Source organism: Kitasatospora sp. NPDC092948 (assembly GCF_044754805.1).
GTDB lineage: Bacteria > Actinomycetota > Actinomycetes > Streptomycetales > Streptomycetaceae > Kitasatospora.
This window is the reverse complement of record NZ_JBIVPU010000002.1, coordinates 839,474-896,368: the sequence shown is the minus strand read 5'-3', so window position 1 is coordinate 896,368 and position 56,895 is coordinate 839,474. Positions and strand designations below refer to the sequence as shown.

Below are 56,895 nucleotides of genomic sequence, written 5' to 3'. Positions count from 1 at the left end.
CGGGCGCCGCTGAGCGCCTTCGGGACGTCCTCCGCGACCGCCGCGGTGACCAGCACCTGCTCGCCGCCGGCCACCAGCTCGGCCAGCCGGTCCCGGCGGCGGGCGTCCAGCTCGGCGAACACGTCGTCCAGGATCAGCACCGGCTCGCCGCCCTCGGAGCGCAGCAGCTCGTAGGAGGCGAGGCGCAGGGCCAGCGCGTACGACCAGGACTCGCCGTGGCTGGCGTAGCCCTTGGCGGGCAGCGGGCCGAGCCGCAGCAGCAGCTCGTCGCGGTGCGGGCCGACCAGGGTCAGGCCGCGCGCGACCTCCTGCGGCCGGGCCGCCTGCAAGGCGTCCAGCAGCTGCTGCTCGGCCTGTTCACGGCTGGTCGGCAGCTCGCCCTCGAAGGACGAGCGGTACTCCAGCACGGTCTCCCCGGCACCGGGGGCGAGCTGGCGGTAGGCCTCGGCGACCAGCGGCTGCAGGGCGGCCACCAGCTGGATCCGGAAGGCGGTCAGTTCGGCCCCGGTGCGGGCCAGGTGGCCGTCCCAGACCTCCAGGGTGGCCAGGTCGGCGGCCTTGCCGCCGCCGTGCCGGCGGGCCGTCGCGGCGGTCTTCAGCAGGGCGTTGCGCTGCTTGAGCACCCGCTCGTAGTCGGAGCGCACCCCGGCCAGCCGGGGTGCGCGGGCGGTCAGCAGCTCGTCCAGGAAGCGTCGGCGCTCGCCCGGGTCGCCCTTGACCAGGCTGAGGTCCTCGGGGGCGAACAGCACGGTGCGCAGCACGCCCAGCACGTCGCGCGGGCGGACGTTGTCGGAGCGGTTCAGCCGGGCCCGGTTGGCCCTGCCGGGGGTGATCTCCAGCTCCACCAGGGTGGTCCGGCCGCCCTGGGCGACCACGCTGGCCCGGACCACGGCCCGCTCGGCGCCGAGCCGCACCAGCGGGGCGTCGGTGGCCACCCGGTGGCTGCCCAGGGTGGCGAGGTAGCCGATCGCCTCGACCAGGTTGGTCTTGCCCTGCCCGTTGGGCCCCACGAACGCGGTGACGCCCGGGTCGAGCGGTACCTCGACCCGGGCGTAGGAACGGAAGTCGGCGAGCGACAGGTGCGCGACGTGCATGACGGTGGACTGCGCTCGCCTTCTGGCCGTGGGTGCTTACTTCGACTCGACCGCGTGGCCGCCGAACTGGTTCCGCAGCGCGGCGATCATCTTCATCTGCGGCGAGTCCTCCTGGCGGGAGGCGAAGCGGGCGAACAGCGAGGCGGTGATCGCCGGCAGCGGCACCGCGTGGTCGATCGCGGCCTCGACCGTCCAGCGGCCCTCGCCGGAGTCCGCGGCCCAGCCCTTGAGCTTGGCCAGGTGCTCGTCGTCGTCCAGCGCCCGGACCGCCAGGTCGAGCAGCCAGGAGCGGATGACGGTGCCCTCCTGCCAGCTGCGGAACACCTCGCGCACGTCGGTGACCTCGGGGGCCGCCTCCAGCAGCTCCCAGCCCTCGGCGAAGGCCTGCATCATCGCGTACTCGATGCCGTTGTGGACCATCTTGGCGAAGTGGCCGGCGCCGACCTTGCCGGCGTGCACCGAGCCGAACTCGCCCTCGGGCTTGAGCGCGTCGAAGATCGGCTGGACCTTCGCGACGTGCTCGGCGTTGCCGCCGTACATCAGCGCGTAGCCGTTCTCCAGGCCCCAGACGCCGCCGGAGACGCCGCAGTCGACGAAGCCGATGCCCTTGGCGGCCAGCAGCTCGGCGTGCTGGATGTCGTCGGTCCAGCGGGAGTTGCCGCCGTCCACCACCACGTCGCCGGGGGAGAGCAGCTCGGCCAGGTGCTCGACGGTCTCCTGGGTCGGGCCGCCGGCCGGAACCATCACCCACACCACGCGGGGGCCCTTGAGGTCGGCGATCAGCTGCTCCACGCTGTCGACGTCGGCCAGGTCGGGGTTGCGGTCGTAGCCGATGACGGTGTGGCCGGCGCGGCGGATGCGCTCGCGCATGTTGCCGCCCATCTTGCCGAGACCGATGAGGCCGAGCTCCATGACAAGTCCTTCACTGTGGTGTCGTGCCTGACGGCGGCGCCGTTGCCGCGCTCCCCGAGCCTACGCCGCCGGTCGGGCAGGTCCAGGCAGCCACAGGGGCGCGGAGGCCGTCGGCCCTCGCGCCCCTGGTGATCCGGTGTTCGGTCAGCCGGACAGGCGGACCGGCATGATCAGGTACTGGTAGGCGTCGTCCGGCTCGGCGTCCACCGCGGGCTTGCCGGTGAGCAGCGCCGGCTTGGTCGGGGTGGTGAAGCTCAGCTGCGCGTACGCGGCGTCGATCGCCTTGAGCCCCTCCTCCAGGTAGCCGGGGTTGAACGCGATCGAGATGTCGTCGCCCTCCAGGTCCGCCTCGACCCGCTCGGAGGCCTGGGCGTCGTCGCCCGAGCCGGCCTCCAGGGTGAGCACGCCCTGCTCGAAGTTCAGCCGGACCGGGGTGTTGCGCTCGGCCACCAGCGAGACGCGCTTGAGCGCCTCCAGGAACGGCTGGGTCTGCACCGCGGCGACCGCCGAGAACTCGGTCGGGAAGATCGACCGGAACTTCGGGAACTCGCCCTCCAGCAGGCGGGTGGTGGTCCGCCGGCCGGCGCCCTCGAAGCCGATCAGGCCCTCGCCGGCGCCGCCGGTGGAGAGCGCGATCGACACGTGGTCGCCGCTGCCCAGCGACTTGGCGATGTCCTGCAGGGTCTTGGCCGGGACCAGCGCGACGGCGTTGATGTCGTCCTGCTCGGGCTTCCACAGCAGCTCGCGGACGGCGAACCGGTACCGGTCGGTGGCGGCCAGGGTGATCCCGCTGCCGTTGATCTCGACCCGGACGCCGGTCAGCACCGGCAGGGTGTCGTCCCGCCCGGCGGCGACCGCGGCCTGGCTGACCGCCGAGGCGAACACGTCGCCCGGGACGGTGCCGGTGGCGGTCGGCATCTGCGGCAGCGCCGGGTACTCGTCGACCGGCAGGGTCGGCAGGGTGAACCGCGAGCTGCCGCAGACCACCGTGACCCGCATCCCGTCGGTGGAGATCTCCACCGGGCGGTTCGGCAGGTTGCGCGAGATGTCGTTGAGCAGGCGGCCGGAGACCAGGACCGTGCCGGCCTCCTCGACGTCCGCCTCCAGCTCGACCCGGGCCGACACCTCGTAGTCGAACCCGGACAGTGCCAGCGTGCCGTCCTGCGCCGTCAGCAGCAGGCCGGCCAGCACCGGCACCGGCGGCCGCGCGGGGAGGCTGCGGGCGGCCCAGGCCACCGCCTCCGCGAGGACATCACGCTCCACCCGGAACTTCACCGGTAACCGCCTCCTGGCTGCTGTCGCCGCGCCGTCGGCCCGTACTGCCGACCGGCGCTGTTGATCGTCTTCCGGCTCCCCACCGACCGGATTCGCTCCGCTCGGCTTCCAGGTGCCGAAGGACAGTCTGACGTACTCGGCCGACAGTCGGGGCAGATGGGCGGAAGCAAGCCGAACAGATGTCGGGGCGCGGTTGTCCACAGATTCGGGCCACCCCCACTGTTGATCAAGTCGCGAGGTCTCTAGGTGTAGCAGTAGTAGTAGGGCCTGTGGATACCGTGGATAACCCCGTTTTCGCAGGTCAGAGCCGGTTTTTTGTCCACAGGTCCTGTGGATGGCCGCTGTGGACAACCTAGGCCTGCTGTGGACAACGGAGCGTAATCCACAGGGCACTGTGAGTATCCACAGGTTATCCCCAGCTTCATCCACAGAAATTGCCGTGGTTATCCACCGGCCTCGATCAACATCACGTGACGCCTTTCACACCCAGGCGTGACAAGGGAGTTGATGTTGTCGAACTGTGGACGCAGCTGTGGAAAACCTGGGGATAACTCCCCTTCCGCTGTGGACAGCCTGTGGACAGCCGTTGGGCCGTCCTGACGGATCCTCAGTTCTCCACAGGCTGTGGATAACTGTTGTGCACAAGTCCACAGGGGTCTGACCTGCGCCGAAGAGCGTAACCGTGATCCGCCTGTGGAGGAACCTCTGGATAACTTCGGCCTGTGGAGCCTGTGGACGGGGAAAACCCACCCGTTCCTGTGGACAACTCCAGTACGCACCCGAACCGTTCGAATTGCTGCGCAGATGTTCGGGTGGACGACGCACCCGCCGCCCGGGCCGCCGACACGATTCCTGCCCCGCCGTCGACCGTTCCACACCCCCGGATCGCCCGGATTCGCCCGGCCGGCCCGCAGCGGGCATGCCGAAGGGGAGCCCGGCCGGATCGGTCGGACTCCCCTTCGGATGCGTCAACTGCCGCCCTGCGGCTAGCTCTTGATGCGGTTGGTGAGCTCGGTGACCTGGTTGTAGATGGACCGCCGTTCGGCCATCAGCGAGCGGATCTTCCGGTCCGCGTGCATCACCGTGGTGTGGTCCCGGCCGCCGAACTGCGCGCCGATCTTCGGCAGCGACAGGTCGGTCAGCTCCCGGCAGAGGTACATGGCGATCTGACGGGCCGTCACCAGTACCCGGCTGCGCGAGGATCCGCACAGGTCCTCCACCCCCAGCCCGAAGTACGCGGCGGTCTGCTGCATGATCACCTGCGCGGTGATCTCCGGCCCGGCGTCCTCGTCGCCGCCCGGGATCAGGTCCTTCAGGACGATCCCGGCCAGCTCCAGGTCCACCGGCGCCCGGTTCAGGTTGGCGAACGCGGTGACCCGGATCAGCGCGCCCTCCAACTCCCGGATGTTGCGGGTGATTCGGGACGCGATGAACTCCAACACGTCGGCGGGAGCGTTGAGTTGCTCCTGGATCGCCTTCTTGCGCAGGATCGCGATCCGGGTCTCCAGCTCCGGCGGCGTCACGTCGGTGATCAGGCCCCACTCGAACCGGTTGCGCAGCCGGTCCTCCAGCGTGATCAGCTGCTTGGGCGGCCGGTCCGAGGAGAGCACGATCTGCTTGTTCGCGTTGTGCAGGGTGTTGAAGGTGTGGAAGAACTCCTCCTGCGTCGACTCCTTGCTGGCCAGGAACTGGATGTCGTCGACCAGCAGGATGTCGATGTCCCGGTAGCGCTTGCGGAACGCGTCCGCCTTGCCGTCCCGGATCGAGTTGATGAACTCGTTGGTGAATTCCTCCGAGCTCACGTACCGCACCCGGGTGCCCGGGAACAGGCTGCGCGAGTAGTGCCCGATGGCGTGCAGCAGGTGGGTCTTGCCGAGCCCGGACTCGCCGTAGATGAACAGCGGGTTGTAGGCCTTGGCCGGGGCCTCGGCGACCGCCACCGCCGCGGCGTGCGCGAAGCGGTTGCTGGCGCCGATCACGAAGGTGTCGAACAGGTACTTGGGGTTCAGCCGGGCGTTCGGCTCGTCCTTGCGCGCGCCGCCCGCCGGCGGGGCGCCGGGCGGGGCCGGGACGCCGGGAGCGGGCCGGCGCTCCACCGGGGCCGGCCGGTCGGCCGGACGGTGCGCGGCCCGCCGGGAGCCGCTGTGCCGCGGCCGGTCCTCGTCCGGGGAGCCCAGCGCGCCGCCGAACAGGTCGCCCTGCGCCGAGTCCGGGCCGGGACGGCTGGTCCGCCGCGGGGCCGGCTCGGGACGGCGCTCGGGCGCCGCCTGCGGCTCCCAGCTGCCGCCGCTCGCGTCGGGCTGCTCCCGGTACGGGTCCTGCGCCGGCGCCCCGTAGGGCTCGGCCGGCGGGTAGCCGGGCGGGTACGACGGGCGCTGGTAGTCCTCGGCGGGGCGGCCCGGCCAGGCGCCCGGCTGCGGCTGGTACCCCGCCTCGGGCTGGTACCCCGCCTCGGGCTGGTAGCCCGGCTCCGGCGGGTAGCCCTGCTCGGTCCGCGGGTGCGGCCACTGCGCGGCGTCCTCGGGCTCCGGCTCGGGTTCCGGCTCGGCCTCCGGTCCGGTGGGCGGGGCGGCGTTGGCGTCCACCATCACGGCGATCCGCACCTGGCGGCCGAATTCGTGCGAGATGGCCTCGGTCAGCTGCGGCAGCAGCCGGCCCTCCAGCACCTGCTTGGCGAACTCGTTCGGGGCCGCGAGCAGGGCGGTGTCGTGCATCATCCACATCGGCTGGGTGCGCCGGACCCAGTTCTTGTCCTTCTCCACGACATCGCTGTCGCTGACCAGTCGCTCGACGACCCTCGACCACATCAGGACGAGATCGCTGTTGACATCAGCCACTGGTACACGCTTTCTCGTTCCCCGGGCAGGGGCAGTCAGTCAAGGTCGGGAGGGGTTTGGGTGGCGCGGCGGGAGAGCGGCCGCGAGCACAGAACAAAAGAGACAAGTCCTGCAACGGTAGTCAGCGCGCAGAGCTGATTCAAGTCGTTGTCCACAGGCTGTGGGCAACGGGCCGACACCCACCTGGTTTGACCCTCGGACCCGCCGCCGCGTACCGTAGCCAGGTCGAGTTGTCGATGGCCGCTGCCGCATGTCCGCGGGTCCGCCCGCTTCCATGACGCGCGCAGCACGGGCGCCGTGGTGGTCCCGGCCCAGCAGATCTGGGCCCCGGGATCGGATTTCCCAGTGCAAGGGGAGATCGCGCGGACGCACGGTGACGGCCAAGCGACCCCCCGTCATCCTACGATTCACCCCAGGAGCCCCCGAGTGAGCAAGCGCACCTTCCAGCCGAACAACCGTCGTCGCGCCAAGACCCACGGCTTCCGGCTGCGCATGCGTACCCGTGCCGGCCGCGCCATCCTGGCGTCGCGCCGTGCCAAGGGCCGCAGCGCCCTGTCCGCCTGATCCGCGAAAAGGGTCTGCAGTGCTGCCCACCGAGAATCGGCTGCGGCGGCGCCAGGACTTCGCGACCGCGGTGAAACGCGGTCGCCGCGCCGGTCGGCCCCTGTTGGTGGTCCACCTCCACAGAGAGGCGGTACCCGACGAGGGCGCCGACCGGAACAGCGACTCCAGCCCGCACGTCGCCGAGGGGCTTCCTTCGGCGCGTGCGGGTTTCGTCGTGAGCAAGGCCGTGGGGCCTGCCGTGGTCCGCAACGTGGTCAAGCGTCGGCTGCGTCACCTGGTCCGCGAGCGTCTGTCCCGGTTGCCCACAGGTAGCCTGATAGTGGTACGGGCGCTGCCTGCTGCGGCGACGGCCTCGTACGCAGAACTCGGGCACGACCTGGATGCGGCGTTGCGCCGTCTGCTCAGGTCGGAACCGGCCGGCAGTGCCCCGACGGGAACAGGGCGATGAAGTACCTGCTGATGGGCCTGATCAGGCTCTACCAGTGGACCATCAGTCCGCTGCTCGGCCCGGTGTGCCGTTACTACCCCTCGTGCTCCCGCTACGGGTACGAGGCGGTGCGCGTCCATGGGGCGATCAAGGGAGGCGGGCTGACCGTCTGGCGCATCCTGCGCTGCAATCCCTGGTCTCCCGGTGGGGTCGACCATGTTCCGCCGCGAAAGCATCCGGTGTGGCACCGCCGGCTGCGCAATCTGCTGAGCCCCACGAGCGGGACCGCCGAGCCGGAGCCGGTGGCCAGCCCGATCACCAAGGAGTCTGACCGGTGACCTTCGGTTTTCTGAGTCCCCTCTACTACGCGGTGTCCTGGATCATCGTCCAGTTCCACTCGCTGTTCAGCCACGTCTTCGATCCCGACGGCGGCTGGGCCTGGGGCCTGTCCATCGTGATGATGGTGGTCGTCATCCGGATCTGCCTGATCCCGCTCTTCGTGAAGCAGATCAAGGCGACCCGGGCCATGCAGGCGATCCAGCCGAAGATGAAGGCCATCCAGGAGCGCTACAAGAACGACAAGCAGCGCCAGTCCGAAGAGATGATGAAGCTGTACAAGGAGGCGGGTACCAACCCGTTCTCCTCGTGCCTTCCGATCATCGTGCAGGCGCCGTTCTTCACCGCCCTCTACGGTGTGCTGGCCTCGGTCGCCAACGACAAGCCGATCGGCGTCATCGACCAGACGCTGCTGGAGAGCGCCAAGCACGCGCACATCTTCGGCGCCCCGCTGTCGGCGAAGTTCGTCGGCGCGGACAGCGTCCAGATCCAGATCGTCGTCGCGATCATGATCGTGCTGATGTCGCTGTCGCAGTTCGTCACCCAGCGCCAGCTGATGACCAAGAACGTCGACCTGACGGTCAAGACGCCGTTCATGCAGCAGCAGAAGATGCTGATGTACGTCTTCCCGGTGATGTTCGCCGTGATGGGCATCAACTTCCCGGTCGGTGTGCTGGTCTACTGGCTCACCACCAACGTCTGGTCGATGGGCCAGCAGCTGATCGTCATCCGCAACAACCCGACGCCGGGCAGCCACGCCTGGAACGAGCGTCAGGCCCGCCTGAAGAAGCAGGGTCGGCTCAACCCGGACGGCTCGGTCAAGAAGACCGGCGGTGTGCTGGCCACGCTGACCGGCTCCAAGAGCAGCGCGGAGGCCGAGGCCCAGGCGGTGGCCGAGGAGAGCGTCCAGGTGCGCCGGCAGCAGCCGCGCAAGCAGAGCAAGGCCCAGCGGCAGGCCACGGCGGCGCACCAGGTGCACGCCGCGGAGGAGCAGGGCCGGCCGGTGGACGAGGCGGAGGCCGCGGAGGCCGAGGCCGAGAAGTCCGGTACGAAGGCGGGCGGGGCGAAGCCGGGGGACCGGCAGGGTCAGCGCCAGCAGCAGCCGCGGCGCGGCAGCCAGGGCCAGCGGCCGAAGAAGAAGTAGTCCCGACCCTCGTTCTCGGCCCCACCCGAGGGCCCCATTCCTGAAGGAGTCCACCTGTGACGGATGGCACCACCTCCGCCGTCGACACCGCGCCGGCCGGTGAGAGCGCCCTCGCGCGTCTGGAACGCGAGGGTGACATCGCCGCCGACTACCTGGAGGGTCTGCTGGACATCGCGGACCTGGACGGCGACATCGACATGGACGTCGAGGGGGACCGGGCGCTGGTCTCCATCGTCGGCGAGGGCGACGACCGGACGCTGCAGCGACTGGTGGGCCAGGACGGCGAGGTGCTGGAGGCGCTCCAGGAGCTGACCCGGCTGGCCGTGCACCGGGAGACCGGGGAGCGCAGCCGACTGATGCTGGACGTTGCGGGCTTCCGGGCGCGCAAGCGGGCCGAGCTCGCGGAGCTGGGCGCCGAGGCGTCCGAGCGGGTCAAGCGCACCGGCGAACAGGTCAAGCTGCAGCCGATGACCCCGTTCGAGCGCAAGGTGGTGCACGACGCGGTGGCCGCCGCGGGACTGCGCAGCGAGTCGGAGGGCGAAGAGCCCCAGCGCTGCGTGGTGGTACTGCCGGCCTGACGCCGGTGGTGCCCGTCGGAACGGCGTCCGACCCCGCCCGCCTCTCGCGGGTGGGGTCGTTGCCTTTGGGGTGGACTGATGTTTCACGTGGAACAGTGCTGGGACGGGACGGGTGGGTGGATTCGACGGTGAGCGGAGAGGCAGAGATGGACAGGGACGGCACGGCGTCCGAGGGGGCGCCGGAGGAGCTGGCCGAGGCGCCGGAGGCCGCGGGACGGGTCTTCGGTGACCGGTTGGCGCAGGCCGAGCGCTACACCGAGCTGCTGGCGACCGCCGGCGTCCAGCGCGGCCTGATCGGCCCGCGCGAGGTGCCCCGGCTGTGGGACCGGCACGTGCTGAACTGCGCGGTGCTGGCCGAACTGCTGCCCGCCGAAGTCTCGCTGTGCGACGTCGGCTCGGGCGCCGGACTGCCCGGCATCCCGGTGGCACTGGCCCGGCCGGACGTCTCGGTGACGCTGCTGGAACCGCTGCTGCGGCGCACCACCTTCCTGGAGGAGGTGGTCCGTGAACTCGGCCTGGACAACGTCACCGTGCTGCGCGGCCGGGCCGAGGAGATGATCGGCAAGCTGGCCGTGGACGTGGTGACCGCCCGCGCGGTGGCGCCGCTGGACCGGCTGGCCGGCTGGGGCATGCCGCTGCTGCGGCCCTACGGCCAGATGCTGGCGCTGAAGGGCGACACCGCGGAGCAGGAGCTGACCGATTCGCGGGCGGCGCTGACCCGGCTGGGTGCGGTGAAGTGGTCGGTGATCGGGGTCGGCGAGGGCGTGCTGGAGACCCAGACCCGGGTGGTCCGGGTGGAGGCCGGCGAGAGCCCCGGCGGCGTCAAGGCGGCCACCCGGCGCGCCAAGGCGGCCCGGGCCGGTCGCGGCGGCAAGGGCGCCGAGAGCGGCGGTCGGCGTGGCGGCAGCGGCCGCGGGCGGCGCTGAACCACAGCGGCACGGAGCCGCGGCAGCAGTACGGCGGGGCGGGTGGCGATCGGCCACCCGCCCCGTTCGTCGGTGCGCCGATCCGACGGGATCGACCGGACGGGCCCCGATCGGCACCGGAGTGTCGGGCCGTCGGATTCCGACATTCCGGGCATCGTGTTCCACGTGAAACGTCGCTTCCTGTTGACCGGCGTACTCGACCAGGAGCTGAACCGGGCCCGCGAACGGGACTCGGTCGTGACTGTCGCGGCTCCGGTTCCACGTGAAACACTGACCCCCATGCAGGAGTCGGAGATCGTCGACCAGGTGGATGAAACCCCCGTCGCACGTACCGCGCACGCCGCCGTTCCGGTCACCGGGCTCGCCGGGGAGGGGCTCCCCCGACCCGCCGCCACCCGGGTGATGGTGGTGGCCAACCAGAAGGGTGGGGTGGGCAAGACCACCACCACCGTGAACCTGGCCGCCTCGCTCGCCATGCACGGCCTGCGAGTGCTGGTCATCGACCTCGACCCGCAGGGCAACGCCTCGACCGCCCTGGGCATCGACCACCACGCCGAAGTGCCGTCGATCTACGACGTGCTGGTGGAGGGCAAGCCACTGGCCGACGTGGTGCAGCCGGTGGTGGACGTCGAGGGGCTGTTCTGCTGCCCGGCGACCATCGACCTGGCCGGCGCGGAGATCGAACTGGTCTCGCTGGTGGCCCGGGAGAGCCGGCTGCAACGGGCCATCGCCGCCTACGAGCAGCCGCTCGACTACGTGCTGATCGACTGTCCGCCCTCGCTCGGGCTGCTGACCGTCAACGCCATGGTGGCCGGCCAGGAGGTGCTGATCCCGATCCAGTGCGAGTACTACGCGCTGGAGGGCCTGGGCCAGCTGCTGAAGAACGTGGAGCTGGTGCGGGCGCACCTGAACCCGGCGCTGCACGTCTCGACCATCCTGCTGACCATGTACGACGCCCGGACCAGGCTGGCCGCGCAGGTCGCCGAGGAGGTGCGGACGCACTTCGAGAACGAGGTGCTGGCCACCGCCATCCCGCGATCGGTGCGCATCTCCGAGGCCCCGAGCTACGGGCAGACCGTACTCACCTACGACCCCGGCTCCAGCGGCGCGCTCTCCTACCTGGAGGCCGGCCGGGAGCTGGCGCTGCGCGCGGTCGTCAAGGCCGAGGGCGGGCGTCACCGGGCGGGCACGGCGGTCGTTCCGCCGGGCAGCGGTGCGGAGCCGTCCGCGCCGACGGCACAGCACAGTTCGATGGAGGGCAGCATCCAGTGAGTGGCACGCGCAGGGGTCTGGGCAGGGGTCTGGGGGCGCTGATTCCGGCGACCCCGGCGGCCGGGGGAGCGGTCGCACCGGCCGACCCGCCGGCGCCGGTGGTTCCCACCGATCGCGGAACGGTGGCCGCCAAGGCCGCCGCGGAGAGCCTGCGGGAGCTGGCCGGCGACAAGCGCCGCAGCGTCCTGGAGGCGGCACTGACCCCGGTGGACGGCGCCCGGTTCGCCGAGCTGCCGCTGGACTCGATCAGCCCCAACCCGCGCCAGCCGCGCGAGGTGTTCGACGAGGAGAAGCTCGCCGAACTGGTCGCCTCGATCAAGGAGGTCGGCCTGCTGCAGCCCGTGGTGGTCCGTCAGACCGGGCCGGAGCGCTACGAACTGATCATGGGTGAGCGCCGTTGGCGGGCCTCCCGGGAGGCCGGCCAGGAGGTGATCCCGGCGATCGTCCGGGCCACCGAGGACGAGAAGCTGCTGCTGGACGCGTTGCTGGAGAACCTGCACCGGGCCGAGCTGAACGCGCTGGAGGAGGCCGCGGCGTACGACCAGCTGCTGAGCGACTTCGCCTGTACGCACGACCAGTTGGCCGCCCGGGTCGGCAAGTCCCGCTCGCACGTGTCCAACACGCTGCGGCTGATGAAGCTGCCGGTGTCGGTGCAGCTGAAGGTGGCCGCCGGGGAGGTGACCGCGGGGCACGCCAAGGCGATCCTGATGGTGCCGGATGCCGAGCGTCAGGAGCAGCTCGCCCACCGGGTGGTGGCCGAGCAGCTGACGGTGCGGAGCACCGAGGAGATCGCCGGCCTGATGGCCGGTGAGGCCCCCAAGGCGAAGAAGGCCACCGCGCGGGCCGGCCGGGCGACTTCGCCGGTCTTCACCGAGCTGGCGGACCGGCTCTCGGACCGCTTCGAGACCCGGGTCAAGGTCGAGGCCTCGCAGCGCGACGGCCGGATCGGCAAGGGCAAGGTGGTGCTGGAGTTCGCTTCGGCCGAGGACCTGAACCGGATCCTGGACAGCCTGGCGCCGGGCGAGCAGGGGCTGCGGCTGTCCTGACGTCGGTGACCGCGAACGGCGAACAACGGGTGCATGTTTCACGTGAAACGTGCACCCGTTTCGTCGGTCGGCGCAGACTGGACTCCTGGGCCGGTTTCCGTGTGGAGGAGGAGGTACGGGCGTGGGGCGAAGGGTCGTTCCGCTGACACTGGACAACCTCTCGGAGCTGCCGAACACGTGCCGCTCCTGTGTGTTCTGGGAGCTCGACCCGGTCAGCGGGCGGGCCGCGCAGGACGCCGGCAAGGGGGAGTTGGAGAAGGAGGCGTGGATCTCCGCGGTACTGCTGGACTGGGGGTCCTGCGGCAGGGTCGCCTACGTGGACGACCGCCCGGCCGGGTTCGTGCTCTACGCGCCGCCCGCGTACGTGCCGCGCGGGCAGTCGTTCCCGACCAGCCCGATCTCCCCGGACGCGGTGCAGCTGATGGTCTCCCGGGTGCTGCCGGAGTTTCAGGGGCAGGGCCTGGGGCGGGTGTTGGTGCAGGCGGTGGCCAAGGACCTGATCCGGCGCGGCTTCCGGGCCATCGAGGCGTTCGGCGCGCAGGGCAGCGAGATCCCCAGCTGTGTGCTGCCCGCCGACCACCTGCTGGCGGTCGGCTTCAAGACGGTCCGGCCGCACCACCGGTATCCGCGGCTGCGGTTGGAGGCGCGCTCCACGCTGTCCTGGAAGGGCGACATGGAGGGCGCGTTGGAACGGCTGCTCGGCGGTCGGCGCAAGGAACCGGCGCTGCGTCCGTTCTGAGAGCGGCGTTCTCCGCTCCGGGCCCGCTGTCCCGGAGCGGCCCGCCGCGCTCCCGTCGCTTCCTGGCGAAGCCTCGTCGAGGCGCCGAAACGCCGAGGCGGCCCGCACAGGAATCCCGTGCGGGCCGCCTCGGCGACCGGTGTCCGGAACGGACTACAGGTACTCGGCCAGCTCGCGCAGCAGCGCGGCCTTCGGGCGGGCGCCGGTGATGGTCTTCACCAGCTCGCCGCCCTTGTAGACGTTGAGCGTCGGGATGGAGATCACGTTGTACGCCGCGGCGGTCTCCTGGTTGGCATCGACGTCGAGCTTGACGACGGTCAGCTTGTCGCCGTGCTCGGCCGCGATGTCCTCCAGGACCGGGGCGACCTGGCGGCACGGGCCGCACCAGGTGGCCCAGAAGTCGACCAGGACGGGCTTGTCGCTCTTGAGAACCTCGGCGTCGAAGGTGGCGTCGGTTACTTCCTTGGTGGCGCCGGCCACGGGAACTCCTTGGGGTCGGAGGAGAGGTGCGAGAGGGATAACAACGGCGGGGGCGGTTCTGTTTCGGTGCGGAAACGGTCGCGGCCCCCGGCCGGTGGGCTGCTCGGCCCTGGTGGGTCTGTCGGTGGGTCAGACCGCGACGGCGGCGGTCTCGGCCTCGGCGTCGGTCAGCGCCGCGAGGTAGCGCTCGGCGTCCAGCGCGGCGGAGCAGCCGGTGCCGGCGGCGGTGATCGCCTGGCGGTAGGTGTGGTCGACCACGTCGCCGGCGGCGAAGACGCCGGGGATGTTGGTGCGGGTGGAGGGGGCGTCGACCTTGAGGTAGCCCTCGGCGTCGAGGTCGAGCTGGCCCTTGAACAGGTCGGTGCGCGGGTCGTGGCCGATCGCGATGAACAGGCCGGTGACGGGCAGCTCGCGCAGGTCGCCGGTGTTGGTGTCGCGCAGGGTCAGACCGGTCAGCTTCGGGTCGCCGTGGATCTCCTCGACCGCGCTGTCCCAGGCGAAGCTGATCTTCGGGTCGGCGAAGGCACGCTCCTGCATCGCCTTGGAGGCGCGCAGGGTGTTGCGGCGGTGGACCACCGTGACGCTGCGGGCGAAGCGGGACAGGAAGGTGGCCTCCTCCAGCGCGGTGTCGCCGCCGCCGACCACCGCGATGTCCTGGTCGCGGAAGAAGAAGCCGTCGCAGGTCGCGCACCAGGAGACGCCGCGGCCGGAGAGCTTGTCCTCGTTCGGCAGGCCGAGCTTGCGGTGCTGCGAACCGGTGGTGACGATCACGGCGCGGGCGCGGTGCACGGTGCCCTCGGAGTCGGTGACGGTCTTGATGTCGCCGGTGAGGTCGACGGCGACCACGTCGTCCGGCACCAGCTCGGCGCCGAAGCGCTCGGCCTGGGCCCGCATGTTGTCCATCAGCTCGGGGCCCATGATGCCGTCCCGGAAGCCGGGGAAGTTCTCCACCTCGGTGGTGTTCATCAGCGCGCCGCCGGCCGTGACCGCGCCCTCGAACACCAGCGGCTGGAGGGAGGCGCGCGCGGTGTACAGCGCCGCCGTGTACCCGGACGGGCCGGAACCGATGATGATCACGTTACGGACGTCGCTCACTGCATCTCCTGGTTCGCATGGCGTCCCGCTTGCGCGGGGGAGGGCGGTTGCTCCGCCGCCCCGGACAACGACTTACCAGTCTCCCGCATTCCCAGGTCCGACCGCACCAACCACCCGCGCTTCGGACCCGGACAGCCCGGAAAGGTGAGGAATCAGGGGGCCGGGACGGTGCTGTGCAGCAGGATCGTCGAGCCCGGGCAGTCCGGGGTGGCCAGGTAGACGTCCAGCGGCCCGCTGCCGCCGGGCGGGCGGAACACCAGGGCCAGCACCGGCCGGCCCTGGTAGCTGCCGGTGCCGGTGGTCAGCGGCGGATCGTCCGGGTGCCCGGTCGCGGCCAGCACGCAGGCCGCGGCGTCGGTGCCGCGGTCGGTCGGGGCGAGCTGGCCGGTGGGCCTGGTGGCCAGCAGTCGGTGGATCTGGACCGGGAGCTGCTCGGTGGTGAAGTCCGGCCCCTGGACGCCGACGGCGGTGTCCGGCCGGGGGCCGGAGGCGTCGGCGGACGCCGGATCGGACGTGGCCGCCTTGCCGACCGCCTTGGCGGTCGAGGCCCCGGTGGTGGGCGCGTTGCGGCTGAGCAGCACGCCGCCCAGGCCCGCCGCGACTGCCACGGCCGCAGCGGCGAGCAGCAGGCTCATGGCGCGACGGCGATGGCGGCCGGGGCGTCCCGGCCCGGCGGCGGGCGGGGCCCCGGCGGGTCCACCGGTGCGGGACGGGCTCGCCGGGGGCTGCGGGCGGGCCGTTGCGGGGCGCTCCGGCCGGTCCTCGGCACGGGTCTCCGTGCGGGCGGCGGATTCGGCAGCCAGCGCCGCGGTCAGTCGGTCGGCGACCTCCGACGGCATCGGTTCGGCGGGGACGCCCGCCAGCAGTTCCGGGAGGCCGCAGAGCGCCGCGTAGTCCTCGGCGCAGGACGGGCAGGCGGCCAGGTGGCGGTGGAGCGGTTCGGCCTGTTCGGGCGGCAGCAGCTCCTCGGCCAGGTCGGCCAGCGCGTCCAGGTCGGGGTGCTCGGAAGGCGGGTGCGGCGTCATCGCGGGGTCGCATCTCCTTCCAGCGCGGTGGCGGGATCCGTGGGTGGGACGGGGGAGGTCCGGTTCGGGTTCCCGGACCGGGGTGCGGGCGGGGTTCCACGTGGAACATCGGCGGCCGGCTCCCGCGGACCGGGGGCGGCGGTTGTTCCACGTGGAACCCGGGGAACGCGGGGCGGACCGGCCTCCTGCGGGCCGGGGCCGGCGTCGGTTCCACGTGGAACATCCGCGACGCCGGTTCCACGTGGAACACCTGCGGGGTCGGTTCCACGTGGAACATCGCCCGGGCCGAGGTGGCGCAGCAGGGGCAGCAGCCGGGCCCGGCCGCGGGCGCAGCGGCTCTTGACGGTGCCGACCGGGACGCCGAGCACCTCGGCGGCCTCGGCGACCGGGTAGCCCTGCATGTCGACCAGCACCAGGGCGGCCCGCTGGTCGGCGGGCAGCGCGGCCAGGGCGTCGGCCACCTCGCGCCGGGTCTCGGCGCGCACCGCGTGGCTCTCCGCGCCCTCGCTGGTGCCGAGTGCGGCGTCCGGCGGGCCGTCCGGGTGCCGGTCGAGCGACTCGGCCCGGCGGACGGCGCTCCGGCGGGCGCGGTCCAGGCAGGCGTTGACCACGATCCGGTGCAGCCAGGTGGTGACCGCCGAGCGGCCCTGGAAACCGGCCGCGGCGCGGAACGCGGAGACCAGGGCGTCCTGGAGGGCGTCCGCGGCCTCCTCGCGGTCTCCGAGTGTGCGCACCGCGACCGCCCACAGGCGGTCGCGGTGGCGGTGCACCAGCAGCCCGAAGGCGTCCGGATCGCCCGCCGTGTGCCGGGCGAGCAGTTCGGCGTCGCTGGGCTCCTCGGCCATCCGCCCCCTCCTCGCGGTCCGGCCGTCCGCTCCGGCGGCCGTGGGTCACCATCGTTGGGGATCCGGCGGACCGGATCAAGGGGCGCAGCGGATCCGGTGGCACGCCGGGTGTCCGGCCGGCGAAGGCGCTATCCGTTGACCTGGATCTCGGAGATCTTGCCGCGGAAGCCGCCGTCGCCGCTGTCGGGCACGTTGGTGAGCCAGATCAGCAGGTACCGGGTGGTGATCGGAGCGGCCGGCTTCAGAGTGACCTTGGACCCGGATCCGGTGGCGACCGGTGCGCCCAGGCTGCGGAAGCCGTTCTCGTCGGCGGTCGGCGCGGTGGCGGCGTCGGCCGGGGCGGCCCTCAGCTCGACCTTGGTGTCGCCGATGAACTGGACGTCCACCGAGCCGACGGGACGCGCCGAGCCGAGGTCGACCAGCAGGCCGTCGCCGGGCCGGTAGGCGGTGCCGAACTGGTCGTTGTAGCGCTGGGTGGTCCAGGCCGTCGTCGGGTTGCCGTCGTTGACGTTGGGGATCTCGTTGGTGTGCTCGTCCTTGGTGCCGCCGAACGCGTTGAACGGGGAGATCGCGGTGATGGCGAGTTTGTTCCCGGTGACGGCGGGGCCGGTGCCGGTCGGGTCGGGGGCGGGGGCGGAGCTGTGGTCGGTGGTGTTCTTGTTGTGGGTGTTGACGTAGTCCACCAGCTGCCAGGAGCCGACCGTGACGGCGGAGAGCGCCACCAGCGACACGGTCCACTTGAGCACCCGGCGCAGGCCGCGGCGGCGACGCGGGGCGGGCCGGGGGGCGGCCGGGGCCGGTACCGGGGCCGGGGCGGGCGCGGCCGCCGGGATCGCCTGGGTGGGCGCGCCGGGGGAGTAGCGCGGCCGGGCGGTGGGCAGGGCGCGCAGCGCGGGCGGGGCGGGCTGCTCCGGCGGGCGGATCTTCGGCAGCTCGGCGATCGCCGCGGCCAGTTCGGCGGGGGTGGTGATCGGCTCCGTGCGGTGCGGGGGCTCCTCGCACAGGATCCGTGCGGTGAGCTCCGACAGGCCCTTGTGGACGCCGGCCCGGACCTGGTCCGGGGGGACGCAGCCGAGGTCCTTGGGGAGCCCCTGGAGGTCGTAGCGGTCCTCCGGGTACGGCCAGCGGTGGGTGAGCGAGGCGTACAGCAGCGCGCCGATCGCCCGGACGTCGGTCAGCTCGGCGTCCTCGGTGGGCAGGCCGCGCAGGGCGGCGTCCACCGCGATGCCGTTGATCCGGTACTGGCCGCCGTCGGTGCGCAGCACGCACTTGGGGGTGAGCCGCAGGTGGGCCTGGCCGCGCTGGTGGGCGGCGGCGATGGCGTCGGTGACCTGGCGGACCATCTGGTAGGCGTCGTACGGCTCCAGCGGGCCGTCGGCCAGCAGCTCGGCGAGGTCGCGGGCGCCGGGCAGCCACTCGCGGACCACGTACACCAGCTCGCCCTCCTGCACGGCGTCCAGCACCTGGACGAAGCGCGGGTCGCCGAGCAGGGCGGCGCTGCGGGCCGCGGTGAGCACCGACTTGGCGCGGCGGTGGCCGGCCGAGAGCAGGTGCACGCCGACGGCGCGGCGGAGCTTCTCGTCGACGGCGCGCCAGCTGGTGAAGGTGTCCGACTCGGAGATGCACTCCTCCAGTCGGTAGCGGCCGCCGATCTTGTCGCCGCTGTGCCGCTGCGGGGCGGGCAGTACGGCGGGCAGCGTGGCGGTGTCGGCGTCCAGGGTCTCGGTGCTGGTGGCCGGGGCGGGTTCGGACGGTTCGACCGGGGGCAGCGGGCGGCGCACGCCCCGGCTGCGGGAGGGGCGTTCGGGGCTGCGGGCGCCGCGGTCGGACAGCTCGGCGTCGATTTCCTGTGCGGAGAGCGGGGCGGTGGCATCGGCGGGCGGCCTCGGGCCGTCGTCGCCGGGGGCGTCGTCGGTCTCCGGGGCGTCGGCGGGCTGCGGCGAGGCGCTCGGGGCGTCCTTCGTCTCTGCCTCCGCCTTGGTCTCCGCCTTCGAGGCGCTCTTCGGGGTGTTCTTCGCGGCGTCCTTCGGGGAGCCGTTCGCGGTGCTCTTCACCACGCCGTTGGCGGAGCCCTTCGCGGCGCCGCCGCGGTCGGCTCCGGTGTCGCGCTGCGAGGTTCCGGGCGCGGCCTCGGTCGCCGCCCCGTCCGTCTCGGACGTGTCGACGATCGCCTTGGTGCCGTCAGCCACCGTGGTCCTGCCTCCCCTTGTGTCGTCCCGGGCCGGAGCCGGGACGGTCGACGAGCCGCTGCCGGAGTGGTCGGCCGTGTGCTGCAAGGACAATTGTGCCCACTCCCGGCACCCAGGTACGACCGCTGAGACCGCCGAGAGGTTGCCCGGTTGTCCACTTCCGGACGAACAGCAGACGAATGGGCCGGAATCGGGGGTGAACCCCGACTCCGGCCCACCGTAGGAGGACTGAGTCATCGACGGATCGTCGGCCCTCCGGTTGACGAGTCGTCAATCCGTGACCGGTGTTCCGGTCAGCGGCCGAGCCGCCGGCGGACCATTCCGGTGAGCGCGTTGAGTTCCTCTATGCGCATCCGGCGGGCCAGCAGCAGGAACACCGAGAGCTGCACGACGGCCGCCACCAGCAGGGTCAGGACGTTGCCGAGCCAGCCGTTCACCACCCGCAGGGCGAACACCTCGACCACCACGCCGACCACGGCGGCGGGCAGCGAGGCGATCGCCAGCCGGACGTAGGTCTTGGTGATCCGGGCGGTGTCCAGGCCGCCGATCCGCGCCTTCAGCTTCGGCACCGCGACGAACACGCCCACCGCGTAGGACAGGCCGTAGCCCAGCGCCATGCCGGTCACCGCCCACTGCGCGGGCAGCAGCAGCCAGCACAGCACCGCGGCGCCGGCCTGGGTGAGCGCCACCCAGACGGTGTTGGAGAACGGGGTGCGGGTGTCCTCGTAGGCGTAGAAGCCGCGCAGCAGCACGTACTGCACCGAGTACGGGATCAGGCCGAGGGCGAAGGCGGAGAGCATGTAGCCGACCGCGGTGGTGCCGTGGGCGACCGCGCCGCCGTTGCCCAGGCCGTAGATCGAGGAGCCGATCACCGGGCCGAGCGACAGGAACAGGAACGCCGCCGGGACGATCGCCACCGCCGAGGTGCGCAGGCCGTAGGAGAGGTCGTCGCGGACCGCCCCGGCGTCCTGGTCGGCGGCCGCCCGGGACAGCCGGGGGAGCACCGCGCTCATCACCGACACGGTGATCACCGCCATCGGCAGCTGCCAGATCAACAGCGCGTTGGAGTACGCGGCCAGGCCGACGCCGAGGTGGCCGTCGTGCTCGGCGGCCTTGCCGGAGGCGGTGGCCAGCTGGGTCACCACCAGGAAGCCCGCCTGGTTGGCCAGCACGAACAGGAAGGTCCACTTGGCCAGTCGGGCCGCCTTGCCCAGGCCGTGGCCGCGCCAGTCGAAGCGCGGCCGGAACGCGAAGCCCGCCGAGCGCAGGTACGGGATCATCGACAGCGCCTGCACCGCCAGGCCCAGCATGGTGCCGATGCCGAGCAGCCGAACGCCCTCGGGGGAGATGGCGTGCGGGGTGACCTCGGTGTGCTGGAAGGTGCCGTACACGCCGATGTACATCGCGAAGGTGAAGATCACCACGACGTTGTTCAGGACCGGCGTCCACATCATCGCGCCGAACCGGCCGCGGGCGTTGAGGATCTGGCCCATCACCACGTGCACGCCCATGAAGAAGATGGTCGGCAGGCAGTACCGGGCCAGTGCCACCGTGGTGTCGGCGCTCTGCTGGTCCCGCATCAGCGCGTGCGAGATCAGCTGCACCAGCACCGGCGCGGCCAGCACCGCGACGAACACCACGCCCGCCAGGCCGGTCACCACCAGGGTGAGCAGCCGGTTCGCGTAGGCGGTGCCGCCGTCCTGGTCGTTCTTCATGCTGCGCACCAGCTGCGGGACGAACACCGCGTTCAGCGCGCCGCCGCCGATCAGGATGTACAGCAGGGTGGGCAGCGTGTTGGCGGCGTTGTACGAGTCGCCCATCGAGGCCACGCCGATCGCGGCGGCGATCACCATGGTGCGCAGGAAACCGGTGCCGCGGGAGACCAGGGTGCCGGCCGCCATGATGGCGCTGGAGTTCAGCAGCCCGGTGGCCTTGCCGCCACCACCACCGCCACCGGCGTCGGCGGGCGCTGCGGTCGGTTCGGCCGGAGTGGGCGCGGGCGCCGGCGGGGCCACGGGTACGGGCGGGGCGGCCGCGGCGTCGGCCTCCAGCACGGCGGCGTCGGCCCGCATCACCGCCTCCTCCTGGGAGAGCGGCGGGTCGAACTCGATCGGCGGCACGTACGGGTGGCGCTCGGCCACCGCCGCCGGGGCCGGCTCCGGGTCGAGGGCGGGCACGTGCTCCGGGGCGTCGGCGGGCTCGGCGTCGTCCGAGGTGTCGGGGGCCCAGGTGGCCTTCGGCGCGTCGGACGGGGCGGACGCGTCGGGGACGCCCGGTGCGCCCGACACGGGCGCCTGCGCCGGGGCCGCCAGCAGGGTCTCCACACCGACGTACTCGGTGCTGCCGGTGTCCCGGCGCGACCCGGTCGGTTCGGCGGCCTCCGCGGCCACCTCGGCGGCGATCGACGCCCAGCGCGGGGCCGGTGCGGTCAGCCGCACGGCGGCCTCGGACTCGCGGCTCGGTTGGCCGGGCACCGCCGCCGTGGCCTCCGGGGCGTTCCGGACGTCCGCGGCGGCCGGCAGGTCCACCTCGCCGTACGGGTCCGCGTCGCCGTACGCCTCGACGGCGTACGGGTCACGGGCGTAGGTGTCGGCGACGTACCAGTCGGCGGTGGGGTCGGAGGGGGCGGCGGCGGACCGTGGACCGCCCGCGCGGTCCTGGGGCCTACCTCCGCCCTGGTCCTGGGTTGCTCGCTCGCTCCGCTCGTTCATGCCACCAATCCACGTCAGAGAGGGGGGACCGACGCCCGGGGGTGAGACGCCTGGTGGTCAACCTTCTCATCACCGGCGACCCGATCGGTGTCATCCCGGTCGGAGGGCGGTTCCGCGTCGGCCGGCTTTCCGTCGGCACCCGGCCGGTCGCCGTCGCCCCGGCCGCCGCCCTTGCCCTTGTCCCGGCCGCCGCCGCCCTCGTCCTTGCCGTGGTCGTCACCCCGGCCGTTGCCGTTGCCGTCGTCGTCACCGTCGCTGTCGCCGTCGCTGTCGCCGTCGGACAGCGGGCGGTCCGGGTCCTCGTCGATCTCGCCGGCCGCCTTGCGCTTCTTGCGCTGCAGGTAGAACCGCACGCCGGCGAGGATCATCAGCGCGGTGCCGCCGGCGATCACGTACGTCACACCGCTGGCCACCGAGGTGACGTCGACGGTGAACTCCACCGGATCGCCGTAGGGCTGCGCGTTCGGGCCGGTGGTCCACAGCTCCGCGGTCACCTGGACCTGGCCGTTGACCTGCGCCTCGGCGGGGAAGCGGAAGGTGCGGGAGGTGGTGGCGTCCAGCACCACCGGCTGGTTCTCGCCGACGTTGAGACGGTTCGGCTGGGTGGAGTACAGCCGCAGCTCCAGGTTGCCGACCGCCTGGGTGAGGTCGTTCTTGACGCTGATCAGCAGCGTCGCGTTGTCGCCCGGCAGCGTCACGGTGCTCTTCTTCGGCACCCGGACGGCCGCCTTCAGGTTCTTCAGGTAGGTCTGCACCCCGGCCCGGTAGTCGATGCCGGCCTTCTGCTGGTCGCGCCAGCTGGCCGACATCGACCGCACCATGGCGGCGCTGAACGAGCCACGGACCCGCTCCGGCTGGGTGAGGATCATCATCAGCTGCTCGACGCCGTCCTGGATGCCCATGGTGTCGACCAGCTCGTCGGCGGACAGCTCGGTGCCGGTCGCTTCGCCCGGGTACTCGTTCGGCACGCTGGTGTTGGCGGTCGGGTCGGCGGGGATCTCGGAGACCTTCTGCAGCGTGGCCGGAGTCACCCAGCCGCCGTTGCCGGACGCCGCCTGCATCGAGTCGTGCAGCGCCTGCGCGGTGCCGACGGTCATCGACCGGGACGGCAGCACCAGCAGGCCGCGCGGGTGCTCCGGCTCCTGGTGCGCGATCGCCAGGGTCTCGGCCAGGAACCGCTGCTGGACCGCGGTGCGGTCCTGCACGGTGGGCAGATCCTTCTGGAACAGCGAGGCGAGCACGGCGTCCGAGACCACCGCGGTCTGCCCGTTGCCGATCGGACGCGCCGCACTCGGCGTGTACGTCAGCTTGTCGGACTCCGGCATCGACGCGCCGTTGACCAGCACCAGCCGGCCGCCCGCGGTGGCCGACACGACCGCCGTCCGCTGGTCCAGCAGGCCCCGGTACGGCCAGGCCACGTCCGAGTGGGCGTTCACCGACAGCCGCAGCTCGGTGGTGACCTGACCCGCCGTCATCGCCTTGCGGAGCGCCGCGTCCATGCCGTTCAGCCCGGTGCCGTGGTGCGCGATCGACGCCAGGTCCGGGTCGGCGTACGGCAGCGACACCACCTCGGAGTCCTGCCCGGCCACCGCCGTCTTCAGCTTCGCCAGCCAGGCCACCGCCGCGTCGTGGCCGGTGCCCGGCACGGTGTTGTCGTCGCGCGCGGACTCGCCGGAGGTGCCGGGCTTCTGCACCCGGTACGGCTTGGTCATCGCGAACACGGTGTCCAGCAGGTCCGGGTCGATCGCCCAGGTCAGGTTCGGCATGGTCTTGCCGATGTCGACCAGCTGGTTCAGCCGCCCGTCGCCGGTCAGCTCGCCCGCCAGGCTGTCGTCCCGCAGCACCGGCGTCTGGTCCTGGTCCGGCATGGTCTGCGCGACCAGCACCGGCGCGTGGGTCAGCGGCCAGACCACCGACACCTGCGAGGGCCTGGCGGTGGCGTGGCCCTGGAACGGCAGGTAGGTGCGGGCGATGCCCAGCGGGTGCGGCACCCGGTCGCCGCCGGTGGTGCCCCAGAGGTCCACCGCCAGCTCGTAGCTGCCGGTGTCCTTGGCGTTCAGCGCGGACACCGGCACCGGAAGGGTGAAGTCCTTGCTCTGCCCCGGGGCCAGGTCGCCGAAGTCCTGCGCCGGGCTGTCCAGCGCGATGCCGTCCTTGGTGCTCGGCGTGGACCAGGAGCCCATCAGGTCGATGTCGCTGCGGGTCGTCAGCATCGGCTTGCCCGCGCTCGGCTGCCGCACCTTGACCGTCGAGGACTTCAGCGTCTCCGCACCGGAGTTGGTGACCTTGCCGGTGATCGTCACGGTGTCGTTCTCGTGCGCGATCTTCGGCGACGCCCCGTTGCCGACCTGCACTGTGTCGATCTGCACCGTCGCCGGGTACTCGCCCGCCGCGGTCACCAGGGCGCCGGGCCCGGCCGCCGCCGGGGCGGCCGCGACGGCCCCGACCAGCCCGCCCGCCAGCAGGGCGGCGGCGCCCCTGGCCAGCCGGCCCGTCCACCGTCCGCGGCGCCCGGCCCCTGCCGCGCCCCGCCCGGTCCGCTCGTCCACGCGCGTCCTCGCCGTTCCTGATCGTCTCGATCGACCCACGCACCGGCACGGCCCCGCCCGACCCCGGCGGCCTCCGACAAGGAGCGTTCACCCGGCATGGTAACGACGTTGCGCGGCCCGCAGTGTCGCGGGCCGGAAGCTGAGGAGCGGGCGGGGCGAACGAAACGAGAAGGCGGTGCAGCAGGGCGGGCACGTACCCTTGTGAGCCGTGTCCACTGCCAATGCGTCCAGCACCAATCATTCCAGCTCCGCCGACCGGGTCGCCCTGCCGGGGCTCACCGAGGCGCAGACCCTCGGCCTCCAGGAGCTGCTGCGGGTCTCCCCGGTCGCCGACGAGATCGCCCGCCGCTTCCAGGACGCCGGCCACCGGCTCTCCCTGGTCGGCGGTTCGGTCCGGGACGCCCTGCTCGGCCGGCTCGGCAACGACCTCGACTTCACGACCGACGCCCGCCCGCAGCAGATCCTCAAGCTGGTCAAGGGCTGGGCCGACGCGGTGTGGGACGTCGGCATCGCCTTCGGCACCGTCGGCGCGCGCAAGGACACGCCCGAGGGCTCGTTCCTGATCGAGATCACCACGTACCGCAGCGAGGCCTACGACCGCAGCTCCCGCAAGCCCGAGGTCAGCTACGGCGACTCGATCGAGCAGGACCTGGTGCGCCGCGACTTCACCGTCAACGCGATGGCCGTCGACCTGCCCGGTCGGCAGTTCGTCGACCCGCACCGCGGCCTGGAGGACCTGGAGGCCCGGGTGCTGCGCACCCCCGCCACGCCCGAGGAGTCCTTCTCCGACGACCCGCTGCGGATGATGCGGGCCGCCCGCTTCGCCGCCCAGCTCGACTTCGAGCCGGCGCCCGAGGTGGTCGCCGCGATGACCGCGATGGCCGAGCGGATCACCATCGTCTCCGCCGAACGCGTCCAGGCCGAGCTCAACAAGCTGCTGCTCGCCGAGCACCCGGTCAAGGGCCTGCGCCTGCTGGTCGAGACCGGCCTCGCCGACTTCGTGCTGCCCGAGCTCCCGGCGCTGCGCCTGGAGAGCGACGAGCACCACCGCCACAAGGACGTCTACGAGCACTCGCTGACCGTCCTGGAGCAGGCCATCGCGCTGGAGACCGAAGGCCCCGACCTGGTGCTGCGCCTCGCCTCGCTGCTGCACGACATCGGCAAGCCGCGCACCCGCCGCTTCGAGTCCGACGGCCGGGTCTCCTTCCACCACCACGAGATGGTGGGCGCGAAGATGACCCGCAAGCGGATGCGCGAGCTCAAGTACTCGAACGAGCTGATCAACGAGGTGTCCCGGCTGGTCGAGCTGCACCTGCGCTTCCACGGCTACGGCGGCGGCGAGTGGACCGACTCCGCGGTGCGCCGCTACGTCACCGACGCCGGCCCGCTGCTGGAGCGCCTGCACAAGCTGACCCGCTCCGACTGCACCACCCGCAACAAGCGCAAGGCCGCCGCGCTGTCCCGCACCTACGACTCGCTGGAGGAGCGGATCACCGCGCTCCAGGAGCAGGAGGAGCTGGACGCGATCCGGCCCGCGCTGGACGGCAACGAGATCATGCAGCTGCTCGGTCTCCGCCCCGGCCCCGCGGTCGGCCGCGCCTACAAGCACCTGCTCGAACTGCGCCTGGAGCACGGTCCGATGGAGCACGAGGCGGCGGTCGCCGCGCTGCGCGAGTGGTGGGCGGCCCAGCCGCAGGACTGACGCCGGGTCAGTTGCGCCGCCCGGGGTCGCCGGGGTGCTGGCCGTTCATCGGGCTCAGGCAGAACTTCTTCTTCTGCTGGTGCCCGGTCCGGCCGTACCTGGCGTGGTAGGTGTCGGTCGCCCCCGGGGTGTTGCTGCAGCTCGGGGTGATCAGGCTGTCGGTGTTGTACTTCTGCAGCACGTGCCACCGGGCGTCCGCGGAGCCGCAGGACACCACCTTGCGCCTGCTGTCCAGGCAGTCTCCGCGCTTGGGCTCCGGGGTCGAGGTGAACACGATGTAGACCACGCCGACGGCGGCCGCCGCCAGCAGGGCGATGAGCAGCCGGAGCCGCCATTTGCCCCTGGGCTTCTCGATCTTCGGCTCGGGCGCCTGACCCCAGGCCGGCAGCTGCTGCCCCTGCGGGTCACCGGCCGGCGGCTGCCCGTAGGCCGGGGGCTCCTGCCCGTACGCGGGCTGCTGTCCGTACGCCGGGGCCTGCCCGTAGGCGGGTTGCTGCCCGTACGCGGGCGGCTGGGCGTAGCCGGAGGGCTGTCCGTACGCGGGCGGCTGCTGGCCGTACGGGCCCGGCTGGCCGGGCTGCCCGTACGGGCCGGGTGGCGGCGGAGTGCTCATCTGGTTTCCCCCCAGGACGATGAAAGCGGTGCCGTGCGCCCACGACCCTAGCGGCAGACTCCCCGTCAGGTCCGGCGTGCGGCCCGGAAGTACAGCACCGCGCCGAGCGCGTACAGCGCCGCGAGGCCCAGCACCACCGGCGCCGAGCGGCCGTCCAACGGCAGCACCAGGGCGGTGGCGCCGGCCGCCGCGACGAACGAGACGTTCACCAGCACGTCGTAGACGGCGAACACCCGGCCGCGGTACTCGTCCTCCACCGACTCCTGCACCAGGGTGTCGGTGCAGATCTTGGTGCCCTGGGTGACCACGCCCAGCAGCAGGGCCGCGATCATCGCCGGGACCTCCCGGAACGGCAGGCCGAGCGCCGGGACGAACACGGCCGCGCCCGCCAGACAGGTCGTCATCCAGCCGTGCAGGCCGAGCCGCCGGGTGCACCACGGGCTGACCACCGCGGCCAGCGCGAATCCCGCCGCGGACATCACGACCGCCAGGCCCAGGGTGGCCAGGCCGCCCGCGGTGTCCTCGGCGAGGTTGAAGGTGTACCGGGAGAGCATCAGCACCATCACGGTCAGCATGCCGTAGCAGAATCGCGCCAGGGTGACGGCCGCCAGCGCGTGCACGGCCGGCCGGCAGTCCCGGACCAGATGCCGCAGGCCGGCCCGCAGGTCGTTCCAGGCGCTCGCCAGCGCCTCGCGCACCGACGGCAGCCCGGCCCGCAGCGCGGGGCCCAGCTCGTCCGGCCCGATCCACTTCGCGGCCAGCGCCGCGGACAGGTACAGCAGTGCGGACAGCAGCACTGTCACGGCTTCCGCGTTCCGGCCGGACATCGCCATGCCCACCAGGAGTCCGAGACCGGCGCCCCCGGCCGCCGCGACCGTGCCCAGCGTCGGCGACAGGGCGTTGGCGGTGACCAGGTCGGACGGGGCCACCACCCGGGGCAGCCCCGCCGACAGGCCCGACAGGATGAAGCGGTTGAGCGCCATCATCAGCAGCGCCGCCGTGTAGAACGCCCAGCGCGGCGCTCCGCCCGCGATCAGACCGACCGCCAGCAGGCAGAGCCCGAAGCGGGTCAGATTGCCCATCAGCAGCACCTGCCGGCGCCGCCAGCGGTCCAGCAGGACTCCGGTGAACGGGCCGACCACCGAGAACGGCAGGGTCACCACCGTCAGCGCCACCGCGATGTCGGTGGGGGAGGACTGGTGCTCCGGGGAGAAGATCGCGTAGTTGGCCAGGGAGGCCTGGAACACCCCGTCCGACAGCTGCGAGAGCAGGCGCACCGTCAGCAGCCGCCGGAACCCGGCACCGTGCAGCAGGCCTCGCAGGGTGGCCTCGCGCGGGGGCTGTTCGGTGATCACCCGCCAAGGGTGCCACGAGGTCGACGGCGTTTCACGTGAAACATCCGCCAACTTCGAGCGACGCGCGCCCCCTGCGCGCTTCCGCACCACCGGTGCCGCCGCCGGTTGGAGGTCGTTGGGCACTTACGGGGGAAGAACCATCTCGGAACGACGGGAGGCTCCCCATGCGAGACGAGTTCACTGCCCTGCTGCTCGGCCAGGTCGGCTACCACGAGGGCCGGGATGCCGACGGCACCTGGAACAACCGCCAGCGCTACAGCGAGGAAACCCCCGGCCTCGAATGGTCCGACGGCCAGCCCTGGTGCGCCACCTTCGAGGCCTGGGGCGCCCACCGCACCGGCATGGACAACCTGTGGCCGATGACCGCGTCCTGCCTCGACGCCGTCGCCTTCTGGCGCCGCCAGAACCGCTGGACGCCCTACCCCGTCCTCGGCGGCCCCTTCTACCTCGGCCCCGACGGCGGCGAGCACACCGGCGTCGTCTACGCCTACGACGCCGACACCATCTACACGGTGGAGGGCAACACCAACGACTCCGGGTCCACCGAGGGCGACGGGGTCTACCGGAAGTCGCGGGCCCGGCGCGGGCCCGGGTCGCCGTACGGGTACGGGGTGCCGGCGTACCCGGAGGGAACGGTGTCGGCGGACCCGGCGCTCGGGGGGATCCCGGCGGCGCGGACGTCCGGGCAGGCGACCACGCCCACGCCCGGCACGCCGCAGTGGCCGGGGCGGTACCTGCGGGTGCAGTCGCCGATGCTGCACGGGGACGACGTGCTGATGTGGCAGCAGCGGATGGCCTGGCGCGGCTGGTCGATCACCGCGGACGGCTGGTACGGGCCGGCCTCGGCGGGCACCTGCCGGGCCTTCCAGCAGCGGCACGGCCTGTCGGTGGACGGCGTCGTCGGGCCGGTCACCTGGAACGCGACCTGGTCCTGACCGGTGCGCGGAAACGCCGGAGGGCCGCCCCGTGCACACGGGGCGGCCCTCCGGTCGTGACTGACGAAACGTCAATGCACGGGGTACGGCTCGGCGCTCACGTCACCGCGAGCAGGCTTCGCCGACGCTCAGCGCTCGACCTCGCCGCGGATGAACTTCTCGACGTTCTCCTTGGCCTCGTCGTCGAAGTACTGCACCGGCGGGGACTTCATGAAGTACGAGGACGCGGAGAGGATCGGGCCGCCGATGCCGCGGTCCTTGGCGATCTTCGCGGCGCGCACGGCGTCGATGATGACACCGGCCGAGTTCGGGGAGTCCCAGACCTCGAGCTTGTACTCCAGGTTCAGCGGGACGTCGCCGAACGCGCGACCCTCGAGGCGGACGTACGCCCACTTGCGGTCGTCGAGCCACGCGACGTAGTCGGACGGGCCGATGTGGACGTTCTTGGCGCCCAGCTCACGGTCGCGGATCTGCGAGGTGACGGCCTGGGTCTTGGAGATCTTCTTGGACTCCAGGCGCTCGCGCTCGAGCATGTTCTTGAAGTCCATGTTGCCGCCGACGTTCAGCTGCATGGTGCGCTCGAGGATGACACCGCGGTCCTCGAACAGCTTCGCCATCACGCGGTGCGTGATGGTCGCGCCGACCTGGGACTTGATGTCGTCGCCGACGATCGGGACACCGGCCTCGGTGAACTTGTCGGCCCACTCCTTGGTGCCGGCGATGAACACCGGGAGGGCGTTCACGAAGGCGACCTTGGCGTCGATGGCGCACTGGGCGTAGAACTTGGCGGCGTTCTCGGAGCCCACCGGCAGGTAGCAGACCAGAACGTCGACCTGGCGGTCCTTCAGGATCTGGACGACGTCGACCGGGGCCTCGTCCGACTCCTCGATGGTCTCCCGGTAGTACTTGCCCAGGCCGTCGAGGGTGTGGCCGCGCTGGACGGTGACGCCGGTCGGCGGCACGTCGCAGATCTTGATGGTGTTGTTCTCGCTGTTGCCGATGGCGTCGGCCAGGTCGAAGCCGACCTTCTTGGCGTCCACGTCGAAGGCGGCGACGAAGTCGACGTCCTTCACGTGGTAGTCGCCGAACTGGACGTGCATCAGGCCGGGGACCTTACCGGCCGGGTCGGCGTCCTTGTAGTACTCGACACCCTGCACCAGCGAGGCGGCGCAGTTGCCCACGCCGACGATGGCTACGCGAACCGAACCCATTCCGGTTGCTCCCTGAATCTCATGAGCCTCGCCGTGGTGTGGCGACGCTCGTTCCACATCTGTTCTGACTGTCTGACGGGCGCGCGGGGCGCCCACGCCTCGCCGCGAGCGGCGGCAAGGCCGGCGCGGTGCTGCTACAGCGCTCCGGTCAGGAGCGCCCCGGGCGGTCGTACGGTGGTCCGGGCGGATCCGAGGACCCGGCGGCCGGACCACGGCCGTCCGAAGTTGGGGGGGACGCGGGGCCGCGTCCGTTTCTGGTGGCCCGCTCGGTCTCGATCAGCTCGTTGAGCCAGCGGACCTCGCGTTCCACGGACTCCAGGCCGTGGCGCTGGAGTTCGAGGGTGTAGTCGTCGAACCGCTCGCGGGTGCGGGCGATCGAGCTGCGCATCCGCTCCAGCCGCTCCTCCAGCCGGCTGCGGCGGCCTTCCAGCACGCGCATCCGGACGGCCCGGTCGGTCTGGCCGAAGAAGGCGAAGCGGACACCGAAGTGCTCGTCCTCCCAGGCGTCCGGACCGGACTCGGCGAGCAGCTCCTCGAAGCGCTGCTTGCCCTCGGCGGAGAGCCGGTAGACGATCTTCGACCGCTTGCCGTTGAGCGCGGTGGCCGGGACGTACTCGACGTCCGGGTTGTCCTCGACCAGGAAACCCTGGGCGACCAGGCTCTTCAGGCACGGGTAGAGCGTTCCGTAGGAGAAGGCCCGGAACGAGCCCAGCAGGACGTTGAGCCGCTTGCGCAGTTCGTAGCCGTGCATCGGGGCGTCGTGGAGCAGGCCGAGGACGGCGAATTCGAGGACGCCGGAGCGTCGGCTCATACCGCCTTCCTCCTTCCGTTGCGGGGTCCTGCTCGTCGGATGCCGGGCCGACCCGCAAGGTATGCCGGGCCGATGTGTCGCACCGATGTATCGGCTCGATATATCGGCAACAGTAACCCTGGGTCACGAAAGGAGCAAGAGGGGCACGCGTAACCGCGATCACAAGGCCTCTGGGCAACGGGCATGCAATAAATCTCGGTCGGTTCGTCCGGGTTGGCTTCCAATGCCCGATTGGACACCTTTCGGGGAGCCGTACTCTGTCGCCTGTGCACCCGGACCGAGGAGCTGCTGAGAGATGAGCGAACACCGGCGTAGGCCGGCCAATCCCGGGGGCGAGCAGCCGCCCTCCAGGCGGGGGCCGGGCGAACGTCCCTATGCCTACGGCAGCCCGGTCGAGGGCGCACCCGACTACGTCCGCAACGGGCGTGAGCCGTCGGCCGATTCCGGCCGTCCCGGTCCGGGAGCGGGTCCGGGTGGCCGTCGTGCGGTGCGGGAGACCGCGCAACAACCCCGGATGACCCGGGCGGAGATGCGCAAGCAGTCCCGCAAGGGCGGCGGTGGCGGTGGCGGCGTCCAGGACGGCCCGCCGAACGGGCGGAGCGCCGGCCGCAACGGCAAGCCGGGCAAGCCCGGCAAGAAGCGGCTGATCGACTACCCGCGCTTCGGCAAGACCGGCTTCAAGCGCTGGATGCCGTCCTGGAAGCAGGTGCTGAGCCTGTTCCTGATCTTCTTCGGCGGCAGCGTGGCCGCCGTGGGCGCCGCGTTCGCCCTGGTGCCGGTGCCGGACGCGAAGACCTCGGTCCACATCCAGAACAACATCTACTTCTGGGCCGACGGCACCGAGATGGCCCGCAAGGGCGACGCCAACATGCAGTGGGTGGAGCTCTCGGAGATAAGCCGGCCGGCCCAGGACGCGGTGATCGCGGCCGAGAACGAGACCTTCCGCACCGACAAGGGCATCGACCCCAAGGGCATAGCCCGCGCCGTCTACAACATGGCGACCGGTGGCGAGACCCAGGGCGGGTCGACCATCACCCAGCAGTACGTGAAGAACGTCTACCTGACCCAGGAACAGACGCTCAGCCGCAAGGCGAAGGAATTCATCATCGCGCTGAAGATCAGCGACGACAAGGACAAGATCCTCACCGGCTACCTGAACACCAGCTGGTACGGCCGCGGCGCGACCGGCATCCAGGCCGCCTCCCAGGCGTACTACGGGGTGGACGCCAACAAGCTGGACATCTGTCAGAGCGCCATGCTGGCAGGCCTGTTGAAGGGCGCGGCGCTGTACGACCCGACCCTGAACGCCGGCAACCACGACCGGATGCAGGACCGCTGGAACTACGTTCTGGACCGGATGCAGGCGACCAAGGCGATCACCGCCGACGACCGCGCCAAGTGCGGGCCGACGTTCCCCAAGCCGATCGACGTGAAGGCCCCGGCCAGCATGACCGGCGAGGTCTACTACCTGGTGGAGACCGCCAACCAGTTCGTCCTGGCCAAGGACAAGACCATCGACGACGCCAAGCTGAACCGCGGCGGCTTCCAGATCCACACCACCTTCGAGAAGGACAAGGTGGACGCCCTGAAGGAGGCCGTGGACCAGGTCAAGAGCGAGTCCCTGAAGCCCGACAAGCGCGAGGCGGACAAGTTCGTCCAGGTCGGCGCCGCCTCGGTGCGGCCGAACGACGGTGCGATCGTGGCGCTCTACGGCGGCGACGGCATCGAGAACGGCCACTACAGCAACAACGCGGACTCCAAGGTCCCGGTCGGCTCGACCTTCAAGCCGTTCGTGCTGGCCGCCGCGATGCAGTACGGCGTGCTGACCAAGACCGGCGCGAACGGCGATCCGACCCAGATAAACCCGGACTCGCTGTACCTGGCGGACAACCTCTCGCCGATCTATTCCAAGGACGGCAAGCCGCTGATGGGCGACGACGGCAAGCCTTACAAGCAGCGCAACGACAGCCCGGGCAAGCCCGGCTACGTCACGCTGAAGAAGGCCATGCAGTGGTCGTACAACGTGCCGTTCGTGCAGCTCGGCCAGGACGTGGGCGGCAAGAACGTGGAGAAGATGGTCACCGAGCTGGGGCTGCGGCCCGAGAGCCTGGAGCCGTCCTCGACCATCACCTTCCCGCTCGGCACCTCGCACCCGAGCTCGATCCGGATGGCCTCGGCCTACTCGGTGTTCGCGGCCCGCGGTCAGCAGACCGACCCCTACTCGGTGTCGAAGCTGCTCTACAACAACGTCGAGAACCCGATCTTCACCAAGAGCCAGCCGAAGAAGGTGCTGGAGGAGGCGGTCGCCGACAACATCACCGACGTGCTGGAGAACGTGGCCAAGAACGGCACCGGTAACAAGACCAACGCGCTCGGCCGGCCGGTGGCCGGCAAGACCGGTACCACCGACGCCGGTACCTCGGCCTGGTGGGTCGGGTACACCCCGGAGCTGACCACCGCGGTCGGTATGTGGCGCGAGGAGAGCGGCAACCCCAAGCTGCTGTCGCTGGACGGCACCGCGGGCCACGAGTCCGTGCACGGTGGTGACTTCCCGACCGACATCTTCACCCGCTACATGAAGACGATCACCAAGGGCACCCCGGTGAAGGACTTCCCGACCCCGGCGCCGTGGGGCACCGAGGTCGACTCCTCGGGTGCTCCGATCAGCCCGTCGGCGTCCACCTCGGCCTCGTCCTCCGCGCCGGAGGAGCCGACCGGGCCGGCCGAGCCGCCCGCCTCCCAGTCCCCGGAGGGCCCGAGCGGGTCGCCGAGCAGCAGCGCGAGCTGCCCGGGCAACGGCAACGGCAACGGAAATGGCAACGGCTGCGGGCCGAGCAGGTCGTCCAAGCCGTCGACCAAGCCGAGCGACAGCGCCAGCGGCAGCGCGAGCCCGCCGGGCGGCGGAGCCGGAGGCGGCGCAGGCGGCAACCTGGTCGGGATCATGGGCCAGTAGGGCGCACCGTCCGAATCCCGGCGGAACCACCACAGAGGGGCACCGGATCGCGAACCGCGATCCCGTGCCCCTCTTCGGTTGCGGGCGGGGGTGCGGCAGTATGTGCGCCATGACGTCCAGCCTGCGTGACGAGACCTCGGCGCCCGGACCGGCTGCGGCCGCGGGGCCGCTGCCGAACACCGTGGTGGTGCCCGCGGACGAGGACCCGGTCTCGGAGGCCGGCAGCGAGTTGTTCGGCGGCCCGCCCGGGCGTCGGGCCCTGCTCGGGGTGTCCTGGTGGACACCCGCCAAGTTCCTTGCGGTGGCCGTGATCGCCGTCTACCTGGTGGGCCTCTTCCAGAAGGCGCCGTGCTACCAGAGCGGTTGGTTCTTCGGCGCCACCAGCCAGTACACGCACGCCTGTTACAGCGACATCCCGCACCTGTTCTCGGGGCGCGGCTTCGCGGACGGCGGACGCCCGTACCTGGACCCGATCCCGCAGGGCTCGCCGGACATGCAGTACCTGGAGTACCCGGTGCTGACCGGTCTGTTCATGCAGATCGCGGCCTGGCTGACCACCCACAACGGCGACATCATGAGCCGCGAGCAGTGGTTCTGGCTGGTCAACGCCGGAATGCTGATGATCTGCGCGGTGGTCGCGGTGATCGCGGTCTCCCGCACCCAGCGCCGCCGCCCGTGGGACGCGCTGCTGTTCGCCCTCGCCCCGTGCCTGGCGCTGAACGCCACCATCAACTGGGACCTGCTCGCGGTGGCGCTGGCCGCCGTGGCGATGGCGTACTGGTCCGGGTCCAAGCCGGTGTGGGCGGGTGTGTTCATCGGCCTGGCCACCGCCGCCAAGCTCTATCCGGTGCTGCTGCTCGGCCCGCTGCTGGTGCTGTGTCTGCGGACCGGCAAGTGGAAGGAGTTCGGGCTGGTCTTCGGCGGCGCGGCCGGCGCCTGGCTGCTGGTCGACGTGCCGATCATGCTGGCCAACTGGAAGGGCTGGCTGACCTTCTACAGCTTCAGCCAGGTCCGCACCGAGGACTACGGCTCGTTCTGGCTGATCCTGATGCAGACGGTCCGCAACGGACAGCACCTGGAGAGCCTGAACACCTGGATCGCCGGCCTGCTGGTGCTCAGCTGCCTGGCGATCGGCTGGCTGGCGATCAGCGCCCCGCGCCGCCCGCGCTTCGCCCAGCTGGCCTTCCTGGTGGTCGCCGCGTTCGTGCTGACCAACAAGGTGTACTCGCCGCAGTACGTGCTCTGGCTGATCCCGCTGGCGGTGCTGGCCCGGCCGCGCTGGCGGGACTTCCTGATCTGGCAGGCCTGCGAGGTGCTGTACTTCCTCGGCATCTGGTCGTACCTGGCCTACAACGGCGACGCCAAGCACCACGGCATCGACCTGCAGTGGTACCACTTCGCGATCGCCCTGCACCTGGTCGGCACCCTGTACATCTGCTACCTGGTGGTCCGCGACATCCTCTACCCGGACCGCGACCCGGTGCGGTGGGACGGAAGTGACGACCCGTCGGGCGGTGTGCTGGACGGCGCCCCGGACCGGTTCGTGCTCGGCTCCGCCCGCGGCCTGCGCGAGGAGGAGAGCTACGCCGAGTACGCCCCGCAGGCCGAGGCCGACTGGCTGGTCGAGGCCGGGCCCGACCCGCAGCCCAAGTAGGCCCGCAGAAGGGCCCGAGGAGCACCGAAGCCCGACCGCCTTCCCGGCGGTCGGGCTTCCTCGGTTCCGGCACCGGTGCCGACACGGGCACCGGCGGCCTCAGCGGTCGACCACCCGGTCGAAGTGGGTGGTGGTGTGACGGACGGTCAGCGCCAGCTCGTCGCCCACCACGGGCGCCTTGAGCTCGCCGGGCAGGAACAGGATCGACACCTGCATGTGCGGCGGCTCGGCGAACCACAGCTGCTTGCCCTGCCAGGCGTACGGGGAGAGCGTCCGGTTCAGGGTGGCCAGGCCGGCCCGGGCCAGGCCCTTGGCGCGCGGCAGTATCCCGTGCACGTACTTGGGGGCCTCCAGGCCGACGCCGTGCGCGGTGCCGCCGGTGACGACCAGCAGGTGGCCGTCGGACGGGGCCTTGTGCTGCCGGTAGCCGTAGCGTTCGCCGCGCCCGATCGGGGTGACGTCCAGGACGGTGGCCCGGGAGGACATCGCGCCCACGTCGCCCAGCCACAGCCGGGTGCCGATCCGGGAGCGGAACTCGGTGTCGGGGTGGCGTTCGGCCAGCCGCCGCACGTCCCTGGCGGCCAGGTGGCTGAGGTAGACGGTGGCGGTGGGCAGCCCGGCCGCGCCGATCGCCCGGACCCAGTCGGCGACCTCGTCCACCGGGTCGGAGCCGTCCGGCCGGTCCAGCGGCAGGTGCAGCGCGAAGCCCTCCAACGTCAGGTGGTCGACCGGCAGTTCGGGGAGTTCGCCGACCCGGACGCCGTGCCGCCGCATGCTGGTCATGCCCTCGATCACCACGCGGGCGCCGGCGGGCAGCGCGGACAGCGCCTCGGCATGCGCGACGGTGCGGATCACCCGGTCGGCGGGCAGCTCGAGGTCGGGCTCGCCGACCCGGTAGGGGGTGAGCACCAGCAGGTCGCCGGGGAAGGCGTCGGCCACCGCCGCCGCCTCGTCCGCGGTGCCGACGGCCAGCAGGGGGCTGCCCAGCCGGGCCGCCTCCTCGGCCAGCCGCCGGTTGCCGAAGCCGTAGCCGTTGCCCTTGGCGACCGGGACCAGCCCGGGGAACTCGGCCAGCAGGCCGCGCTGGTGCGCCCGCCAGCGCGCGCCGTCCACGTACATCGTCAGGGTCATCGCGTTCTCCCTGTAAAGGTTCAGCGGCGCGACATGTAGAGGTCGAGCGCCTTGTGCAGCAGCTTGTTGAGCGGGTAGTCCCACTCGCCGAGGTACTCCGCGGCCTGTCCGCCGGTGCCGACCTTGAACTGGATCAGTCCGAACAGGTGGTCGTCCTCGTCCAGCGTGTCGCTGATGCCGCGCAGGTCGTAGACGCTCGCGCCGAGCGCGTACGAGTCGCGGATCATCCGCCACTGGATGGCGTTGGACGGCTTCACCTCGCGCTTGTGGTTGGCGGAGGCGCCGTAGGAGTACCAGACGTGCTCACCGACGGTGAGCATCGTGGTGGCGGCCAGCGCCTCGCCCTCGTGGTAGGCGAGGTAGAGCCGCATCCGGTTGGGGTCCTCGGCGGTGAGCGACTTCCACATCCGCTGGAAGTAGGACAGCGGGCGGGGGGTGAAGTGGTCGCGCTCGGCAGTGACCACGTACAGCTTGTGGAAGACCGCGAGGTCCTCGTAGCTGCCCTGGACCACCTCGACGCCGGTCTTCTCCGCCTTCTTGATGTTGCGCCGCCACAGCTGGTTGAAGCCGCGCTGGACGTCGTCCAGCGAGCGGCCGCCGAGCGGCACCTGGAACACGTAGCGGGGCTGCACGTCGCCGAAGCCGGCGCCGCCGTCCTCGCCCTGCAGCCAGCCGGAGCGGCGCAGGCGTTCGGCGGCCTCCAGGGCGCGCGGCTCGGACCAGTCCGGCTCGACGTCGCGCAGCCGCTTGGCCTCCTTGGAGGCGATCGCCTCCTTGATGGTGGCGGCCTCCCAGCGGCGGACCACCACCGGCGGGCCCATCTTCACCGAGAACGCGCCCTGCGACTTCAGGTGCGCCAGCATCGGCTTCAGCCAGCGGTCGAGGTCCGGGTCGAACCAGTCGATGACCGGGCCCTCCGGCAGGTACGCCAGGTACCGCTTCACCTTGGGCAGCTGGCGGTAGAGCACCAGTCCGGCGCCGACCAGCTCGCCGGAGGCGTCGAACCAGCCGAGGCTCTCGGCGCGCCACTCCGCCTTGACGTCCGCCCAGGAGGGCACCTGCATGTGGCTGGCCGAGGGCCGGCTCTGCACGAATGCCAGGTGTTCCTCACGCGTGATCGTCCGCAGACGCAGGCTCATGCTCCGTGCTCCTCCTCGTCAGACTTACCCAGGGTGACCCTATCGCCCGAATGGTCCGATTCGACCTGGATGCGGTCCGACATGGTTGTGCCCCCCCGTTCGTACCTGCTGGCACAGGTACTACGCCGGGAGGGCACCGGAGGTTGCGCGCCGTCGGACAGGTTCACCCGGTCCCACCGCGCGCGGTGGTCACCACACGCCCCCGAAGAGTCCCCCGTGCGCCACGCCGAGGAACAGGCCGAATGCGGCGGCGCCCGTCCCGATCACCACCAGGAAGCGTTCGGCGGTGGTGACCGAGACGAACAGGCCGACCATGCCGGCGATGATCCCGGCCAGTCCGGTCCACGAGCTGAGCAGGTGGAGGTTGTAGAAGAACGAGGTGACGAAGGCGACCGCGCCGAGCAGCAGGGTCACCCCGACCAGGGCGTTCTCCCGCGGGTGCGGGTTGCCGTCGGTGTTGAGGGTGAACTGCGGGCGGTGGACGTTCTGCGCCATAGGACCCACCTCCTGTGGTGGAGGGAACGTTCGTTCTGTCCAGATTGATACTGATGTGAGGGAAATGACAACCCCGGGATCCCGGTGTTTTGTCCGCCGGTCGGCTCACCCGGTAGGCTGGCCCCTCTGCACTGGTGTAGGGGCGTGTTCACGTGCCCCGACCGCCGGTGCCGACGCGCACAACCCTCCTGCCACGGAGAGACCGTGGCCGTTGAGTCCAAAGGAGGTGGGTTACACATGCGTCACTACGAGCTGATGGTGATCCTCGACCCGTCGGTCGAGGAGCGCGCTGTCGCCCCCCTGATCGAGAGCTTCCTCAACGTCGTCCGCACCGGCGGCGGCAAGGTTGAGAAGATCGACACCTGGGGTCGTCGTCGCCTGGCGTACGAGATCAACAAGCAGTCCGAGGGCATCTACTCGGTCATCGACCTCAAGGCCACGCCCGAGGTCGTCAAGGAGCTCGACCGCCAGCTCAGCCTGAGCGAGTCGGTTCTGCGGACCAAGGTCCTGCGCCCGGACACCCACTGAGCCCACTTCCGGCGTACGCGCCGGAGGGCTCGCGTCCGGTGTTCCACGTGGAACACCGCTGACGAGCACCGCAGAACTTCTTTCCGAGAGGTCATCACCACATGGCAGGCGAGACCGTCATCACCCTCGTCGGCAACCTCGTCGACGACCCCGAGCTGCGTTTCACTCCCTCGGGCGCCGCGGTGGCCAAGTTCCGCATCGCGTCCACCCCGCGCACCTTCGACCGTCAGACCAACGAGTGGAAGGACGGCGAAAGCCTCTTCCTCACGTGCAATGTCTGGCGTCAGCCGGCGGAGAACGTGGCCGAGTCGCTGCAGCGCGGCATGCGCGTGATCGTGCAGGGCCGACTGCGCCAGCGGTCTTACGAGACCAAGGAAGGCGAAAAGCGGACGGTCTTCGAGGTCGAGGTCGATGAGGTCGGCCCGAGCCTGCGCTCGGCGACCGCCAAGGTCACCCGCGCCAACCGCTCCGGCGGTCCCGGCGGCGGCGGTGGCTTCGGCGGCCAGCAGGGCGGCGGCGGGTACGGCGGCGGCAACCAGGGTGGCGGCAGCTGGGGTGGAAACTCCGGCGGCGGCCAGTCCGGCCCGTCCGACGACCCGTGGGCGTCCAGCGCCCCGTCCGGTGGTAACCAGGGCGGCAGCTGGGGTGGAAACTCCGGCGGCGGCTACTCGGAAGAGCCCCCGTTCTAAGCGGTGCGTGTCGGGCCCGTCGAGGGCCCGGCAACGCTGACAGATCTCGTACTTAACGGAGCACACAATGGCGAAGCCGCCTGCTCGCAAGCCGAAGAAGAAGGTTTGCGTCTTCTGCAAGGACAAGGCCACTTACGTGGACTACAAGGACACGAACCTGCTGCGGAAGTTCATCTCCGACCGCGGCAAGATCCGTGCCCGCCGGGTCACCGGCAACTGCACCCAGCACCAGCGTGACGTCGCCACGGCCGTGAAGAACAGCCGTGAGATGGCCCTGCTGCCCTACACCTCCACCACGCGCTAAGAGAGGGTGACCGAACAATGAAGATCATCCTCACTCACGAGGTCCCCGGCCTCGGCAGCGCCGGCGAGGTCGTCGAGGTCAAGGACGGCTACGCCCGCAACTTCCTGGTCCCGCGTGGCTTCGCCATCCGCTGGACCAAGGGCGGTCAGAAGGACGTCGACGCCATCCGTCGCGCCCGGAAGATCCACGCCATCCAGACCCTCGAGGCCGCCAACGAGGTCAAGGCCAAGCTCGAGGGCCTGCAGGTCAAGCTGGCCGTTCGCTCCGGCGACGCCGGCCGCCTGTTCGGCTCGGTGACCCAGGCCGACGTCGTGGAGGCCATCAAGGCCGCCAACGGCCCGGCCGTGGACAAGCGCGCCGTCGCGATCGCCTCGCCGATCAAGACCGTGGGCACCCACAAGGTCTCGGTCAAGCTGCACTCGGACGTTCAGGCCAACCTCGACGTCGCCGTCGTCGCTGCCTGATCTCTGCCGCAGAGCTGACGAAGGGGCCGGACTCCACGCGGAGTCCGGCCCCTTCGCCGTGCGTACGGGGGGCTCAGGCCCGGACGGCGCCGGTCACCATCCAGCGGCCGGTGCGTATCCGGCCGGTCAGGACCGCGGCCCGGGCCAGCATGAACAGGCCCATCGCCCACCACAGGCCGGCCAGGCCCAGGCCCAGCGCGGGCGCCGCCAGGGCGGCCGGGACGAACAGCAGCAGCGCGGCCAGCATCCCCCAGGCCAGGTAGCCGCCGTCGCCGGCGCCCATCAGCACGCCGTCCAGCACGAACACCAGGCCGCCGATCGGCTGGGTCAGCGCCGCCAGCAGCAGCACGGTGGACAGCAGGCCCCGCACCGACGGGTCGTCGGTGAACAGTGGGATGTACAGCGGCCGGGCCAGCACCATCAGCAGGCCCAGCAGCACGCCCGCGCCGATGCCCCACTCGACCATCCGCCGGGTCGCCGCACGGGCGCCCGGCAGGTCACCGGCGCCCAGGCAGCGGCCGATGATGGCCTGGCCGGCGATCGCCACGGCGTCCAGCGCGAAGGCCATGAACGACCAGATGGTCATGGTGATCTGGTGGGCCGCGATCTCGACGTCGCCCAGGTGCGCGGCCACCGCGGTGGCCAGCAGCAGGGCGGCGCGCAGGCTCAGGGTGCGCACCACCAGCGGGCCGCCGGCCCGGGCGGAGGCCTTGATGCCGGCGAGGTCGGGCCGCAGCCCGGCGCCCTCCCGGCGGGCGCCGCGGACCACCACGGCCACGTACACCGCGGCCATCGCGTTCTGCGCGATCACGGTGCCCCAGGCGGAGCCGGCCACCCCGAGGCCGGCGCCGTACACCAGGCCGAGGTTGAGCAGCAGGTTGGCGCCGAACCCGCCGATCGCCACCAGCAGCGGGGTGCGGGTGTCCTGGAACCCGCGCAGCACGCCGGTGGCGGCCAGCACCAGCAGCATCGCGGGCACGCCGAGGGCGCTGATCCGCAGGTAGGTGACGGCGTACGGGGCGGAGGTGGGGGAGGCTCCGAGCAGTTGGGCGGCCTGCGGGGCGAGGGCCAGCGTGAGCACGACCATGCCGGCGGAGAGGATCAGCGCCAGCCAGATCCCGTCGATGCCCTGCTGGACGGCGGCCCGGCGGTCGCCGGCGCCGATCCGGCGGGCGACCGCGGCGGTGGTGGCGTAGGCGAGGAAGACGAAGATCCCGGCGGCGGTGGCGAGCGCGGCGGAGGCGATGCCGAGGCCGGCCAGCTGGGCGGTGCCGAGGTGGCCGACGATCGCGGAGTCGGCCATCAGGAAGAGCGGTTCGGCGACCAGCGCGCCGAAGGCCGGGATCGCCAGGGCGAGGATCTCGCGGTCGTGGCGGCGGCGTTCGGCGGCGGGGGCAGGACGGGTGGACGTCGCGGGCATGACGTCCACCCTACTCATCCACAGGTAATGATCGCTAGTGGGTTTTGTCTCTTACTTCTCCTGTGGACGGACGGTGGATCGAACGGCCGATCGAACAGGTGGTCGGTCTCGTCCCCAGCTGTGTGAAGAATTTCTCATGCACAGGGTGGGGAAGGGGTCGCCGCAGGTCAGCGAGTTGACACCGGGGCGATCGTGTGGTTATCCACAGCGGTGTCCACAGGGTTGTGCACAGCTTTCCGGGGGTTCTCCACAGCCTCCGAGCACTTATCCACATGCCCTGTGGATAACCGTCTTGGAGGAACTGCCCGCACCCCCGTACCGTGGCTCCGGACCAGACCCCGGTGGCCGCGCGACACCGCCCCGCACACAGCCGGAACTGTCGGCTCGGTGGCGTATGAAGGACAGAGCGCCCGCACCGGACAGGCCCGCACCAACTCGCACCAACCGCTGATCGGGGAACACGCGTGACCGGCCCCCAGTACGACGACCACGACGCCCCTCCGCCCCCGGAGGACGACTGGCAGCCGTCCGACGACGCCTTCCCGCTCGACGCCTTCCCCGACGTCCCCGGCGACCGCCTGCCCGCCACCCGCCGTTCGAACAACGCCGCCAACGGCTCCGGCGGACCGGGCGGTGGCGGAGGCTTCCAGCGCCGCGACGGCGGCGGCAAGGGCGACCGCTTCCCCGGCAAGGGCGACCGGCGCGACCGCGACGGCGAGACCGGCTTCGGCGGCGAGGGCTTCGAACGCGTCCCCCCGCAGGACCTGGCGGCGGAGCAGTCCGTGCTCGGCGGCATGCTGCTCTCCAAGGACGCCATCGCCGACGTGGTCGAGGTGCTCAAGCCCGCCGACTACTACCGGCCCGCCCACGAGCTGATCCACGGCGCGATCCTCGACCTCTACGCCCGCGGCGAGCCCGCCGACCCGATCACGGTGGCCGGCGAGCTCACCAAACGCGGCGAGCTGGTCCGCGTCGGCGGCGCCTCCTACCTGCACACCCTGGTCAACTCCGTCCCCACCGCGGCCAACGCCGAGTACTACGCCGAGATCGTCCACGAACGCGCCGTGCTGCGCCGCCTGGTCGAGGCGGGCACCCGGATCGCCGGCATGGGCTACGCCGCCGAGGGCGACGTCGACGACATCGTCAACGCCGCCCAGGCCGAGATCTACGCCGTCACCGAGCAGCGCACCAACGAGGACTACGCCCCGCTCGCCGACATCATGGAGGGCGCCCTCGACGAGATCGAGGCGATCGGCTCCCGGTCCGGCCAGATGTCCGGCGTCCCCACCGGCTTCGCCGACTTCGACCAGCTCACCAACGGCCTCCACCCCGGCCAGATGATCGTCATCGCGGCCCGTCCCGCGATGGGAAAGTCCACGCTCGCACTGGACTTCGCGCGGGCCTGCTCGATCCACAACAATCTGCCGAGCGTGATCTTCTCGCTCGAAATGGGCCGCAACGAGATCGCCATGCGCCTGCTGTCGGCGGAGGCCCGGGTGGCGCTGCACCACATGCGCTCCGGCAACATGACCGACGACGACTGGACGCGGGTGGCCCGGCGGATGCCCGAGGTGAGCGCCGCACCGCTGTACATCGACGACTCGCCGAACCTGTCGATGATGGAGATCCGTGCCAAGTGCCGGCGGCTGAAGCAGCGCAACGACCTGCGCCTGGTGGTCATCGACTACCTGCAGCTGATGCAGGCCGGTGGCTCGCGACGGGCCGAGAGCCGCCAGCAGGAGGTCTCGGACATGTCCCGAAACCTGAAGCTGCTGGCGAAGGAGCTGGAGATCCCGGTGATCGCGCTCTCCCAGTTGAACCGTGGCCCCGAACAGCGCACCGACAAGAAGCCGATGGTCTCCGACCTGCGTGAGTCCGGCTCGATCGAGCAGGACGCCGACATGGTCATCCTGCTGCACCGCGAGGACGCCTACGAGAAGGAGTCCCCGCGGGCCGGCGAGGCGGACCTGATCGTGGCCAAGCACCGTAACGGCCCGACCGCCACCATCACCGTCGCCTTCCAGGGCCACTACTCGCGCTTCGTGGACATGACCCGCGACGTGACCTGACCGGCACGGTCCGCGCCCATCCCGGGGGGCTGCTCAGCGCCTCGTTTCGTACCTGGTCAGGACCACGCCGCCGGGGAACGTCCGGGTCTCCAGCAGGTTCAGGTTCACCCAGCTGTCCAGCGCGGTGAAGAACGGCGTGCCGCCGCCCACCAGGACCGGGTGGGCGGCGATCACGTACTCGTCGATCAGCCCGGCGCGCACGGCGGCCGCGGCCAGCGTCGCGCCGCCGATGTTCATCGGGCCGCCGTCCTCGGCCTTGAGCCGGGTGATCTCGGCGACGGCGTCGCCGGTGACCAGCCGGGCGTTCCACTCGACCGTGTCGATCGTCGAGGAGAACACGACCTTCGGCGTGTCCCGCCAGTTCCGGGCGAACTCGATCTGCGCCGGGGTGGCGCCGGGCTGTCGGTCGCCGGTCGGCCAGTAGGAGCTCATCGTCTCCCACAGCTTGCGCCCGTACAGCGATAGCTCGGTCTCCTGCTCGTGTTCGAGCCACCACTGGAACAGTTCGGGGCTCGGTCCGCTCCAGTCGATGTCGTCGCCGGCTGCGGCGATGTAGCCGTCCAGGGTCAGATTCATGCCGTAGATCAGTTTCCGCATGGCCCAGCCTTCCGTCCGTGGATGTCCGTCACGAGCGCCGAGAACCTGCCACGAACGATAGGGCGAGGGACTGTCAGAACCAGTGCAGGCAGTGCGGTTCGCGCTCGGCGCGGAACATCGCGTCGGCGCGGGCGGCGGCGGCCGGGTGGTGGGCGCGGATGTGGCCGGCCCGGACCAGGGTGCTGGGGGTGGTGCCGCCGAGGTAGATCGAGCCGAGGTCGCTGATGTCGAGGGACAGGTCGGGCTCGCGGTCGGTGGGGGTGCACTCGGCGCGCCCGTCGCGGACGGTCAGCAGGTGGCGGGTGCGCTCGCCGAGGAACGGGTCGTCGACGTCGAGGACGAGGTCGCCGTCCGCGGACCAGCTGCGGGCGGTGAGGGCGCGGGGGACGTCGAGCAGGCGGACCCAGAGCCAGTCCGTGTGGTTGTCGAGCCGGCCGGCGCCGAAGTCGGCCAGCTGCCAGGGCAGCGGGCTGCCGGGCGGGAGGTGCCGGAACACGACCTCGGTGACCAGGTCGTGGCCGAGCAGGCAGCGGGCCAGCGCGGTGAACGCGGCGTCGTCGAGGGCGACGGTCTCGTCGACCAGCAGGGTGCCGGCGTCGTCTAGGGAGTAGCTGGCGTACCCGTCCGGGGTGCCGTCGGCGTCCCGGTGGAGGGCGATGTAGCGCGGCGTGGGGGCGATCGGAGGGTGCCCGGCCCGCCGGGCCCACCAGCGGGGCGGGCGGGAGAGCGCGCCGGGCTGGGCACGGCGGTAGCGGTCGTAGATCTGCTCCAGCAGGTCGCGGCAGTCGCTGCCGCGGAGCAGTTCGACGGTGCCGGTCGGCTGTTCGCCGGCCCGCGACGGGGCGAGCGCGGCCCGGTTCCGGGGGACGGTCAGCCGCCGGCTGTAGGTGGCCGGGCCGTAGCCGAACCGCCGGTAGATCACCGCCTCGGAGGCCAGCAGCACCGACATGATCTCGCCGCGCTCGCGCAGGTCGGCGAGTTGACGGCGCTTCATCGCGGTGAGCACGCCCTGCCGCCGGTGCGAGGGCAGCACGCCGACGCAGCTGATTCCGGGCACCGGGACGGTCGCCCCGCCGGGCAGCGTCAGCTCGAAGGAGTACGCGCACGCGGTGCCGACCGGCCGCCCGTCCTCGGTGACGGCGAGCAGCCCGCGCTCCGGTTCCAGCGCCGACCACCAGACCCCGCTGCCGTCCTCCTCCGGCGGCGTCGGGAACTTCCCGAACGCGGCGAACACGGTGTCGACGAAGACGTCGAGGTCCTTCTCGGTGGTGGAACGTATCTCCATGGCTGTGCTGCCTCCCCGCAGTCGCCGGACGAATGCCTGCCCCAGTGCAATGGCGGCCCGCTGCCGGGTCAAGCGAATTTGTGCTGGTAGCCTCGCCCGCCGTGACCGAACACGACGATCTGCGACTGTGCCCGCTGCCGGACGAAGTGACGTCGCTGCTGGCCGAGTTGGCCGCACCGCCGCGGCTGGTGGCGCATCTGCGGCTGGTGCACGACGTGGCGGTGCGGCTCACGGACCGGCTCGCGGCGTCCTGCCCGGGGCTGTCGTTCGACCGGGCGGCGGTGCTGTTCGGCGCGGCCACCCACGACATCGGGAAGGCCGTGCACCGCGCCGAGCTGTCCGCCCCCGGTTCGGCGCACGAACCGGCCGGCCGGGAGCTGCTGCTGGCGGCGGGCGTCGCCCCGCGACTGGCCCGCTTCGCGGCCGGCCACGCCACCTGGGGCCCGGACACCGGGGTGGAGGACCTCCTGGTGTCCCTGGCCGACAAGGTGTGGAAGAACAAGCGGCTCCCGGAGCTGGAGGACCTGCTGGTCACCGCCCTGGTCCGGGCCGGCGGCGGCGAGCGGTGGGAGGCGTTCCTCGCCCTGGACGAGCTGCTCACCGAAATCGGCGACGGCGCGGAGCAGCGCCTGGCGTACCAGTCGCTCTTTCCGGCGAGTGTGAGCGCCGCAGGCTCTATGCCAGCGTGACGGTGCTGCGGAAGACGTGTGCGCCGGCGCCGGTCAGCACGGTCTTCGCGCCGTTCGCCGGCAGGAACGCCGACTCGCCCTGGCGGAGGGTCAACTCCTGCCCGTCGGAGGTGAGTTCGACCGTTCCGCCGGTGCAGAACAGGATCTGCGGGGCGTCGCCCGGCAGCACGACGGGGCGCTCGGCGAGGTGGTAGCGGGAGAGCCGGAACTCGTCGATCGGCACCGGGTAGAGCAGCTCGCCGTCCGCGTCGGGCTCGGGGCGCATGATCTCCGGGCGGCCGCTGCGGAAGGCCACCACCTTCAGCAGCTCGGGGACGTCCACGTGCTTCGGGGTGAACCCGCAGCGCAGCACGTTGTCGGAGTTGGCCATGATCTCCACGCCGGTGCCGCGCAGATAGGCGTGCGGCACGCCGGCGCCGAGGTAGAGGGCCTCGCCGGGCTGCAGGCGGACGTAGTTGAGCAGCAGGGCGGCGACCAGGCCCGGGTCGCCGGGGTGCTCGGCGGCGGCGAAGGCGTAGCCGGCCAGCTCGCCGGTCGGGTCGGACGGGGCGGAGGCGGTGACGGCGCGGGCCACCGCGTCCACGGTGGCCCGGCCCTGTTCGCCGGTCAGCGCGAGTGCCTCGGCGAGCGCGCCGGACAGCGCCTCGGGCTCCGGCTCGGTGCGCAGCAGGTCGATCAGCGGGTCCAGCCCGGGCACGTCGAGGGAGGCCATCAGGTCGGCCGCCCCGGCGGGCGTCCGGAAGCCGCACAGGCCCTCGAACTCGCTGAGCGCGCAGACCAGTTCGGGCTTGTGGTTGTCGTCCCGGTAGTTGCGGTGCGACGCGTCGACCGAGATGCCGCGCTGCTCCTCGTCGGCGTAGCCGGCCACCGCCTCGGCCCGGGTGGGGTGGGCCTGGATGGACAGCGGGACGGCGGCGGCCAGCACCTTCAGCAGGAACGGCAGGGTGGGCCCGAACTGCTCGACGGCGGCGGCGCCGAGCTCGGCCGTCGGGTCGGCGGCGATCACCCGGTCGAGCGGCACCGGGCCGTTGCCGCGGTCGACCACCGAGGGCGCACCGGGGTGCGCGCCCATCCACAACTCGGCCTGCGGTCCACCCGGGGCGGGCCGGCCGAGCAGCTCGGGGATGGCGGTCGCCGACCCCCAGGCGTAGTCGCGGACGGTGTTGTCGAGCCGGTCCATCGAGTACTCCCAGATGCGTGCGGGCATGCGTGCGCAGCGGTGGCCCGTGTGCGGGGACCACCGACAATAGCTGACGTCCCTGGTCGCCCGGTGGTGCCAGTGATCACTCTCCTGGGCGCGCCGACCCGGCATCGGAGGGGTCTTCCGGAGAGGGTGGACGGTAATCGGGGCCGATCGGGCCCGCGACCGAACACCGACCAGGGGAGCAGCCGTGACCGCGTCACCGCCCGACGAGAACGCCGAGGGCCGTGGGGCGGGTGCCGCGCCGCCCTTCCGCCCGCTGGAGGTCGATGTCTTCACCGGTCCGGAGAGCGCGTTCTTCGCCACCTCCAGCCTGATCATGGGCGAGCGCACGGCGATCCTGGTGGACGCCCAGCTGACCCGCAGCGCGGGCCGGGAGCTCGCCGAGTGGATCGCGGCCAAGGGCCGGCAGCTGCTGGCGATCGTGGTCACCCACCAGCACCCGGACCACTACTTCGGCGCGGACGAGGTGCTGCGGCTGTTCCCGGACGCGCAGCTGCTGGCCGCGCCGACGGTGGTGGAGGGCATCCGGCAGACCGCGGCGGCCAAGGTGGCGCAGTGGAAGCCGATCTACGGCGACGACATCCCCGACCAGCCGCTGCTGCCCGCCCCGCTGCTGCCGCAGCCGCTGATGATCGACGGCCAGCTGATCCGGGTGCTGACGCTCGGCCAGGCCGACAGTGCGGGCTCCACGGTGGTGTACCTGCCGAGCATCCACACCGTGCTGGCGGGCGACTTCGTCTACAACGGCACCCACGTCTGGACGGCCGACACCGACCCGGCCGCCCGCGGCCAGTGGTCGCACAACCTGGGCCGGATCGCCGATCTCCGGGTGGACCGGGTGATCGCCGGGCACCGCGCCCCCGGCATGGACGACGCGGCGCACCGGGTGCTGGGCTTCACCGCCGAATACCTGCGCGACTTCGACGAGGCACTGGCCGACCACCCGCAGGACGCCGAGGCGCTGGCCACCGCCATGAACGAGCGCTACGGCGGCCTGACCCTGCCGGCCATCCTGGAGCTCGGCGCGGCGGCGAACGTCGGCCGCGGCCGCATCCCGCAGGAGGACAACGACATCATCGACGCGGAGATCGTCGAGGAGGGGCCGGAGGACGAGCCGGGCGACGAGCGGTGATACTGCGCGGATGACGCAGTTGCCGTACGACGCGGTGGTGGCGGCCGGCGGGGCGGGCCGGCGGCTCGGCGGCGCGGACAAGCCGGCCCTGACGGTCGGGGGACGCCCGCTGCTGGACCGGGTGCTGACCGCCTGTGCCGGAGCCCGCCGGACCCTGGTGGTCGGCCCGCGACGGCCCACCGACCGCACCGACGTCCACTGGCTCCGGGAGAACCCGCCCGGCGGCGGCCCGCTGGCCGCGGTGGCCGCCGCGCTCCCCGAGGTGTCGGCCCCGCTGGTCCTGCTGCTGGCCGCGGACCTTCCCTTCCTGGACCCCCTTACCGTGGCCCGGCTGGTGGCCGCGGTCGGCGACACGGACGGCGCCCTGCTGGTCGACGCCGACGGCCGCGACCAGCCACTCGCCGCCGCGTACCGCACCGCCGCGCTGCGCGACGCACTCGCGTCGCTCGGCGACCCGGCCGGCCGGCCACTGCGGGCGATGACCGCAGGCCTGCACCTGCTCCGGGTGCCCGACCCGGCAGGCGCGTCCTTCGACTGCGACACCCCGGCCGAACTGGCCTCGGCCCGGCGGCGGGCGGCGGGGCAGCCCTGAGACGGGCCACCGGGGGCCGGGCGCAGGGCCGCGGGTCGGCGTTCCGTGGGCCGGGCGGGCACGCCGGTGGGGTGGGGCCGGTGCGTGGCGCTGCGGCCGGAAGCGGCCTGCGGTGGCCGGGATCGGGCAGCATGGGCGTCATGGAGCGCACATTGGACGAGTGGATGGCTGCGGCCGCCGCCGAACTGGGGCTGGATCTGGCGGTGGACGTCCGGGGCCTGCTGGACATGACGCGGGTGGTGGCGCACGGCGTGGAGCGCCCGGCGGCGCCGTTGACGGCGTTCCTGGTCGGGTACGCGGCGGCGCGGAACGGCGGCGGGGCCGAGGCGGTGGCCGAGGCGTCGGCGAAGGCGACCGCGCTGGCCGAGCGTTGGGCTGCCGAGGCGGACGGCCCGGCGCAGCGGTGAGCGGCGTGGCAGGCCGGACGACGGTGGACCCGGCCGGTGCGGTGGGGCCGGCCGCGACCGTGCGTGGCTGCCCGTGGCCGCTGGCCCGGCGGACCGCGCGGGCGGCGGTGCGCGCGCTGCCGGTGGAGCTGCTGCCGGCCGCGGCCGCGGTCGGGCGGACCCTCGCCGAGCCGTTGACCGCGCTCACCGACCTGCCCGCCTTCGACACTTCGGCGATGGACGGCTGGGCGGTGGCCGGGCCGGGGCCGTGGCGGCTGTCCGGCCGGGTGCTGGCCGGCCAGAGCTGCGCCCCGCTCGCGGACGGCGCGGCGGTGGAGATCGCCACCGGCGCCCAGCTGCCGTCCGGCGCCACCGGGGTGCTCCGCCGCGAGCGCGGCCGGGTGGTCGAACTCCCGGACGGCACTGCCCAGTTGCACGGTGAGGTCGGTCCGGGCCAGGACGTCAGGCCGCGCGGGCAGGAGTGCCGCCGGGGCGAGGAGCTGCTGCCCGCCGGGCTGCCGGTGACCCCGGCGGTGCTCGGCCTGGCGGCTGCCGCCGGGCACGACCGGCTGGCCGTGCGCCGCCGACCGACCGTCGAACTGCTGCTGCTGGGCGACGAGTTGCTGACCTCGGGGATTCCCGCCCCGGGCCGGGTGCGGGACGCGCTGGGGCCGCTGCTGCCGCCGTGGCTGGCCGCCGCGGGGGCCGAACTGCTCGGCAGCCGCTACGTCCGGGACGACTTCGGGCTGCTCCGGGACGCGATCCGGCACTCGCCCGCCGACCTGGTGCTGACCACCGGCGGCACCGCGGCCGGGCCGGTGGACTTCCTGCACGCCGCGTTGGCGGCCACCGGCGGACATCCGCTGGTGGACGGGGTCGCGGTGCGGCCCGGGCACCCGATGCTGCTGGCCGCGCTGCCGGGCGGCCGACACCTGGTGGGCCTGCCGGGCAACCCGCTGGCGGCCGTCGCCGGCGCCGTGACCCTCGCGCTCCCGCTCCTGCACGCGCTGTCCGGCCGCAGCACCGGGGCCGGGCCGACCGAAACGCTGGCCACCGCCCTCCCGGGCCACCCGGCGGACACCCGGCTGCACCCCGTCCGCCGCACCCCCGCCGGCCTCGCCCCGCTGCCGTACGACGGCCCGGCGATGCTGCGCGGCCTGGCCCGGGCGGACGCCCTGGCCGTGGTGCCGCCCGGCGGCCTGACGGCGGGGGAGCGCGCCGAGGTGCTGCCGCTGCCCTGACCGGCCGGGCGGATGTTCCACGTGGAACCGACACCTGGAACCGGGCGGTGGAGCCGCCGGTCAGACCGTGACCGGGGTGGCCGGCTTGATGACGATCAGGCGGTCGGTGAGTTGGAGGACGGCCGCCTCGGGTTCGGTGTAGTTGAGCACGCGGCGGCCGCGGACCACGGCCACCACCAGGTCGGGGAGGTCGCGGGGGCTCTGGCCGGCCTCGGCCTTGGTGACGGGGCGCTCGGCGACGTCCAGGCCGTTGCCGTAGGTGAGCAGGTCCTCCATGACGGCGCCCGCGTTGGGGCTGAGCATCGACATGCCGAGCAGGCGGCCGGCCGAGCTGGAGGAGGTGACCACCACGTCGGCGCCGCTCTGCCGCAGGAGGGGGGCGTTCTCGTCCTCGCGGACGGCGGCGACCACGGTGGCGCCCCGGTTGAGCTGGCGGGCGGTCAGGGTGATCAGCGCGGCGGTGTCGTCGCGTTCGGGGGCGACCACGACCTGCGCGGCGCGCGGCAGTTCGGCGCGCATCAGGGTCGCGGTGCGGGTGGCGTCGCCGAGCACGCCGACCAGGCCGTCGTGGGTGGCCTGGTCGATGGCGCGGGGCTGCGGGTCGACCACCACGATGGAGTCCTTCGGGACGCCCTGGCCGAGCAGGGTGTCCACCGCGCTGCGGCCCTTGGTGCCGTAGCCGATGACGACGGTGTGGTCCCGCACGATGTGCCTCCAGCGTTCGATCCGCCACTGCAGGCGGGTGCGTTCGGTGAGCACTTCGAGAGTCGTGCCGACCAGGATGATCAGGAAGACCACGCGCAGCGGCGTGATCACGAGGATGTTCACCAGCCGCGCGCCGTCGCTCACCGGGGTGATGTCGCCGTAGCCGGTGGTGGAGAGGGTGACGGTGGCGTAGTACGCCGCGTCGAGCAGGCTGACCGAGCCGTTCGCGCTGTCGTTGTAGCCGTCGTGGTCGGCGTACACGATCAGCGTGGTCGCCACCAGGACGCCCAGGGCCAGCAGCAGGCGGCGGGCGACCTGACGCATCGGCGGGCGGGTCCGCCGGGCGGGCAGCGCGATCCGGCGGGCGGGGTCGGTGTCTTCGGTGCCCTGGTCCCGGAAACGACTGAGCGTCAGACGGGACGGTCGGGCACCCGGGTCGTTGGGTGGATTGGAGTTCGACACAGGCACAAGGATGGGGGGTGGGGGCGTCACCGGCCGACCCCGGGGGCGGAGTGTCGCCACCCTGTCCACCGGGGGCACCGACCCTTGACGGACTGCCCGTTGACGGCGGGGGGCCGGGGCGTCCCGCAGGCCGGGGCGTAGCGTGGCGGTCATGCGAGCCATCACGATTTCCGAGCCCGGCGGCCCTGAGCGGCTGGTCTGGGCCGAGGTTCCCGATCCCGTTCCGGCGGCCGGCGAAGTGCTGGTCGAGGTCGCCGCCACCGCGGTCAACCGGGCCGACCTGCTGCAGCGCCAGGGCCTCTACGATCCGCCGCCCGGCAGTTCGCCCTACCTCGGCCTGGAGTGCGCGGGCCGGATCTCCGCGCTCGGGCCCGGCGTGGCCGGCTGGGCGGTCGGCGACGAGGTGTGCGCGCTGCTCGCCGGCGGCGGCTACGCCCAGCAGGTCGCCGTCCCGGTCGGCCAACTGCTGCCGGTGCCGAAGGGGTTGACGCCCGCGCAGGCCGCGGCGCTGCCCGAGGTGGCGTGCACGGTGTGGTCGAACGTGTTCCAGGTCGCGCACCTGCGCCCCGGCGAGACGGTGCTGCTGCACGGCGGCGCCAGCGGAATCGGCACCATGGCGATCCAGCTGGCCAAGGCGATCGGCGCCCGGGTCGCGGTCACCGCCGGCAGCCCGGAGAAGCTCGCCCGGTGCGCGGAGCTCGGTGCGGACGTACTGATCGACTACCGCCGGCAGGACTTCGTCGCCGAGCTCGCCGCGCTCGGCGGGGCCGACGTCATCCTCGACATCATGGGCGCCAAGTACCTGCAGCGGAACGTGGACGCCCTCGCGGTCAACGGCCGCGTCGTGGTGATCGGCATGCAGGGCGGCAGCAAGGCCGAGATCAACCTGGCCACCCTGCTGACCAAGCGGGCCGCGCTGGTCGCCACCAACCTGCGCGGGCGTCCGCTCGCGGAGAAGGCGGCGATCGTCGCCGCGGTGCGCGAGCACGTCTGGCCGCTGGTCGAGGCGGGCGTGGTCCGGCCCGTGGTGGACCGGGTCCTGCCGATCGCCGAGGCCGCCGAGGCGCACCGCGTGGTCGAGGCCGGAAACCAGGTCGGAAAGGTCGTCCTGGAGGTGTGAGCGAGGGGCTCGGGGCGGCGGAAATGCCCGGAATGTCCCAGTGTGTGAGGCTGGAGCCAAGCTGTTCCGCCTCCGTCCGCACCCCGGTGCGGGCGACCGTCGGGAGGACCTGCTTTCCATGCTCGCTCGCCGCCGCCCCGTGCCCCCGGCCCCGCGCCGCACCCCCGCCGCCCGCCCCGGCGCGCTGCTCCGCAGAGCCGCGTTGACCGGCCTGGCGCTGCCGCTGCTGCTGGCCGCCCCCGTCTTCGCCGCCGATCCGGCGACCGACTTCCGACAGCAGGCCCGGGCGCAACTGGACGCCGCCCGGCAGCAGGCGCAGGCGGAGCTGGACGCCGCGCAGGGACAGGCCGCGGAGCAGGGCGCGCAGGTCGCCGCGGCGGTGGAGTCCAGGCAGCCGACGGCGCCGACCGACGGCGCGATATCCGGGACGGCCCCGGCCGTCCCCGTCCCGGTCCCGGTGCCCGCCGCCCCGAGCGCGACCCGGACGACGGGCTCCCCGAGCCCCATACCCGCCGGACCGGCCGCGCCGTCCCGTGCACCGGCAGCCGTCGCCGCCGCCCCGTCCGCCCGGCCGACCGCCGCCGTCCCGATGGCCGGGCCCGCCGGTCCGACCGCCGTCCCGCCGTCCGTCCCGGCCGAGCCGTCGCCGTCCGCGGAGCACCCCGCCGAGCCCGCCGAGTCCGGCTCCGAGCCGGCCGCCGAGCCCCCGGCCGCCCCGAGCGCGGAGCCGACGGGCGCCCCGTCGAACGACCCGGAGCCGTCCCGGCCCGGGTGGGCGCACCATCATCGGCCGGCGGTGCCCCCGACCCCGGTCTCGGCGCCGACCGCGCCCGCGGCGCAGCCGGAGCCGGCGGCGGCCGGGACGGGCGGCGGCGGCGGGGACGGCGGGCAGCCGGCGGCACCCGGGCCGGGTGCGCCGGGAACAGCGGGGACGCCGGGCGTGGCCGGGGGGAGCGACGAGGACGCGGCCGCCCCGGCGGCGGGCGGCGGTGCGGACGACGCGGTGGTCGCGGGCGGGGCGCCGCAGGCCGGCCCGGTGGTGCCGGCGGGGCCGCTGCACCTGGGCGACCCGTCCGCGCAGCAGCTGCCGCTGGGCGTCGGACTGGGCATGATCGGACTGGGCCTCGGCCTGGTCGGAATGAAGCTGCGCCGGCGGTGAGGCCGCGCGACGCGGGCGCCCGCCGGGTGGGACGATCCGGATACCAGGTTCGTTGACCTCCGCGGTGGACGACGAATATGAAGGAGCTATGACCTACCCGATGAACGAGCGGTCGCAGCAGGAGCCCCACCAGACGTCGAGCGGGAAGCACGAGGACAGTCCGAAGGTGCTGATCGTCGGACCGGACGGCATGGCGGTGGGCACCGCCCCGGTCGGCGGGCTCGGCCGGGGCGACGACGACGAGGAACCGCGCGAGCTGCCGGTGACCGAGATGGTCGAGCAGCCGGCCAAGGTGATGCGGATCGGCAGCATGATCAAGCAGCTGCTGGAGGAAGTGCGGGCGGCGCCTCTGGACGAGGCGAGCCGGGCCCGGTTGAAGGACATCCACGCCAGCTCGATCAAGGAGCTGGAGCTGGGCCTGGCGCCCGAGCTGGTCGAGGAGTTGGAGCGGCTGTCGCTGCCGTTCGCCGACGACACCATCCCCACCGAGGCTGAACTGCGGATCGCGCAGGCCCAGTTGGTGGGCTGGCTGGAGGGCCTGTTCCACGGCATCCAGACCGCGCTGTTCGCCCAGCAGATGGCGGCGCGGGCGCAGCTGGAGCAGATGCGGCGGGCGCTGCCGCCCGGACTGCACGGTGTGGAAGGGGACTTGGACGAGCAGGGCCCGGGCCGCGGCATGCGTTCCGGCCCGTACCTGTAGTCCGGACGTCGACGCTCCCGGATCCCGGGAGGGCCCTCAGGGGGCCGCGCTGCGGCGCGGCCCCGAACCGCTACCCTGACCCGTGTCCGGAAGTACCGCGCGCCGAGGGGGAGCTGGGACATGACAGAGGGCACCACCGGGGGCCACTCGCTCGGGCACGGCCGGTACGTGTTGCAGCGGCTGCTCGGACAGGGCGGCATGGCGGCCGTCCACCTGGCCCACGACACGGTGCTGGACCGTCAGGTCGCGGTGAAGACGCTGCACACCGAGCTGGGCCGGGAGGCCTCGTTCAAGGAGCGGTTCCGGCGTGAGGCGCAGGCGGTGGCGCGGCTCCAGCACACCAACATCGTCTCGGTGTTCGACTCCGGCGAGGACGTCGGGCCGGACGGGACGGCGACGCCGTACATCGTCATGGAGTTCGTCGAGGGCCGTTCGCTGAAGGACGTGCTGGACGAGCAGGTGACCACCCGCGGTGCGATGCCGACCGAGCAGGCGCTGAAGATCACCGCGGCGGTGCTGTCGGCGCTGGAGGCCTCGCACGACCAGGGGCTGGTGCACCGCGACATCAAGCCGGCGAACGTGATGGTGTCCACCAAGGGCGTCGTCAAGGTGATGGACTTCGGCATCGCGCGGGCCCTGCAGTCCGGGGTGACGTCGATGACGCAGACCGGCATGGTGGTCGGCACCCCGCAGTACCTGTCGCCGGAGCAGGCGCTCGGCAAGAGCGTGGACGCCCGCTCCGATCTGTACTCGGTGGGCTGCATGCTGTTCGAGCTGCTCAGCGGGCAGTTGCCGTTCGACGGCGACTCGGCGTTCTCGATTGCGTACAAGCACGTGCAGGAGACTCCGCCGGCGCCGTCCACGCTGAACCCGGCGGTGACGCCCGCGGTGGACGCGCTGGTGGCGCAGGCGTTGCGCAAGGACCCGGCGCACCGGTTCCCGACGGCGGAGGCGATGCGCGAGGAGGTGGAGCGGGTCGCGTCGGGCGAGCAGGGCAACACGCCGCTGCAGGCGTCCACCCCGCTGGTGATCGGCGAGGGGCCGCGGTCGGTGCACGCCGCGCCGTCGCTGACCAACTTCCCGCCGGTGACCGGCGCCACCCCGCCGCCGCAGATGCCGCCGCAGCCGTACCCGCCCGCGCCCGGGCCGCAGACCCCGCCGCCGTACGGGCAGCCGCATTTCCAGAAGGCGCCGCAGACGCCGCCGCCGTTCCCGCAGCCGCAGTTCCAGCAGGGCTTCCCGCAGGCCACGCCCCCGCCGTTCCCGCAGGTCACCCCGCCGCCGTTCCCGCAGCAGCCGATGCCGGGGCCGCCGACCGGTCCGATGGTGATGCCGTACGCGCCGCCCGCGAACAACAGCAACGGCTGTTCGACCGCGCTGATCGTGGTCGGCGTGATCGTCGGTGTGGTGATTCTCGCCATCGTCATCGTGGCGATCGCGGTGGCCGGCTCCACCACGAGCACGACCTACTGAGCCAGGCCCGCAAGCCCTGCTCGAACTCGGCTTCGGGCCGGGCTCGCAGCGCTCGCTGTGAGCCCCGCACACGCCGTCCCGTGCCACACCGGCGGGCGCGAGACGGTAGCGTGCTGAGGACGGAACCGACAGGGCGAACGCGCGCCGAGCGAGTGCCCGGGGCGAGGAGCGATGGGTCAGAGCGAACGACCGGACGACGGCCGGGCGGACCAGCGGGACGTACCCGCCCAGTACGGGCATGACGAGGACTACGGCCGGGCCGACGAGATCACCGGGCCGACCGAGGTGCTCCCGGTCGGGTCCGCAACTCCCGGGCGGGGCAGCGCGGTTCCCTTCCCCACCGTCGGGGACGGCCGCTACCGGCTGACCGGGCGGCTGGGCCGCGGCGGCATGGCCGAGGTGTTCGCCGCCCAGGACCTCCGGCTGGGCCGCACCGTGGCGGTGAAACTGCTGCGCTCCGAACTCGCCGAGGACGACACCGCCCGCCTGCGCTTCACCCGCGAGGCGCACTCGGTGGCCGCGCTCAACCACCACTCGATCGTCGCGGTCTACGACACCGGCGAGGAACAGCAGGGCGCGGATTCCACCCCGTACATCGTGATGGAGCTGGTCGAGGGCCGGACGGTCCGCGAG

Annotated in this window: 49 protein-coding genes and 1 pseudogene (2 of these 50 only partly in view); 27 read left to right on the top strand and 23 right to left on the bottom strand. The window is 72.3% G+C overall.

The genetic code is table 11. The annotated features are described in order from the left end of the window. From recF to dnaA, 4 genes are all read right to left on the bottom strand, one after another. Positions 1-1,094 carry the 5' portion of a DNA replication/repair protein RecF gene (gene recF / locus ACIQF6_RS08930; RefSeq protein ID WP_400891862.1) on the bottom strand. It extends 43 nt beyond the left edge of the window, so the window shows 1,094 of its 1,137 coding nt (coding positions 1-1,094); the start codon lies at positions 1,092-1,094; the stop codon falls past the left edge of the window. A gap of 36 nt (positions 1,095-1,130) precedes the next feature. Next, the gene (gnd, locus tag ACIQF6_RS08925; RefSeq protein ID WP_400891860.1) at positions 1,131-2,006 is read right to left on the bottom strand and encodes a phosphogluconate dehydrogenase (NAD(+)-dependent, decarboxylating); all 876 of its coding nucleotides are present in this window, start codon (positions 2,004-2,006) and stop codon (positions 1,131-1,133) included. Positions 2,007-2,150: 144 nt separating this feature from the next. After that, the gene (dnaN, locus tag ACIQF6_RS08920) at positions 2,151-3,281 is read right to left on the bottom strand and encodes a DNA polymerase III subunit beta (protein ID WP_043915360.1); all 1,131 of its coding nucleotides are present in this window, start codon (positions 3,279-3,281) and stop codon (positions 2,151-2,153) included. 986 nt (positions 3,282-4,267) lie between these two features. After that, positions 4,268-6,118: a chromosomal replication initiator protein DnaA gene (dnaA, locus tag ACIQF6_RS08915; RefSeq protein WP_400891858.1), complete on the bottom strand. Its 1,851-nt coding sequence runs from the start codon at positions 6,116-6,118 to the stop codon at positions 4,268-4,270. A gap of 426 nt (positions 6,119-6,544) precedes the next feature. Between dnaA and rpmH the strand changes: the two genes are divergently transcribed. The 9 genes from rpmH to ACIQF6_RS08870 all read left to right on the top strand — a co-directional run bounded on the left by rpmH (position 6,545) and on the right by ACIQF6_RS08870 (position 13,150). Beyond that, positions 6,545-6,682 carry a 50S ribosomal protein L34 gene (gene rpmH, locus ACIQF6_RS08910; RefSeq protein ID WP_043915359.1) on the top strand — a complete coding sequence of 46 codons (138 nt, stop codon included), beginning with the start codon at positions 6,545-6,547 and terminating at the stop codon, positions 6,680-6,682. A gap of 19 nt (positions 6,683-6,701) precedes the next feature. Continuing rightward, positions 6,702-7,130: a ribonuclease P protein component gene (gene rnpA, locus ACIQF6_RS08905; protein ID WP_400891855.1), complete on the top strand. Its 429-nt coding sequence runs from the start codon at positions 6,702-6,704 to the stop codon at positions 7,128-7,130. Then, positions 7,127-7,447, top strand: coding sequence for a membrane protein insertion efficiency factor YidD (gene yidD, locus ACIQF6_RS08900; protein ID WP_400891853.1), 321 nt, complete (start codon positions 7,127-7,129; stop codon positions 7,445-7,447). Before rnpA ends, yidD begins: the two co-directional genes overlap by 4 nt. Beyond that, positions 7,444-8,589, top strand: coding sequence for a membrane protein insertase YidC (gene yidC / locus ACIQF6_RS08895; RefSeq protein ID WP_400891850.1), 1,146 nt, complete (start codon positions 7,444-7,446; stop codon positions 8,587-8,589). Before yidD ends, yidC begins: the two co-directional genes overlap by 4 nt. A gap of 56 nt (positions 8,590-8,645) precedes the next feature. Continuing rightward, positions 8,646-9,167 (top strand): protein jag, encoded by a 522-nt coding sequence (locus ACIQF6_RS08890; protein ID WP_400891847.1) that lies wholly within the window; start codon positions 8,646-8,648, stop codon positions 9,165-9,167. 146 nt (positions 9,168-9,313) lie between these two features. Beyond that, on the top strand, positions 9,314-10,093 hold the full coding sequence (gene rsmG / locus ACIQF6_RS08885) for a 16S rRNA (guanine(527)-N(7))-methyltransferase RsmG (protein WP_400892209.1): 780 nt from the start codon (positions 9,314-9,316) through the stop codon (positions 10,091-10,093). 306 nt (positions 10,094-10,399) lie between these two features. Continuing rightward, positions 10,400-11,365: a ParA family protein gene (locus ACIQF6_RS08880; protein WP_400892205.1), complete on the top strand. Its 966-nt coding sequence runs from the start codon at positions 10,400-10,402 to the stop codon at positions 11,363-11,365. Further along, entirely contained in the window at positions 11,362-12,411 is a 1,050-nt protein-coding gene (locus tag ACIQF6_RS08875; RefSeq protein WP_400891844.1) for a ParB/RepB/Spo0J family partition protein, read from the top strand. The genes ACIQF6_RS08880 and ACIQF6_RS08875 overlap by 4 nt, the downstream gene beginning before the upstream one ends. A 121-nt stretch (positions 12,412-12,532) precedes the next feature. Beyond that, on the top strand, positions 12,533-13,150 hold the full coding sequence (locus ACIQF6_RS08870) for a GNAT family N-acetyltransferase (protein ID WP_400891841.1): 618 nt from the start codon (positions 12,533-12,535) through the stop codon (positions 13,148-13,150). Positions 13,151-13,303: 153 nt separating this feature from the next. Here ACIQF6_RS08870 and trxA read toward each other — a convergent pair whose 3' ends face one another. The 7 genes from trxA to ACIQF6_RS08835 form a co-directional block, all read right to left on the bottom strand. Further along, on the bottom strand, positions 13,304-13,630 hold the full coding sequence (trxA, locus tag ACIQF6_RS08865; RefSeq protein ID WP_014137010.1) for a thioredoxin: 327 nt from the start codon (positions 13,628-13,630) through the stop codon (positions 13,304-13,306). Between the two features lie 129 nt (positions 13,631-13,759). Continuing rightward, the gene (trxB, locus tag ACIQF6_RS08860) at positions 13,760-14,725 is read right to left on the bottom strand and encodes a thioredoxin-disulfide reductase (protein ID WP_400891838.1); all 966 of its coding nucleotides are present in this window, start codon (positions 14,723-14,725) and stop codon (positions 13,760-13,762) included. Between the two features lie 152 nt (positions 14,726-14,877). Continuing rightward, the gene (locus tag ACIQF6_RS08855; protein WP_400891835.1) at positions 14,878-15,750 is read right to left on the bottom strand and encodes an anti-sigma factor family protein; all 873 of its coding nucleotides are present in this window, start codon (positions 15,748-15,750) and stop codon (positions 14,878-14,880) included. Next, positions 15,747-16,595, bottom strand: a complete 849-nt coding sequence (sigM, locus tag ACIQF6_RS08850; RefSeq protein WP_400891832.1) for an RNA polymerase sigma factor SigM — start codon at positions 16,593-16,595, stop codon at positions 15,747-15,749. The genes ACIQF6_RS08855 and sigM overlap by 4 nt, the downstream gene beginning before the upstream one ends. 128 nt (positions 16,596-16,723) lie before the next feature. Then, entirely contained in the window at positions 16,724-18,784 is a 2,061-nt protein-coding gene (locus ACIQF6_RS08845; RefSeq protein ID WP_400891830.1) for a serine/threonine protein kinase, read from the bottom strand. 293 nt (positions 18,785-19,077) lie between these two features. Beyond that, positions 19,078-21,495, bottom strand: coding sequence for a murein biosynthesis integral membrane protein MurJ (gene murJ / locus ACIQF6_RS08840; protein WP_400891827.1), 2,418 nt, complete (start codon positions 21,493-21,495; stop codon positions 19,078-19,080). Positions 21,496-21,509: 14 nt separating this feature from the next. After that, complete coding sequence (locus ACIQF6_RS08835; RefSeq protein ID WP_400891824.1) at positions 21,510-24,044, bottom strand: DUF6049 family protein; 2,535 nt, start codon at positions 24,042-24,044, stop codon at positions 21,510-21,512. Between the two features lie 265 nt (positions 24,045-24,309). Here ACIQF6_RS08835 and ACIQF6_RS08830 point away from each other — a divergent pair, with 265 nt between their 5' ends. Next, positions 24,310-25,746, top strand: coding sequence for a CCA tRNA nucleotidyltransferase (locus tag ACIQF6_RS08830; RefSeq protein ID WP_400892203.1), 1,437 nt, complete (start codon positions 24,310-24,312; stop codon positions 25,744-25,746). 7 nt (positions 25,747-25,753) lie between these two features. On the opposite strand, the gene ACIQF6_RS08825 is transcribed toward ACIQF6_RS08830, so the two are convergent. Both ACIQF6_RS08825 and ACIQF6_RS08820 read right to left on the bottom strand, forming a co-directional pair. Beyond that, a complete protein-coding gene (locus ACIQF6_RS08825; protein WP_400891821.1) occupies positions 25,754-26,359 on the bottom strand; it encodes a hypothetical protein in 606 nt (201 codons plus the stop codon). A gap of 65 nt (positions 26,360-26,424) precedes the next feature. Beyond that, positions 26,425-27,714: an MFS transporter gene (locus ACIQF6_RS08820; protein WP_400891818.1), complete on the bottom strand. Its 1,290-nt coding sequence runs from the start codon at positions 27,712-27,714 to the stop codon at positions 26,425-26,427. 164 nt (positions 27,715-27,878) lie between these two features. Between ACIQF6_RS08820 and ACIQF6_RS08815 the strand changes: the two genes are divergently transcribed. Continuing rightward, on the top strand, positions 27,879-28,649 hold the full coding sequence (locus tag ACIQF6_RS08815) for a peptidoglycan-binding protein (RefSeq protein ID WP_400891816.1): 771 nt from the start codon (positions 27,879-27,881) through the stop codon (positions 28,647-28,649). A gap of 128 nt (positions 28,650-28,777) precedes the next feature. Here the strand turns inward: ACIQF6_RS08815 and ACIQF6_RS08810 are convergent, their stop codons facing one another. After that, entirely contained in the window at positions 28,778-29,860 is a 1,083-nt protein-coding gene (locus ACIQF6_RS08810) for an inositol-3-phosphate synthase (RefSeq protein ID WP_043915344.1), read from the bottom strand. A 148-nt stretch (positions 29,861-30,008) separates the two neighbouring features. Beyond that, positions 30,009-30,671, bottom strand: coding sequence for a PadR family transcriptional regulator (locus ACIQF6_RS08805; RefSeq protein WP_400891813.1), 663 nt, complete (start codon positions 30,669-30,671; stop codon positions 30,009-30,011). 514 nt (positions 30,672-31,185) lie between these two features. On the opposite strand from ACIQF6_RS08805, the gene ACIQF6_RS08800 reads away from it, so the two are divergent. Next, positions 31,186-33,624, top strand: coding sequence for a transglycosylase domain-containing protein (locus ACIQF6_RS08800; RefSeq protein WP_400891811.1), 2,439 nt, complete (start codon positions 31,186-31,188; stop codon positions 33,622-33,624). A gap of 100 nt (positions 33,625-33,724) precedes the next feature. Beyond that, positions 33,725-35,278, top strand: coding sequence for a glycosyltransferase family 87 protein (locus ACIQF6_RS08795; RefSeq protein WP_400891808.1), 1,554 nt, complete (start codon positions 33,725-33,727; stop codon positions 35,276-35,278). Positions 35,279-35,377: 99 nt separating this feature from the next. Here the strand turns inward: ACIQF6_RS08795 and ACIQF6_RS08790 are convergent, their stop codons facing one another. The 3 genes from ACIQF6_RS08790 to ACIQF6_RS08780 form a co-directional block, all read right to left on the bottom strand. Next, positions 35,378-36,409, bottom strand: a complete 1,032-nt coding sequence (locus tag ACIQF6_RS08790) for an alanine racemase (RefSeq protein ID WP_400891806.1) — start codon at positions 36,407-36,409, stop codon at positions 35,378-35,380. Between the two features lie 20 nt (positions 36,410-36,429). Next, positions 36,430-37,548: a lipid II:glycine glycyltransferase FemX gene (locus ACIQF6_RS08785; protein ID WP_400891803.1), complete on the bottom strand. Its 1,119-nt coding sequence runs from the start codon at positions 37,546-37,548 to the stop codon at positions 36,430-36,432. A gap of 189 nt (positions 37,549-37,737) precedes the next feature. Next, positions 37,738-38,043, bottom strand: a complete 306-nt coding sequence (locus ACIQF6_RS08780) for a hypothetical protein (RefSeq protein ID WP_400891801.1) — start codon at positions 38,041-38,043, stop codon at positions 37,738-37,740. A gap of 237 nt (positions 38,044-38,280) precedes the next feature. Between ACIQF6_RS08780 and rpsF the strand changes: the two genes are divergently transcribed. The 4 genes from rpsF to rplI all read left to right on the top strand — a co-directional run bounded on the left by rpsF (position 38,281) and on the right by rplI (position 40,028). After that, entirely contained in the window at positions 38,281-38,571 is a 291-nt protein-coding gene (gene rpsF / locus ACIQF6_RS08775; protein WP_400304541.1) for a 30S ribosomal protein S6, read from the top strand. A 101-nt stretch (positions 38,572-38,672) separates the two neighbouring features. Next, on the top strand, positions 38,673-39,260 hold the full coding sequence (locus ACIQF6_RS08770; RefSeq protein ID WP_400891799.1) for a single-stranded DNA-binding protein: 588 nt from the start codon (positions 38,673-38,675) through the stop codon (positions 39,258-39,260). 67 nt (positions 39,261-39,327) lie between these two features. Next, entirely contained in the window at positions 39,328-39,564 is a 237-nt protein-coding gene (gene rpsR, locus ACIQF6_RS08765; protein WP_030457605.1) for a 30S ribosomal protein S18, read from the top strand. A gap of 17 nt (positions 39,565-39,581) precedes the next feature. Further along, positions 39,582-40,028, top strand: coding sequence for a 50S ribosomal protein L9 (gene rplI / locus ACIQF6_RS08760; RefSeq protein ID WP_035864395.1), 447 nt, complete (start codon positions 39,582-39,584; stop codon positions 40,026-40,028). A 73-nt stretch (positions 40,029-40,101) separates the two neighbouring features. Here rplI and ACIQF6_RS08755 read toward each other — a convergent pair whose 3' ends face one another. Continuing rightward, on the bottom strand, positions 40,102-41,448 hold the full coding sequence (locus tag ACIQF6_RS08755; protein WP_400891796.1) for an MATE family efflux transporter: 1,347 nt from the start codon (positions 41,446-41,448) through the stop codon (positions 40,102-40,104). A gap of 578 nt (positions 41,449-42,026) precedes the next feature. On the opposite strand from ACIQF6_RS08755, the gene dnaB reads away from it, so the two are divergent. After that, positions 42,027-43,517 carry a replicative DNA helicase gene (gene dnaB / locus ACIQF6_RS08750; RefSeq protein ID WP_400892201.1) on the top strand — a complete coding sequence of 497 codons (1,491 nt, stop codon included), beginning with the start codon at positions 42,027-42,029 and terminating at the stop codon, positions 43,515-43,517. A 33-nt stretch (positions 43,518-43,550) separates the two neighbouring features. On the opposite strand, the gene ACIQF6_RS08745 is transcribed toward dnaB, so the two are convergent. Together ACIQF6_RS08745 and ACIQF6_RS08740 are read right to left on the bottom strand one after the other, a co-directional pair. Then, complete coding sequence (locus ACIQF6_RS08745) at positions 43,551-44,114, bottom strand: dihydrofolate reductase family protein (RefSeq protein WP_400891794.1); 564 nt, start codon at positions 44,112-44,114, stop codon at positions 43,551-43,553. A gap of 73 nt (positions 44,115-44,187) precedes the next feature. Then, positions 44,188-45,399 (bottom strand): GNAT family N-acetyltransferase, encoded by a 1,212-nt coding sequence (locus ACIQF6_RS08740; protein WP_400891791.1) that lies wholly within the window; start codon positions 45,397-45,399, stop codon positions 44,188-44,190. A 32-nt stretch (positions 45,400-45,431) separates the two neighbouring features. On the opposite strand from ACIQF6_RS08740, the gene ACIQF6_RS08735 reads away from it, so the two are divergent. Further along, positions 45,432-46,088, top strand: coding sequence for an HD domain-containing protein (locus ACIQF6_RS08735; RefSeq protein WP_400891789.1), 657 nt, complete (start codon positions 45,432-45,434; stop codon positions 46,086-46,088). Here ACIQF6_RS08735 and manA read toward each other — a convergent pair. Beyond that, on the bottom strand, positions 46,075-47,268 hold the full coding sequence (gene manA / locus ACIQF6_RS08730) for a mannose-6-phosphate isomerase, class I (RefSeq protein ID WP_400892199.1): 1,194 nt from the start codon (positions 47,266-47,268) through the stop codon (positions 46,075-46,077). The genes ACIQF6_RS08735 and manA overlap by 14 nt on opposite strands. 211 nt (positions 47,269-47,479) lie before the next feature. On the opposite strand from manA, the gene ACIQF6_RS08725 reads away from it, so the two are divergent. The 3 genes and pseudogenes from ACIQF6_RS08725 to ACIQF6_RS08715 all read left to right on the top strand — a co-directional run bounded on the left by ACIQF6_RS08725 (position 47,480) and on the right by ACIQF6_RS08715 (position 50,643). Next, complete coding sequence (locus ACIQF6_RS08725; protein WP_400891787.1) at positions 47,480-48,424, top strand: MBL fold metallo-hydrolase; 945 nt, start codon at positions 47,480-47,482, stop codon at positions 48,422-48,424. Positions 48,425-48,434: 10 nt separating this feature from the next. Next, a pseudogene (locus ACIQF6_RS08720) lies at positions 48,435-49,423 on the top strand (NTP transferase domain-containing protein). Between the two features lie 5 nt (positions 49,424-49,428). Continuing rightward, entirely contained in the window at positions 49,429-50,643 is a 1,215-nt protein-coding gene (locus ACIQF6_RS08715) for a molybdopterin molybdotransferase MoeA (protein WP_400891785.1), read from the top strand. Positions 50,644-50,703: 60 nt separating this feature from the next. Here the strand turns inward: ACIQF6_RS08715 and ACIQF6_RS08710 are convergent, their stop codons facing one another. After that, the gene (locus ACIQF6_RS08710) at positions 50,704-51,810 is read right to left on the bottom strand and encodes a potassium channel family protein (RefSeq protein WP_400891782.1); all 1,107 of its coding nucleotides are present in this window, start codon (positions 51,808-51,810) and stop codon (positions 50,704-50,706) included. A 151-nt stretch (positions 51,811-51,961) separates the two neighbouring features. Between ACIQF6_RS08710 and ACIQF6_RS08705 the strand changes: the two genes are divergently transcribed. The 5 genes from ACIQF6_RS08705 to ACIQF6_RS08685 form a co-directional block, all read left to right on the top strand. Further along, positions 51,962-52,930, top strand: coding sequence for an NAD(P)H-quinone oxidoreductase (locus ACIQF6_RS08705; RefSeq protein WP_400891780.1), 969 nt, complete (start codon positions 51,962-51,964; stop codon positions 52,928-52,930). 118 nt (positions 52,931-53,048) lie between these two features. Then, on the top strand, positions 53,049-54,089 hold the full coding sequence (locus ACIQF6_RS08700) for a hypothetical protein (protein ID WP_400891777.1): 1,041 nt from the start codon (positions 53,049-53,051) through the stop codon (positions 54,087-54,089). A gap of 88 nt (positions 54,090-54,177) precedes the next feature. Further along, positions 54,178-54,789, top strand: coding sequence for a bacterial proteasome activator family protein (locus ACIQF6_RS08695; protein WP_400891774.1), 612 nt, complete (start codon positions 54,178-54,180; stop codon positions 54,787-54,789). 120 nt (positions 54,790-54,909) lie between these two features. Further along, entirely contained in the window at positions 54,910-56,262 is a 1,353-nt protein-coding gene (locus ACIQF6_RS08690) for a protein kinase (protein WP_400891772.1), read from the top strand. Between the two features lie 171 nt (positions 56,263-56,433). Further along, positions 56,434-56,895 carry the start of a protein kinase gene (locus ACIQF6_RS08685; RefSeq protein ID WP_400891770.1) on the top strand. It continues 1,212 nt past the right edge of the window, so 462 of the gene's 1,674 nt are visible here — the first part of the coding sequence; it begins with the start codon at positions 56,434-56,436; its stop codon lies beyond the right edge, outside the window.

What these genes read in the sequence shown, in the direction of transcription:
- ACIQF6_RS08745 (WP_400891794.1), bottom strand. Translation starts at nt 44,114, where the DNA reads ATGCGGAAACTGATCTACGGCATGAATCTGACCCTGGACGGCTACATC.
- ACIQF6_RS08735 (WP_400891789.1), top strand. Translation starts at nt 45,432, where the DNA reads ATGCCTGCCCCAGTGCAATGGCGGCCCGCTGCCGGGTCAAGCGAATTT.
- ACIQF6_RS08790 (WP_400891806.1), bottom strand. Translation starts at nt 36,409, where the DNA reads ATGACCCTGACGATGTACGTGGACGGCGCGCGCTGGCGGGCGCACCAG.
- ACIQF6_RS08690 (WP_400891772.1), top strand. Translation starts at nt 54,910, where the DNA reads ATGACAGAGGGCACCACCGGGGGCCACTCGCTCGGGCACGGCCGGTAC.
- yidD (WP_400891853.1), top strand. Translation starts at nt 7,127, where the DNA reads ATGAAGTACCTGCTGATGGGCCTGATCAGGCTCTACCAGTGGACCATC.
- ACIQF6_RS08705 (WP_400891780.1), top strand. Translation starts at nt 51,962, where the DNA reads ATGCGAGCCATCACGATTTCCGAGCCCGGCGGCCCTGAGCGGCTGGTC.
- ACIQF6_RS08700 (WP_400891777.1), top strand. Translation starts at nt 53,049, where the DNA reads ATGCTCGCTCGCCGCCGCCCCGTGCCCCCGGCCCCGCGCCGCACCCCC.
- ACIQF6_RS08740 (WP_400891791.1), bottom strand. Translation starts at nt 45,399, where the DNA reads ATGGAGATACGTTCCACCACCGAGAAGGACCTCGACGTCTTCGTCGAC.
- ACIQF6_RS08780 (WP_400891801.1), bottom strand. Translation starts at nt 38,043, where the DNA reads ATGGCGCAGAACGTCCACCGCCCGCAGTTCACCCTCAACACCGACGGC.
- gnd (WP_400891860.1), bottom strand. Translation starts at nt 2,006, where the DNA reads ATGGAGCTCGGCCTCATCGGTCTCGGCAAGATGGGCGGCAACATGCGC.
- ACIQF6_RS08795 (WP_400891808.1), top strand. Translation starts at nt 33,725, where the DNA reads ATGTGCGCCATGACGTCCAGCCTGCGTGACGAGACCTCGGCGCCCGGA.
- ACIQF6_RS08825 (WP_400891821.1), bottom strand. Translation starts at nt 26,359, where the DNA reads ATGAGCACTCCGCCGCCACCCGGCCCGTACGGGCAGCCCGGCCAGCCG.
- ACIQF6_RS08770 (WP_400891799.1), top strand. Translation starts at nt 38,673, where the DNA reads ATGGCAGGCGAGACCGTCATCACCCTCGTCGGCAACCTCGTCGACGAC.
- manA (WP_400892199.1), bottom strand. Translation starts at nt 47,268, where the DNA reads ATGGACCGGCTCGACAACACCGTCCGCGACTACGCCTGGGGGTCGGCG.
- ACIQF6_RS08695 (WP_400891774.1), top strand. Translation starts at nt 54,178, where the DNA reads ATGACCTACCCGATGAACGAGCGGTCGCAGCAGGAGCCCCACCAGACG.
- rpsF (WP_400304541.1), top strand. Translation starts at nt 38,281, where the DNA reads ATGCGTCACTACGAGCTGATGGTGATCCTCGACCCGTCGGTCGAGGAG.
- ACIQF6_RS08755 (WP_400891796.1), bottom strand. Translation starts at nt 41,448, where the DNA reads ATGCCCGCGACGTCCACCCGTCCTGCCCCCGCCGCCGAACGCCGCCGC.
- rpsR (WP_030457605.1), top strand. Translation starts at nt 39,328, where the DNA reads ATGGCGAAGCCGCCTGCTCGCAAGCCGAAGAAGAAGGTTTGCGTCTTC.
- ACIQF6_RS08785 (WP_400891803.1), bottom strand. Translation starts at nt 37,548, where the DNA reads ATGAGCCTGCGTCTGCGGACGATCACGCGTGAGGAACACCTGGCATTC.
- rplI (WP_035864395.1), top strand. Translation starts at nt 39,582, where the DNA reads ATGAAGATCATCCTCACTCACGAGGTCCCCGGCCTCGGCAGCGCCGGC.
- ACIQF6_RS08815 (WP_400891816.1), top strand. Translation starts at nt 27,879, where the DNA reads ATGCGAGACGAGTTCACTGCCCTGCTGCTCGGCCAGGTCGGCTACCAC.
- ACIQF6_RS08800 (WP_400891811.1), top strand. Translation starts at nt 31,186, where the DNA reads ATGACCCGGGCGGAGATGCGCAAGCAGTCCCGCAAGGGCGGCGGTGGC.
- ACIQF6_RS08855 (WP_400891835.1), bottom strand. Translation starts at nt 15,750, where the DNA reads ATGACGCCGCACCCGCCTTCCGAGCACCCCGACCTGGACGCGCTGGCC.
- rsmG (WP_400892209.1), top strand. Translation starts at nt 9,314, where the DNA reads ATGGACAGGGACGGCACGGCGTCCGAGGGGGCGCCGGAGGAGCTGGCC.
- ACIQF6_RS08805 (WP_400891813.1), bottom strand. Translation starts at nt 30,671, where the DNA reads ATGAGCCGACGCTCCGGCGTCCTCGAATTCGCCGTCCTCGGCCTGCTC.
- murJ (WP_400891827.1), bottom strand. Translation starts at nt 21,495, where the DNA reads ATGAACGAGCGGAGCGAGCGAGCAACCCAGGACCAGGGCGGAGGTAGG.
- sigM (WP_400891832.1), bottom strand. Translation starts at nt 16,595, where the DNA reads ATGGCCGAGGAGCCCAGCGACGCCGAACTGCTCGCCCGGCACACGGCG.
- ACIQF6_RS08810 (WP_043915344.1), bottom strand. Translation starts at nt 29,860, where the DNA reads ATGGGTTCGGTTCGCGTAGCCATCGTCGGCGTGGGCAACTGCGCCGCC.